This is a genomic window from Pelagibius marinus (assembly GCF_014925385.1).
Lineage (GTDB): Bacteria > Pseudomonadota > Alphaproteobacteria > Kiloniellales > Kiloniellaceae > Pelagibius > Pelagibius marinus.
On sequence record NZ_JACSDK010000014.1, the window covers coordinates 172,402 to 227,461 of the forward strand.

Sequence of the window (55,060 nt, forward strand, 5' to 3'; positions counted from 1 at the left end):
CCTGCATCCTGCTGAACCGCCTGGCCGACGGCCTGGACGGCGCGGTGGCGCGCCACGGGCGTATCAGCGACCTGGGCGGCTATCTCGACATCGTTCTCGATTTCCTCTTCTACTCGGGCGTGGCCTTCTTCTTCGCCGTGGGCCGGCCCGAGCAGGCCCTGCCGGCGGCCTTCCTGATCTTCAGCTTCGTGGGTACCGGCGCTTCTTTCCTCGCCTTCGCCGCCCTGGCGGCCAAGCGCGGCATCACCACGGCGGCGCGCGGCGCCAAGTCGATCTACTACCTGGGCGGCCTGACGGAGGGCACGGAGACCATCGCCCTCTTCGTCGCGATCTGCCTCTTCCCCGATCTCTTCGCCTGGTTCGCCTGGATCTTCGGCGGTCTTTGCTGGCTCACCACCGCCGTGCGCATCTTCATGGCGACGGAGACCTTCCGGCACTAGCCCCTCAGGGACCGCGAGGGTGGCGGAGGCACGGTCCCGCGCCTGCTGCTTCTCAAGAGCGTGTCCCTCCTGCGTCCCGCTGACCTTCCGCGAACTGCACTTCGAATTCCTCCTGAATGCGGCGCAGTTCCTCGATGGCGGCGCGGATGTCCGAGCTGTCGATGACATTGACCTCGACCCGCTCGCCGACGCGTGAGAGGCGGCGGCGTAGATTGCGGTGTTCCTCGGAGAGGAAGTCGTCGACCTGGTAAACCTGGATGGGGCGGGCGAAGCCCTTCGGCGTGATGCGCTCGACCTTCGTGCAGTGAACATGGCCCTGGATCAGGCTGTGGGTATTCTCGTCGACCAGTATGGCGTCCGGCTTGGCCGCCACCTCCAGGCGCGAGGCCAGATTCACCGGGCTGCCCAGGACGGTGTAGTCGAGGCGCTGCTCGGAGCCGAAGTTCCCCACCGTGCAGAAACCGGTGGCAATCCCCATGCGGACGTGCAGACCCTGCGACACGCCGAGCTTCTGCCAGTACTTCTGCAGCTCCGCCGCCCGCGCGCGCATTCGCAGCGCCATCTCCACGCAGCGCAGCGCGTCCTCGGTTTCGCCCTCGCTTTCCGGGTCGCCGAAGAAGACGAGGATGGCGTCGCCGATGAACTTGTCGATGGTGCCGCCGCAGTCGAGCGCGATGGAGGCCATTTCGGAGAGGTAGGAGTTCACCACCTTGGCCAGGCGTTCCGGTTCCAGGCTGTCGCTCAGATCGGTGAACTGGACGATGTCGGAGAGGAAGATCGTCAGGTTCTTGCGACTATAGGCGCTGGCCTGTTCGTCGGTGTGGGAGAAGATGGTCTGATAGATCTGCGGCGAAAGGTACTTGGCCAGCCGGGTGGCGAGGCTCTCGAGTTGGCGGCTTTTCTCCTCGATGATCTCGCGGTCGCGGATCTTCTGCTCCAGAAGCTCCTCCCGATCCCGCTTCAACTTCCACTCGGCGGTGCGGTCGACGAACTGGCCCTGGACGCCGTTCAGGTAGGAAAAGACATCGTCCGTTGTCCGCGTGGACAGCAGGGAAAACACCTTGTCCTCGCCGTCCAGGTTGATGTGGATCTCGGGAATGAGGACCGAACCCTTGCCGTTCAAGCTGACGACAAAGTTCTCGATCTGTGCACCGGGGACTCCAAGCTGCTCCAGCACGTCGGGAAAGTAGACGTTGGTGACGTTGCCGAGGACCGGAAAGAAGCTCTTGAAGTTGTCGTTCACCTTCAGGACCTGCAGTTCCTTGTTGGCGAAGTAGCACGCCGTAATCGCGTTGCGGAAGTTGAAGAAGCTCAGGTCGACGATGTTGTGCTGATTGAAAAAATCTTCCAGTTTCATCGGCTCTCCCCTCCTGGCCGGTCGCGGGAAGGCTCAGGTTGCGCAGCGCAGCGCCATAGGCACCGGCGGCACTCGCAGGCGAAGCGGAAGCCCGATTTCCGCTTTTGCGCGAGCAGCGCAACTCAGCTGTAATACTGCAACAGCTTGAGCCTTTACCGCTTCGGCGGCAAGGCCGCTCAGGGGCGGGCTACGATCATCGCCGCAGGGACCGGCACGACGTAGCCGCCGTCCGCTGCAAAGTCAGCCTCCACCTTGGCCGTCATCTCGCCGCGTATGCGATCGACGATCTCTGCAGACTGGCTCTTCAGCAGCATGGAGACTGCGACTGTCGCATTTGCATAGATGTCGAAGAGGTCACCCGGCGCGTCGAGCCGCCAGGTGAAATGGAGGATGTCGTGAGCGGCGAGCCGGAAGCCGGCAGCCTGGAGCAGCGTCTCGGCGGTTTCCCGGTGCGCGAACTGAAAGAAATCCGGCTGCGGCGGCGCACTCGACAGGTCCGCGTGGGTCTTGATGGCACGCAAGGCGGTGCCGAATGCGGGATTTGCTTCCGGTGCGGCCCAGCAGGTGAAGGCGAAGGTGCCGCCCGGGCGCAGGACACGCCGAACTTCGGAGAGCACGCGATTGTAGTCCGGCACATGCGGGATGCCGAAGTTGCAGGTGACGGCATCAAAGCTGGCCTCGCCATAGGGGAGGTTCTGGGCGTCGCCCTGCCGGAGGCTCGCCGCAGGTGCGGCACGGGCAGCCTTCTCCAGCATCGTCGGGGAAAAGTCGAGCCCCTCCACCTTCGCGCCGCTCTCGGTCAACCTGGCGGTCAGATTGCCCTGTCCACAACAGAGGTCCAGGATGTCGCGGCCAGGTCCGGGCGCGACGACGGAAACGAGCTGCTCTGCAATCCGGTCGGTAATGGGGCCGAAGCGCGTAACATAGTTCTCGGCGACGCTGTCGTCGGCCCAGCCCTTGCGTTCTCTTTCGCCGAATACGGAATAGTCGTCCATCAAGACCTCTCCTCCGTTTTCTTCTACGGAATCAGGGTAGCCGCTTTCGGTCCCGATGCCATTGCGTGTATTCCGAAAGTATAGCGGCTGCCGGCGATCTTCGGTTGCGGCAGCAGGCGTAAGCGGCACGCAATTGCCGTCCCTGCGGCGCGGGGCTAGGCTGCCCGTCATGATGGACAGCACCAGCTTGCAAAATCTCCTCAGCGAAGCGGCGTCGCGGGCGGCCGCCTATCTCGACGGGCTGCCGTCGCGGGAGGCAGGTCCCCTTCCGGGCTCGGTCGAGCGACTGATCCGGGCGCTCGAGGGTCCCTTGCCGGGCGGGCCGAGCGTGGCGGAGGATGTCCTCGCTTTTCTGGATGACTACGGGTCGCCGGCCACCGTGGCCAGCGCCGGTGGACGATATTTCGGCTTCGTCACGGGAGGTGCCCTGCCGGCGACGCTGGCCGCCCAGTATCTCGCCGCGGCCTGGGACCAGAACAGCTTCAGCTTCGTCAGCTCTCCGGCGGTTGCCTGCTTCGAGGCGGCGGCCCTGCGCTGGGTGAAGGAGGCGCTGGGGTTGCCGGCCGTTGCCGAGGGCGCTCTGGTGACCGGCGCGACCATGGCGAACTTCACCTGCCTTGCGGCGGCGCGGAACCACGTGCTGGCGCGCGCCGGCTGGGACGTGGACCGGCAGGGCCTCTTCGGCGCGCCGGAGCCGACCGTCGTCGTCGGCGGCGAGGCGCACGCCTCCCTCTTCAAGGTGCTTTCCCTGCTGGGGCTGGGACGCGACCGGGTGCTGCGCGTGGAAGCGGATGGGCAGGGGCGGCTGCGCGCCGACCGGCTGCCGCCGGTCGACGGGCCCGTCATCGTCTGCATCCAGGCGGGCAACGTGAACTCCGGCGCCTTCGATCCGGCCGAGGAGGTCGTCGCCTGGGCGCGGCAGCGCGATGCCTGGGTCCATGTGGACGGCGCCTTCGGGCTCTGGGCCCTGGCCTCGAGCGAACTGGCGCCGCTGGCCCAGGGATTCCGCGAGGCCGACTCCTGGGCGACCGATGCGCACAAGTGGCTGAACGTGCCCTACGACTCCGGGATCGCCCTGGTCCGGGATGCGGAAGTGCTGGCGAAGGCCATGTCGATCAGCGGGTCGTACCTGCTGCCCAGCACACACCGCGACGCCATGAACGTCACGCCCGACAGCTCACGCCGCGCCAGGGCCATTGAGGTCTGGGCGGCGCTCAAGGCGCTAGGGCGATCCGGTTTGGCCGACATGATCGAGCGCAACTGCCGCCAGGCGCGGCGGCTGGCCGAAGGCCTGCGTGACGGCGGCGTCGAGATCCTGAACGAGGTGGTGCTGAACCAGGTCGTCGCTTGCTTCGGGGACGACGCCCGGACGCAGCGCGTCATCGCCGCGGTTCAGGACGACGGCACCTGCTGGTGCGGTGGCACCAGCTGGAAAGGGCGCGCGGCCATGCGGATCAGCGTCTCTTCCTGGGCCACCAGCGACGACGATATCGAGCGTTCCCTGGCGGCGATCCTCGCCGCGCATCGCGAGGCCTGAAAGAAAAAAGCCCGCCGGTGGGCACCGGCGGGCTTCAGTCGAAGGCACAGGGAAAGACTACTTCGGAAGAAGTCCCCCTATTATTCCGCAGCCGCGGAGGCGGCGGAATCTTCTGCGACCGGGTGAGCGGCCATGAGTTCGAGCGCCTTGACCATGGCGGAGTGGTCCCAGGCGGCCCCGCCGTTGGCGGCGCAGGCGTTGAACAGCTCCTGCGCGGTCGCCGTGTTGGGCAGGCTGACGCCCAGCGCCTTGGCGCCCTGCAGGGCGAGATTGAGATCCTTCTGGTGCAGCTCGATGCGGAAACCCGGATCGAAGGTGCGCTTGATCATACGCTCGCCGTGGATCTCCAGGATGCGCGAGGTGGCAAGGCCGCCCATCAGCGCCTGGCGCACCTTGGCCGGGTCGGCGCCGGCCTTGGAGGCGAAGACCAGGGCCTCGCCCACCGCCTCGATGGTCAGGGCGACGACGATCTGGTTGGCGACCTTGGTGGTCTGGCCCACACCGTTCGGGCCGACCAGGGTGATGTTCTTGCCCATCAGCTCGAAGATCGGCTTGGCCTTCTCGAAGGCCGCGTCGCTGCCGCCGACCATGATGGTGAGGGAGGCCGACTTGGCGCCGACCTCGCCGCCGGAGACCGGCGCGTCCAGGTAGTCGCAGCCCGCCTCGTTGATCTTCTGGGCGAAGACCTTGGTCTCGATGGGCGAGATCGAGCTCATGTCGATCACCAGCTTGCCCTTGGAGAGACCTTCGGCGACGCCGTTCTCGCCGAACAGCACGGCCTCGACCTGCGGGGTGTCGGGCACCATGGTGATGATGATGTCGCTGGCCGCGGCCACGTCCTTGGCGCTGTCGACCAGCTTCAGGCCCTTGCCCTTCAGCTCGTCCGGCGCCGGGGTGCGGTGCACGGTGCTGGTGACCTCGTGCCCGCCGTCCAGCAGGTGGCCGACCATGGGCGCGCCCATGATGCCGAGGCCGATGAATCCGATCTTTGCCATGACTTTCCGTTCCTTTCGCTCAAATCTTTTTATGCAGGCGCGGCTTATTCCGCCGCGGCGCTGGCGGAGAGATAGGGGCGCAGCCAGCCGAGGCCTTCCGAGGTGCCGGCCTTGGGCTTGTACTCGCAGCCGATCCAGCCCTTGTAGCCCATCTTGTCGATGGCATCGAAGAGGAAGGTGTAGTTGATCTCGCCGGTGCCCGGCTCGTGGCGGCCCGGGTTGTCGGCCAGCTGCATGTGCGGGATCTTCGCCAGGTTCTTCTCGATGGTGCGCGTCAGATCGCCTTCCATGACCTGCATGTGATAGATGTCGTACTGGAAGAAGAGGTTGTCCGAGCCCACCGTCTCGATGGTCATCATCGCCTGGGCGGAGGTGTCCAGGTAGTAGCCGGGGATGTCGATGGTGTTGATCGCCTCGATCAGCAGCTTGATGCCCGCTTCCCCGGTCTTCTTCGCGGCGAAGCGCAGGTTCTCGATGTAGGTCTCCGCCACCTTGTCCGGATCGGCGTGCTCGGGGCGGATGCCGGCCATGGCGTGCAACTGGGTGCAGCCCAGGGCTTTGGCGTAGTCGATGGCGGTGCCGACGCCGTCCTGGAACTCGCTCACCCGGTCCGGTAAACAGGCCAGTCCGCGCTCGCCGGCATCCCAGTCGCCCGCCGGCATGTTGTGCAGCACCTGGACCAGGCCGTTGGCTTTCAGCGCCTCGGCCAGGACTTCCTTCTCGAAGGCGTAGGGGAAGAGGTACTCGACGCCCTGGAAGCCGTCTTTCGCGGCCGCGGCAAAGCGGTCGAGGAAGTCGTGCTCGTTGTAGAGCATCGACAGGTTGGCGGCGAACTTAGGCATTCTGGGGATCCTCCTGAATTTTTCCACAGCTTACAGGGTGGGGCGGCCCCTGAGTCAACAAGGCCAGTCAACAAGGCCAGTCAACAAGGCCGGTCAACAAGGCCGGTCAATGACAGCGGGATGAAGAACCGCTGCCGCTAAAACGGCAGGGTCCTTTTCGCCGGCGCTACTCCGCGGGCTCCAGCTCCGGCTGCTTGCCCTTCGGCATGCCATCGGGGCCCAGCGTCGGGTCGAGGCAGAGCGTCTCCTCGAACTCGTTCACCGCGTCGATCTCCATGCCCATGGAAACGTTGGTGACGCGCTCCAGGATGAACTCGACCACCACCGGCACCTGGAACTCCTCCATCAACTGGTGGGCCTTGTCGAAGGCTTCCTTGAACTCGTTGGGGCTTTTCACGCGGATCGCCTTGCAGCCCAGGCCCTCGGCAACCTTCACGTGGTCGACGCCGTACTCGCCGAGGTCCGGCGTGTTGACGTTCTCGAAGGAGAGCTGGACGTTGTAGTCCATGTCGAAGCCGCGCTGCGCCTGGCGGATGAGGCCCAGGTAGGCGTTGTTCACCACCACGTGGATGTAGGGCAGCTTGAACTGGGCGCCGACGGCCAGCTCCTCGATCATGAACTGGAAGTCGTAGTCGCCCGAGACCGCGACGATCTCCTGCTCCGGGCGCGCCTTGCGCACGCCGAGTGCCGCCGGCAGGGTCCAGCCCAGCGGACCGGCCTGGCCGCAGTTGATCCAGTTGCGCGGGTTGTAAACGTGCAGGAACTGCGCTGCGGCGATCTGTGACAGGCCGATGGTGGTGACGTAGCAGGTGTCGCGGCCGAAGGCCTCGTTCATTTCCTCGTAGACGCGCTGCGGTTTCAGCGGCACCTCGTCGTAATGGCTCTTGCGCAGCATGTTCTTCTTGCGGTGCTCGCACTCGCGCGACCAGGAGGTACGGTCCTTCAGCTTGCCGGCCGCCTTCATCTCCTTCGCCACCTCGACGAAGAGCTCCAGCGCCGCCTTGGCGTCGGAGACGATGCCGTAGTCGGGCATGAAGACGCGGCCGATCTGCGTCGGCTCGATGTCGACGTGCACGAACTTGCGCCCCTTGGTGTAGGTCTCGATGGAGCCGGTGTGGCGGTTGGCCCAGCGGTTACCGATGCCGAAGACGAAGTCGGAGCGCAGGAAGGTGGCGTTGCCGTAGCGGTGGCTGGTCTGCAGGCCCACCATGCCCGCCATCAGCGGGTGGTCGTCGGCAATGGCGCCCCAGCCCATGAGGGTCGGGATGACCGGTACCCCGGTCACTTCGGCGAACTCGACCAGCAGATCGGCGGCGTCGGCGTTGATGATGCCGCCGCCGGCGACGATCACCGGGCGCTCGCCCGCGTTCAGCATCTCCAGTGCCTTTTCCGCCTGCTTGCGGCTGGCGGCGGGCTTGTAGATCGGCAGGGGTTCGTAGGTTTCGTCGTCGAACTCGATCTCGGCCAGTTGCACGTCGACCGGCAGGTCGATCAGCACCGGGCCGGGCCGGCCGGAGCGCATCAGGTGGAAGGCCTGCTGGAAGGCGCGCGGCACCAGGGCGGGCTCCTGCACGGTGATGGCCCACTTGGTGACCGGCTTGGCGATCGATTCGATGTCGACGGCCTGGAAATCCTCCTTGTTCAGCTTGGCGCGCGGCGCCTGGCCGGTGATGCAGAGGATCGGGATGGAATCGGCGGAGGCGGAGTAGAGCCCGGTGATCATGTCGGTGCCCGCCGGCCCCGAGGTGCCGATGCAGACGCCGATGTTGCCCGGCTGGGCGCGGGTGTAGCCCTCGGCCATGTGGGAGGCGCCCTCGACGTGGCGCGCCAGGACGTGGTCCAGGGTGCCGCGCTTCTTCATGGCGGCGTAGAGCGGATTGATCGCCGCGCCGGGAACGCCGAAGGCGACGCTGACGCCTTCCTTCTCCATGACGCGAACGGCGGCTTCGGCTGCGGTCATCAGGGTCATCGTCGTTCCTCCGCCCCGAACTTGATGCTCGGGTGTTGTTCTTGCTGGGGTGGCGAAGATGCCACTTGGAATTTCATGAGTCAATAGGAATGGAATGATATTCCGTATCGTGGAATAATGGAAATAAGATCGAAATACATAATGTATTTCAAATTGTTATAATGGACAATAAAATGGAACTGGCTGCCAAAAGTGGCGTCGGCGGCGTTCTGCGACGTGCCTGCTGACAGCTTCGGGCTTTGCCCTCTATGCTGCGCCTGCCGAGGGAAGGGAGATTCGCGCCATGCCGAGAACCGCCGCCAAGAGCCGGGGCGCTGCCAAGGGAGACGCCAGCAAGGGAAGCGGGCAGGTCCAGTCGCTCGACCGGGCCCTGTCGATTCTGGAGCGCCTGGCCGATGCCGACGGGATGACGCTGACCGACCTGGCCCAGTCCGTCGGCCTTGCGCCCTCGACCACCCACCGCCTGCTGACCACGCTGCAGCAGCGCCGTTTCGCCGACTTCGACGAGGAATACTCCGTCTGGGTGATCGGCGTCGGCGCCTTCAATGTCGGCAATGCCTTCCTGCGCAACCGCCGCATCGTCACCCTGGGCCGCCCGGTCATGCGCCGGCTCATGGAGGACGTGGGGGAGACCGTGAACCTGGCGGTGGAAGACCAGAACGAACTGGTCTACGTGACCCAGTTCGAGAGCCACGCGCCCATGCGCGCCTTCTTCCGCCCGGGGCGCCGCGCGCCGATGCACGCCTCGGCCGTCGGCAAGGCGATGCTGGCGGAGATAGACGACGCGGCGCTGACCGATCTGCTGCACCGCAAGGGCATGCCGCGCTTCACCGACAAGACCATCGTCGATCCCACGGCATTGCGCGCCGAACTGGAGAAGACGCGCCAGCGCGGTTGGGGCGTCGACGACGAGGAGCACACCGTAGGCATGCGCTGCGTGGCGGCGACCATCCACAACGAGCACGGCGAGGTCATCGCCGGGGTGTCGGTCTCCGGCCCCTCGGTGCGCGTCACCGAGACCCGGCTGGGCGAACTGGGCGCGCGGGTGGTCCAGGCGGCCAAGGAGATCACCGAGCAGATCGGCGGCGTGGCGCCCTAGCGCCGGCGTCGGGCCGCAGCCGGATCGTATAAGTTACTGGAAGCAAATGATTCCCGCTTGGCGCGTAAGTTCCGTTGCGGGCTCCCGAAGTTGGGCTGCATCGCTTTGTATTCTCTCTAGAATGTGACAGAAAACACGTCGACGGGTTTTCCTGGGGAGTAGTATAGATGCTCGAAGGGGGACGCAGGTTTGGGATGCATTCACGTCAGCATTTCCGCCGAGGAGAGAGCCTGCCGGCCGAGCCGGCGGCGGCGGAATTGCCGTGCCACACGACGGACACAGCTTCTAATCGCGCCGCGGTTTAATCTGCGCGCTGCGGAATGCTGGTCGCGCGGGCGATCCGGGGGCGAGAGAGGGACGCGGCGATGGCCATTCGGCGCTGGTTGACGGCGATCGGCCTGGGCGGATTTGCCGAGGTCTTCGAGGAAAACGACGTCGACCTCGAACTCATTCCGGAGCTGACCGAAGAGGACCTGCGCCAGCTCGGCCTGACGCTGGGCCAGCGCAAGCGGTTGCTGCGCGCCGCCCAGTCGCTGGCCACCGCCGGTCATACGCCCGCCGTGGCCGTAGCGCCGCCGGCCGGCGGCGAGCGGGTCCCCGCGGAACGCCGCCACCTGACCGTGATGTTCTGCGACATCGTCGGCTCCACCGTGCTCTCGGAGCGCCTGGAGGCCGAGGACCTGCTGGACGTGGTGCGACGCTACCAGAATTTCTGCGCCTCCATCATCGGCACTCACGAGGGCTACATCGCCCGCTTCGTCGGCGACGGCATCCTGGCCTACTTCGGTTATCCCATGGCCCACGAAGACGCGCCGGTCCACGCGCTGCATGCCGCCCTGGGCATCACCGAGGGCATCGGCCAGCTGGAGCTGCCGGCGGATACACAGCTGGCGGTGCGCATCGGCATCGCCTCCGGCGTGGTCATCGTCGGTGACCTGATCGGCGCCGGCGCCGCGGTGGAGCAGCCGGCCATCGGCGTCGCCCCCAATCTCGCCGCCCGGGTCCAGGGCATGGCCGGGCCGAACGAGATCGTGGTGGCCGATGTCACCTATCGCCTGACCCAGGACGATTTCGACTTCGAGGATCTCGGCCGGCGGGAGTTCCACGGCATCTCCGAGCCGGTGCGCATCTGGCGCCTGCTGGGCGAGCACCAGGGTGACAGCGAGGCCGTGACCTTCGGGCGCTGGGCCCAGACCTCCTTTGCCGACCGCAGCGACCAGCTCGACTTGGCGCGCCGCCAGTGGCGCCAGGTGAAGGGCGGCGCCGGCCGCGTGGTGATGGTCACCGGCGAGCCCGGCATCGGCAAGTCGCGCTTCGTCCACCAGTTCCTGCGCGAGGTGAACGACGAAGCCATGGTGCAGACTTATCAGGGCACGCCCTACAACCAGGACAGCCCGCTGCACCCGCTGATCCAGCGCTACCGGCTGCTCGCCAACATCGACCACGGCGACAGTCCGGCGACCATCCGGCACAAGCTCGACAAGGTGGTGATGGGCGAGGGGCCGGAGCGCGAGGCGCGCCTCGACATCTTCGCCGACATGCTTTCGCCGGTCTCCATCGACCAGCCGCAGTCACAGGTCGCCGCCAAGCAGAACCGCGAGCGCACGCTGCAGGCCATCGTCGACAACCTCGTCTCGCGCAGCCGCGAATACCCCATCGTCGTTGTGGTCGATGATTTCCAATGGCTCGACCCCACCTCGATCGAGCTGCTGGACCGGGTGGTCCATGCCATCCCGAGCGAGCGGATCTACGTCATCGTGACGTCGCGCGAAGCTTTCTACACGCCCTGGGAGGCGCTGCCGCACGTGACACGGCTGGAGCTTGGCCGCCTGCCGGTGAAGGACGCCCAGGCGCTGATCGCCAGCCTGGCCCAGGGAACCTCGCTCACCAAGGCCGTGGTCAGCGAGATCGTCGAAAAGACCGACGGCATCCCGCTCTTCGTCGAGGAGCTGACCAAGAGCGTCGTGGAACTGGATTTCGAGCAATCCGCCAAGGGCCGCAAGCCGCGGCGCCACGCCGGTTCGGCCATCCCGATCTCGCTGCAGGACTCCCTTATGGAGCGCCTCGACCGGGTCGGCCAGGCGAAGATGGTGGCGCGGGTCGGCTCCGTGCTCGGCCGCTCCTTCACGCGGGACATGATCTCCCAGGTCGGTGATTTCGATGCTGCCTACCTGGAGGCGGCCCTGGCCACCCTTTCCGATGCCGGCCTGATCTATCGCGAGATCGATCAGCGCGGCAAGGAGACCTTCGTCTTCAAGCATGGCCTGGTGCAGGAAGCGGCCTATGATTCGCTGCTGCGCGAGGAACGCCAGCGGCTGCATTCCTCGACGGCGCAGGCGCTGAAGGACCTGGTCCCGGAGATCGAATCTGATCGTCCGGATCTGCTGGCCAATCACCTCTCCGCCGGCGGCAGCCACGAAGAGGCAGCGAAGCTGTGGCTGCAGGCCGGGCGCATCAGCTTGGCGCGCTCGGCCATTGTCGAGGCGGTGCATCACCTGCGCCGCGGCCTGGAGGCGCTGGACCAGCTGCGCGAGACACCGGAGATCCAGGCCCTGCGCCTGCAGCTGCTGATCCGCCTGGGACCGGCGCTCATCTCCCTGCACGGTCCGGGCTCCAGCGAGGTGGAGGAGATCTACGCCAAGGGCTACGAGCTGTGCCGCAGCCTGCCGGAGTCCGAGGATCATTTCCCGGTCTACTGGGGCTGGTGGCGCCTGTCGCGCGACTTCAACGAGATGAACATGCGCTCCGACGAGCTGCTGACCCGCGCCGGCGCGCGCAAGGACGAGGCGCTGCTGCTGCAGGCGCATCACTGCCAGTGGGCTTCGCACTTCAACCGCGGCGACTTCCAGGGCTGCCTGGAGCATATCGACTGCGGCCTGGATCTTTATGAAAAGGGCGACTACCGCACTCATGCGACGCTCTACGGCAACCACGACGCCAAGGTCTGCGGCCACGGCGAGCGTTCGCTGGTCTACTGGCTGCTGGGCCGGCCGGAGGAGGCCATGGAGTCCGAGCGCCAGGCGCAGGCCTGGATGGAGGCCCTGGGCCACGGCGGCAGCTGGATGCACCACAAGGACATCACCATCATGCACCGCCTCTACCGCCGCGACGCGTCGGAGGTGCTGCGCATCGCCGAGGAGATGATTGCCTTCGCCGAGGACCAGGGCTTCACCGATCACCGCGCCAAGGCACTGGTTTTCGCCGGCTGGGCGCACGCGCGCCTGGGCAATCCCTCCAAAGGGCTGACGGAAATACGCGAGGGCCTGGAGCGCCAGAAGCTGATCGGCACTCGCGAGGACTTCCCCGTCTACTACGACATGTTCGCCGAGGTGCTGGCGCTGAACGGGCGCATCGACGAGGCGCTGGAGGAGACGACCGCGGCCCAGGCCGAGTTCGAGGCCATGGGCCTGCGCATCTGGCTGCCGGAGCTGCGCCGCCGCGTCGGCTACCTGCTCCAGCTGCGCATGCCCCACGATCCGGAACCCGCGGTGTCCGCCTACCGCGGCGCGCTGGACCTGGCGAGCGACCAGGGTGCGCGCACCCTCGCGCTGCGCGCGGCCACCAGCCTGGCGGGCCTGCTGCGCAGCCAGGGCCGCATCGACGACGCCTGCGATACCCTGGAGCCGCGCCTGCAGGGGCTGGAGGGCATGGCGGGGACGCCCGACTACGCCGCCGCCGCGGCCATGCTGGCCACCGCGCGGCGCCGGGAAGGGTGAGCGGCCATGGACGCCTCGGCCCCGCAGCGCCGCGCCGGCGCGAAAGCTGAGACGCGCGGCGATACCGCCAAGGTCTACCGCGGCGGCACGCACCGCTGCCGCAGCCCGGAAGAGACGCTGGAAGCTTTCCTGCCGCTGGCCGAACGCATGGGCATCACGCGGCTGGCCAACGTCACCGGCCTGGACAGCATCGGCATCCCCGTCTACATGGCCTGCCGCCCGCTGTCGCGCTCCATCGCGGTCTCCCAGGGCAAGGGACTGACGCCGCAGGAGGCGAAGGTTTCGGCCTTCATGGAGGCGGCGGAGACCTGGCACGGCGAGACCATCACCGCGCCCTTGAAGATGGTCTCCTACAACGAGTTGAGCCGCGACCATCGGGTGATCGACGTCGAAGGGCTGCCGCGGTCGCGTCTCGGCGACTTCGATCCGGCGCAGCAGATCCTCTGGATCGAGGGCACGCCGCTGGCCGGCGGCGCGCCGCTCTGGGTGCCGCTGGAGCTGGTCTCCACCAACTACACCCTGCCGCAGCCCCAGGGCAGCTTCGCCTTTCCCGCCAATACCAACGGCCTGGCCTCCGGCAACACCTTTGCCGAGGCGGCGCTGCACGCGCTCTGCGAGCTGATCGAGCGCGACGCCCTCAGCCTCTGGCGCCTGGGCGGCGACAGCGCCCGCGCGGCGGCGAAGCTGGACCCGGAGAGCATCGGCTCGGTGCGCTGCCGCACCCTGCTGGCGCACTATGCCCGCGCCGGCCTGGATGTCGGTCTTTGGGACGTGACCTCGGACCTGGGGGTGCCGGTCTTCTGCTGCGCGGTGGCTGAGCGCAGCGACACCGCCGTAGAGGCGGAGCTGGGCGCCGGCTGCCATCCCGACCGCGAGGTGGCGCTGCTGCGCGCCCTGACCGAGGCGGCGCAGTCGCGCACCACCCGCATCGCCGGCTCGCGCGACGACTACGTGCCGGAGTCATACGACAGCGCGGCCAAGCTGGCGCGCAACCGCACGGCCCGCCTGTGGCTGTCCGACCCGCCGCGCCGCCGCTTCAACGACGCCCCCAACCTCAGCGGCGAGACCATCGCCGGCGACCTGGAAAGGGTGTTGGGGCGCCTGGCCGCCGACGGCGTTACCCAGGTGGTGGCGGTCGACCTCACCAAGCCGGAGGTCGGCCTGCCGGTGGCCCGCGTCGTGGCGTCCGGCCTGGAAGGCGCCTACCAGGGCGCCGGCAGCGACTACCGCCCCGGCCCGCGCGCCCTTGCCCGCGGCCTGGGGGAGGGAGACTGGTCATGACGGCGGTCTTCCTGGGCCCCAGCCTGCCGCGTGCCGAGGCGGAGAAGATCCTGGCGGCGGACTACCACCCGCCGGTGCGCCAGGGCGACATCTACCGCCTGGTGCAGCAGCGCCGGCCGCGGGCCATTGCCGTGATCGACGGCTATTTCCAGGAGGTGCCCTCGGTCTGGCACAAGGAGATTCTCTGGGCGCTTGACCAGGGCATTCCCGTCTACGGCGCCGCCAGCATGGGCGCGCTGCGCGCTGCCGAGCTGCAGCGCCACGGCATGATCGGCATCGGCAAGATCTACGAGGCCTACCGGGTCGGGACCTATACGCCTTACGAGAGCGAGCTCTTCGAGGACGACGACGAGGTGGCGGTGATCCACGGGCCGGCGGAGCTGTCCTATCCGGCCCTGTCGGACGCCATGGTCGATCTTCGCGAGACCCTGGCCGCGGCGGCGCGTGACGGTCTCATCGACGAAAAGCTGCGCGACGGCCTCGTCGCCGCCTTCAAGCGCCGCTTCTATCGCGAGCGTAGCTTCGCGGCCCTGCCCGAACTGCTGGCTGAAATGGAGGTGGACACGGCAACCGCCGAGGCGCTCACGGCCTGGCTGCCGCAGGGGCGCATTTCGCAGAAGCGCGCCGATGCCCGCGCGCTGCTGGAAGCCTTGGCGGAAAGCGAACCGGAGCCGCCGGCCGAGCACGAGCCCTTCATTTTCGAGCGCACCACCCTCTGGGCGCAGTTCGTCGAGCAGGCCGACGACGCGGCCGCGCCGGTGGGCGCGGAGGAGGGGTTGGTTCTGGAGGAACTCTACCTCGAGCCGGATCTCTATACGGCTCTGCGCCGCCTGGCCGTGCTGCGCCTGCAGCTCCTGGCGCCGGAGGCGCCGCCGCCGGGCGACGACGCGGCGCGGCGTGCGGCGCTGGACCAGTTGCGGCGGCGCCACGGGCTGCTGTCGCGCGCCGCGCTGGAGGCCTGGGCCGAGGACTGCGACCTGGACCGGGAAGGGCTCGATCGTCTGCTTGCTTACGAGGCGGCGGTGGAAAGCCGGGCGCGGAGCGCCGGCGCAGCCCTGGCGGCGGCGCTGCTCGACGTGCTGCGCAGCGAGGGCCACTACCCGGCGCTGGCCGCGCGCGCCCGCGACAAGCAGGAGCGACTCGAAAGGCTGGGCAAGGGGCGCACTGCCCCCTCTGCGCTCTCGTCCGAGGCGCTGGTAGACTGGTACTTTGAGAGCCGTCTGGGCCGCGCCGCGCCGTCGGACGTCGCGCAGGGCGCCCGCGAAATGGGATTTGCCGACGTCGACAGCCTGCGCAACGCCCTGGCGCGCGAGCAGGCCTATCTGGCGCTGGCGGAGGAGTCGCGTTAGAAGAACGCGTCGAGTGGGGGACAAGGCATGACCATGCTGTGGGACAGGCTGGACGGGATCGGCGGCGTTGCCGCCGGCACGCGCTTCCGGCTGTTCGCGCAGATGCCGGAGCTGGAAGGTTTCTCGGAGCCGGAGACGGTGCGGGTTTCGCCGCGTCCCGGCTCGATCGCCGCCGGACCCTTCGACGGCGCCATGCGCGTGGTCGACGCCGTCGACAAGACCGAGCCCTACGCGTTTCCCTATATGCCGCCCTATCAGGGCCCGGCCTATCGGCCCGCCCGCCCCGGCGCCGACGGCCATTTCGACCAGATCCCCGTCGGCAGCCGCCAGTTCCTCGCGGCGCATATGTACGGCTCGGTACGCTTCACGCTCGACATCTGGGAGAATTACTTCGGCAAGACGGTCGCCTGGTACGACCCCAGCGACGGCTTCATCGTCGAACTGGTGCCGGAGGTCGACTGGGACAACGCGCACGCGGGCATCGGCTTCATCGAAACCGGCGGCCGGGTGAACAGCGCCGGCGACTATCATCCCTTCGCCCTGAATTTCGATGTCATCGCTCATGAGGTGGGGCACACGCTGCTGTTTTCGGAGATGGGCATTCCCGGCTTCGACGCCCTGACGCCCCAGTTCCTCGCCTTCCACGAGTCGATGTCGGACATGGTGGCGCTGGTCTCCTCCCTGCACTTCGAGTCCATGCTGGACGAGCTGATCGATCAGACCGGCGGCAACCTCTATGTGCTGAACTGGCTGAACCGGGTCGGCGAACTTTCGAGCAGCGAGCAGATCCGCGTCGCCTCGAACGAGACCCACATGGAGGACCTCGCCTCGCTCCGCCTTTCGCCCGGCGGAGAGTGGATCGATCCCAGCGGCCAGGAGCGCAACGCGCACCATCTGGCCCAGCCGCTGACCGGCGCCGTCTTCGACAACCTGATCGAGATCTATCAGGACGGCCTGGTGCGCCGCGGCCTCATCCCGCCGGATATGGACCCCCGCGGCTGGGACCGGGAAAGCGTGGCGAGCAGCCTCAACGACTTCCAGCGCGTGCACCAGGGCGCCGTCGCGATGAACCGCGGCGCCTTCATCGACGCGCTGATCGAGGCGCGCGACATCACCGGCTTCGCCCTGGCGGTGACCTGGCAGCGCCTGTCGCCGGCACATATGACCTACGCGGACTTCGCCGAAACCTTCCTGGATGTCATGGCCGAGATCGGCCAGGCGGGCAACCTGCGGGCCTTCGGGGAGAACTTCCTCGAGCGCGGCATTGCCTTGCAGGGGGCGCCGCTGAGGCAGCCGCCGCCGCCGCGCGGCGCGCCCTACCTGGTGCGCTGGAAGTGGCTGCGCCGGCGCGGCGACTCGTCGGCGGCCGCGCGCTCGGACGCCCTGCTCGACGATCCGGAGGCCTACGCGCGCGTGTACGGCATGTTCAATCACAGTTTCCGTGTGCAATTGTGAGGTAGATGTCCAGTTAGGACGAGGTAGTTCACTTGTTAGTTGATGCGGTGGTGTTATCATCCGCCGCGCCCAAGCGACGTTGCAACTGGGACGAAGCCCGGCGACTTCCAGACGCCGGCGCTTCGATGCATAGGAGGGGAAGATGGTTAGAGGTGCGAAGCAATCTCGGGGAGGACCTTCGATCTTTGATGAAAATCTACTGTCGAGTTCGCAAGTGAGACTCTTCGGGCGAAAGTTCAGCGGGCTGAAGCTCGACGAAGCGGTGCTTTCGGGCCTGAGTGCCGGTACGGATTCGCCGAACAAGAACCCGTTGACCGACAAGCTGGATCCCAAAAAGAAGCCGATGCTGGCGCGCATCTACGGCTTCACCTACGAGGGCAGCTACTACAAGCTCGATGCACCCTATATCTTCCTCGTCCACGGGGAGGGTACGTCGATCGAAGAGCCCACCAGCGTTGCCGACGTGGGCGTCGAGATGATGGACGAGCAGTTCCTCAAAGGCGTCCGCATGTGGCACTACGACAAGGTCGACTTTTCGATCCGTATCGAGATCACGAGCGGCTGGCTCGAGGAGATCCTGCTGGATGCGGCCATCGGTGCCGCCAGCAACATGACCGGCGGACAGTTCACCACCCGCGCCGACATGGCCGGGCGGGCCGACATGTCCTCGCGCGCCGACCTCTCGGCGCGGGCCGATCTCTCCGCGCGCGCCGACCTGGCGATGCGCAGCCGCTTTAAGAGCCGCTAGGCCTCAGCCGCCAGGTCGCTCTGGCCGGTTTTCGCGACAAGCGTGTTCCCGAAAGGGCGCGGCTGCTCCGGCGGCTGCGCCTTTTTCTTGCGGCCCGCTGCCTACGGCTACCAGGCGAGGCGGCGCAGCAGGTAGTCGGCCTGGGCGTGGTAGCGCCGCTCCAGGGCGGCGAGGCGGCTATCGAACGCCTGGGTCTGTCCCGGGTCGCCCAGTTCTTCCTGGTGGATGCCTTCGATCACCAGGGCCGAGGCGATGCCGACACCCTGGGCGCCGGCGATGTCGTGTGACAGGGAATCGCCCACCGCCAGCACGCGGCTGGGCGGCACCGGCGAGAGGTTCTGCAGCACGTGGCGATAGATCAGCGGGTGCGGCTTGCCGATGTAGACCACCTTGCCGCCGGCGGCCTCGTAGTCGGCGGCCACCGCGCCAGGGGCATGGATCAGGCCCTTGGGGCTGACCCCCTTCACATCGGGGTTGGCGCAGACCAGCGTCAGGCCGCGCCGCCGCGCCGCCGCCAGCACGTCGTCGAAGGCGCCGCGCGGCGGCGGCTCCTGGCCGAAGCTCGCCACCATGACGAAGTCGGCCTCCTCGACCGAGGCCGCTTCGGCGACGTTCAGGCCCGCCAGGATGGCGCGCTCCGAGGCGCCGACCAGCGGCAGGCAGCGCAGGGCGCCGCCGCCGCTGTTCTCCGCGCGCAGCTCCGCCGGCGCCGAGTTCAGGTAAGCGCGGGTCACCTCGCCGGAGGTGACGAAGTCCTCGTAAAGCGCACTCGGAATGCCGAGGCCGGCCAGGCGTTCGCGGTTGGCCTCGCGCCGGGTGCCGGAGTTGGAGAGGATGACAACCCGCTTGCCGGCCTCCTTCAGCGCTTCCAGGCAGTCGAGCACGCCCGGATAGACATTGGTGCCGTCGTGCAGGACGCCGAACTGGTCCAGCAGGTAGGCGTCGTAGCGCGCGGCCAGGGCCGCAAGGCCGTCGAGGAGCCGGGCGGTCATGCGCGCGCGGTTTCCGCCGGGGCGCCGGCCAGCAGGCCGCGGCTGTGCCGGGCGATCATGGATTCTTCGTCGGTCGGCACGATCCACAGGCCGAGGCGGCTGGCGGCGGCGGCGATGCGTGCCTCGCCCGCCGCGTTGGCCGCCGGGTCGAGTTCCGCGCCCAGCCAGGCAAGGCGCGCGCAGATGGCCGCGCGGATCGGCGCCGAGCGCTCACCGATGCCGGCGGTGAAGACCACGGCGTCGAGGCCGCCCAGCAGGGCCGCCAGGCCGGCGATCTGCTGGGCCACGCGGTCGCAGAACATCTCCACCGCCTGCCTGGCTTCCGGCCTGTCGCTGGCCAGCAGGTCACGCATGTCGGCGCTGAGCCCGGAAAGGCCGAGCAGGCCCGACTCCTTGTAGAGCAGCTTTTCCAGGCCGTCGGCGTCCAGGCCCTTTTCGCGCAGCAGGTAGATCAGCACGCCGGGGTCGATGGAACCGCAGCGGGTGCCCATGATGAGGCCGTCCAGGGTGGAGAATCCCATGGTGCAGGCCCGGCTCTCGCCGTCTTTCAGGGCGCAGAGGCTGGCGCCGTTGCCCAGGTGGGCGACGATGGTGCGGCCGGCCGCGGCCCCGGCGTCATAGTCCGGCAAGACGCCGGCAACAAACTCGTAGGACAGGCCGTGGAAGCCGTAGCGGCGCAGGCCCGCCTCGGCCAGGTCGAGCGGCAGGCCGTAGAGCTGGTCGCGCGCGGGGATCGAGCGGTGGAAGGCGGTATCGAAGCAGGCGACCTGGGGGATGGCCGGCGCGCGTTCACTGAGCGTGCGGATGGCGGCCAGGTTGTGCGGCTGGTGCAGCGGCGCCAGCGGGACCAGCGCCTCCAGGGCCGAGAGCACCGCCGCATCGACCACCACCGGGGCGGCGAAGTCGGTGCCGCCGTGGACCACGCGGTGTCCGGCCGCGACGACTGTCGTCTCCGGCGTTTCGCGGGCCAGCCAGTCCAGCAGGAAGCCGTAGAAGTGTTCGTGATCCAGCCCGGCGCCGTCGGGCCAGTCGTCCTTGAAAGCCTTGCCTGCGAACTCGGCCTTGAATTGCGGTTGGACGCCGATGCCTTCGATGATGCCGCCGCCCAGGGGCCTGCCGTCATCCGCGGCCGGATAGAGCGAGAACTTGATGCTCGAAGAGCCGGCGTTGACGACCAGAATCACATCGCTTTGCGGCATCGGTACTCCATTCCCCTCACGGCGGGCCTGCTTTCCCCTGCCGCCTTCTTTGTCGGCCCTCCTCATAAAGCTTCCGGAAGGGGCTTGCCATATTTTGATATTTCAACGATTATCAAAATATGGAAGAAACCATGCAAGAAGACCGGGCCACACAGGCCCTGGCCGCCCTGTCCCAGCCGACCCGCCTGGCGGTTTTCCGCCTGCTGGTGCGTGAAGGCCCGGCCGGGCTGCCGGCGGGCGAGGTGGCCCGCAAGCTCGGCGTGCAGCCGGCCACCCTGTCGTTTCACCTGGCCCAGCTGGAACGCGCCGGGCTGCTGGTGTCGAAGCGCCAGAGCCGGCAGATCCTCTATGCCGCGGACTTCGCGGCCATGCGCGGCCTGGTCGGCTTCCTGCTGGACGACTGCTGCCACGGGCGCCCGGAAATCTGTGACGGCCTGACCGCTGGTGCCGGGAAGAACAAGGCGAGACGCGCGGAGGAAACGGCATGATCTCAACGAGTGAGACCGGCAAGGTCTACAACATCCTCTTCCTCTGCACCGGCAACTCGGCGCGCTCCGTTCTGGCGGAGGCCATCGTCGACCGCCTGGGCCAGGGGCGCTTCAAGGGCTACAGCGCCGGCAGCCATCCCACGGGCCGGGTCAATCCCTATGCCCTGGACCTGCTGAAGAGCCTCGACCACCCGACGGGCGAGCTGCGCAGCAAGTCCTGGGACGTCTTCGCCGCGCCCGGAGCGCCGCAGATGGATTTCGTCATCACGGTCTGCGACAACGCCGCCGGCGAGGTCTGCCCGGTCTGGCCGGGCCAGCCGGTGACGGCGCACTGGCCGTTCCGCGATCCCGCCGCCGCCGGGGGCACGGAAGCCGAGAAACGCCAGGTCTTCGCCGACGTCTATGGCCAGATCCACAGGCGCGTCGACATCTTCGTGAACCTGCCGATCGACGCCCTGGACCGTCTGAGCCTGCAAAAGCGTCTGCGCGAGATGGGCACCTCGCCAGCAGAGACTGCCTGAGGCCATGCAGGCCGACCTCCCCCGCCGCCTCGCCGCCGAGGCCCTGGGCACCGCCTTCCTGCTGGCGGTGGTGGTCGGCTCCGGGATCATGGGCGAGAGCCTGGCCGGCGGGAACACCGCCATCGCCCTGCTCGGCAACACCCTCGCCACCGGCGCCATCCTGGCGGTGCTGATCCTGATTTTCGGGCCGCTTTCCGGCGCGCACTTCAATCCGGCGGTGACCCTGGCCTTCACCCTGCGCGGCGAGATGGAGAAGCGCACGGCGCTGGCCTACGTCGCCGTGCAGCTTCTCGGCGGCCTGGCCGGGGTGCTGATCGCCCACGCCATGTTCGCCGAGCCGCTCATCCAGGCCTCCCTCAAGGTCCGCACGGGCCCGGCCCAGTGGCTGGCCGAGTTCGTCGCCACCTTCGGCCTGCTGGCGGCCATCTTCGGCTGCCTGCGCTTCCGCGCAGCGGCGGTGCCCTATGCCGTGGGGCTCTACATCACCGCCGGCTACTGGTTCACCGCCTCGACCTCCTTCGCCAACCCGGCCGTGACCATCGCGCGCAGCTTCACCGACACCTTCTCCGGCATCCGGCCCCTGGACGCGCCGGCCTTCATCGTCGTCCAACTGGTCGGCGCCATCACGGCGACCCTGGTTTTCGGCTGGCTGCTGGCGCCCCAGGCCCTGCCCGCCGAGGCCGTGGAGCAGGCCGCCGAGTGACAGCTTGATATCAGGCCTTTAGGATGGCGCCTCATGAGCAGACGTGAGGCAATGGAAGTCCTATGAAGGTCGACGGCAAGCCCTACAGAACCATCTGGCTGAACGACGACGGCTGGTCGGTGGAGATCATCGACCAGACCCGCATGCCGCACCGCTTCGAGACCGTGACCCTGAAAACGGTGGAAGAGGCGGCCCACGCCATCAAGGCCATGCTGGTGCGCGGCGCGCCGCTGATCGGCGCGACGGCGGCCTATGGGATCTGTCTTGCGCTGCGCGAGGATGCGAGCGACGAGAGCTTCGAGCGCGCCTACGAGCTGCTCTACGCCACCCGCCCCACGGCGGTGAATCTGCGCTGGGCGTTGGACGAGATGCGCGCCACCCTGGCCAACCTGCCGCGCGAGGATCGCCTGGCGGCGGCCTACAAGCGCGCGGCGGCGATCTGCGACGAGGACGTGGAGATCTGCCAGTCCATCGGCCGCCACGGCCTGAAGGTGATCCGCGAGATCGCCGAGAAAAAGCCGGCGGGCGCGCCGGTCAACATCCTGACCCACTGCAACGCCGGCTGGCTGGCGACGGTGGACTGGGGCACGGCCACGGCGCCCATGTACATGGCCTTCGAGGAAGGCATCCCCATCCACGTCTGGGCCGACGAGACGCGCCCGCGCAACCAGGGCGCCTCGCTGACCGCCTGGGAGCTGAAGGGCCACGGCGTGCCCCACACGGTGATCGCCGACAACGTCGGCGGCCACCTGATGCAGCACGGCCAAGTCGACCTCTGCATCGTCGGCACCGACCGCACCACGGCCTCCGGCGACGTCTGCAACAAGATCGGCACCTATCTGAAGGCCCTGGCCGCCCAGGCCAACGGCGTGCCCTTCTACGTGGCCCTGCCGTCGCCGACCATCGACTGGACGGTAAACGACGGCGTGAAGGAGATCCCGATCGAGGAGCGCAGCGGCGAGGAGGTCTCGCAGATGACCGGCCGCACGACCTCCGGCGCCATCGAGACGGTAACCATCACCCCCGAGGGCAGCCCCGTCGCCAACTACGCCTTCGACGTCACCCCGGCGCGCTACGTCACCGGCCTCATCACCGAACGCGGCATCGCGGAGGCCTCGCCGGAAGGCCTGGCGAAGCTGTTTCCGGAGCGGGCGGGGAGGAGGCAATGACTCTCTGTTTATCCCGCTTCGTTGTACTGACAGTGCTTGCGGTGGTGATTGCGGGAATCTCTTCGACCCCGGCACGGGCCTGCCTTTGGATGGGCGGCTGGCTCGTTCCGGATAAGCCGTTCTACGCAGCCTACCTCGAAGAGGGGGAGGTCATCTTTCGCGGGCGTCCGATAGGAGTCCGTTCCCCTAAACCCAGCACACGGTCCCATACCGAAAGCCGCATAGAGGAAGACTTTAAGAACGGCTCCGAGGTCACCTTTGAAGTCTTGGCGACCTATCGCGGCGTGGAGAAAGAAATCCGGACCGCTTACCAGATTGGTTCCAGCTTTATTGGTACCAGCTTTAGAAAGTCAGTTGACCTCGAGACCTTCAAGAAAGAGGTTGGGGATGACCTTCTGGTCGTGCTGAGCGAGCCCGATCATCGCTCAAAGCAGTACACGGACTGGCCGATGATTGCCCTCGGGGAATGCGGAGAACTCCTGATGCGCCGCTTTTCCGCAATGGAGCCGGTGCTGCGCGAACGAGGCCTGATCGACTGAGTTTGTGGCCCATCCTTCGAGACGGGCCTGCCGGCCCTCCTCAGGATGAGGTGGAGTTAAAGAACAAAGACCTCATCCTGAGGAGCGCTGCGCAGCAGTGCGTCTCGAAGGATGGGCAAGCGCTCCAATGGCCATGATCCTGATCCGATCTAGCTCCCCTCTGGCGCCACCAGCTTGCGGTAGAGGTGCCAGGTGGTGTGGCCCAGGATCGGCAGGGCGATGAACAGCCCGAGGAAGAAGGGCGCGATGGCGATCATCAGCAGCACCATGATGATGAAGGCCCAGCCGATCATCGGCTTGGGGTTGGTGAAGACGGCGCGCACCGAGGTGATCATGGCGGTGACGAAGTCGACCTCGCGGTCCAGCAGCAGCGGGAAGGAGACGACGGTCAGCGAGAAGAGCACCAGGGAGTTGAAGGCGCCGACCAGGTGTCCGATGCCGAGGAAGATCAGGCCTTCCGGCGTGTCGACCACGACCTGGAGGAAGCCCTCGAAGGTGGTGGGCGCGTGCAGGCCGATGAAGAGGGCGATGAGCACGCGCACCTGATACATCCACATGACCAGGATGAAGAGGGTGACGAAGGCCATCCAGCCGGTCTCGCGCCGGCGCTGGGCGAAGATGACGCCCAGGACCGGCCCCCATTGCAGCGGCTCACCCTTCTCGCGGCGCCGGCTGACCTCGTAGAGGCCGACGGCGATGAAGGGGCCGATGAGCGCGAAGCCGACGGCCAGGGGATAGGAGACGTAGCTCATCTGCAGGGCCGAGGCGGTCAGCACGATGAGCATGCCGCCGACGGCGTAGATGCCGCCGAAGAACAGCCCGTAGAGCGGCGCCGCGCGGAAGTCGCGCAGGCCCAGGTCCAGGGCATCGACGATGTCGCTGGTGGCGATGGTCAGCACCCGTGGGGCGGGTTTGGGTAAGTCCTCACCGCTGGTCGCAGGGGGAGTGGGGGTCTCCTCGCTCGGCATGAGGCTGTCCTCCTGTTCCAGGGCCCCTTTTGCGGCGGCTCTGCGGCCCGGGGCTTTGGTTTACCGGGTATTATGGCGAATTCCGCGCCGCCGCCAAAGCCCCTACCTCAAGCGGGGAGAAGCTGCTAGAACCGGCCCCGCGACCACCCCTTCGGACCCGGATCATGATGCTGTCGATGTCTCTCGAAACCCTGCTGGCCTTCACGCTGGCCATGTTCCTGCTCGCCGCCTCGCCGGGGCCGGGCTTTCTCATGGTGGTGGCCCGCGCGCTGACCGGCGGCTTTGCCGCGGGGCTGGCGGCCATCGCCGGGCTGGTGCTGGGCGACATCGTCTTTCTGCTGCTGGCTATCCTGGGCCTCAGCGCCCTGGCCGCCGTCATGGGCGAGTTCTTCCTGGCGGTGAAGATCCTCGGCGCGGTCTACCTCGTCTGGCTGGGCGTGAAGACCTGGCGCAGCCGCCCCAGCCTGCCCGAGATGGAAACCCCAGAGGCGCCGAAGGCGGAGGTTCCGCACCACCGCAGCGCCGCGATCGGCTTCTTCGTCACCCTGGGCAACCCCAAGGCGATCCTCTTCTACGGCGCGCTGCTGCCGACCTTCGTCGACGTGGCGGCCTTGACCGCCCCCGACGTGGTGGCACTCTCCGCCGTGGTGATCCTGGTGCTTTTTTCGGTGTTGAGCGTCTACGCCTTCCTCGCCGCCCGCGCCGGGCGCATGCTGAAAAGCCCGCGCGCGCTCACCTGGCTGAACCGGGTCACCGGCGGCCTGCTCATCGGCGCCGGCGTCGCGGTGGCGACGCGGTAGCATGTCTCATCTGGCGCTTGCAGGGAGTCTGTAGGCCCACCCCCCTCCTAACCTCCCCCCATCAAGGGGGGAGGGATGTTGAGGCTCGGCTTCAACAAATGTTCCCCTCCCCCTTGGATGGGGGAGGGTTAGGGTGGGGGTGACACCCCATCGAGCGGATGCCATTGGCCCAAAGAGGCGCTTCACCTCATTCCACGAACATCGGGCCGGGGTTTGTGTAGAGCTCCTCGTAGTGGACCAGGTTCTGCTCGCCTTCCAGCGGGCAGGGCGCGCCGTCGCGGAAGGCCCACTCGCCGCGTTCGCAGTTCGCCGCCGTCACGTAGCCGTTGATGTAGAAGCGCCGGTCGATGCTTGAGGTGTTGGGGCCGGAGCCGTGCAGGGTGTGCACGTGCCACAGCGCCACGTCGCCGGGGTCCAGCTCCAGGGTGACGACGCTGTCCGGATCGACGCCGAGGCGCGCCAGATCGGCCTTGTCGAGCGCCTCGTGCATGGAGGGGCGTTCCGGGTCGAAGGGCAGTTCGCCCAGCCGGTGGCTGCCGGGCACGATGACCACGGCGCCGTTTTCCGCGCGCTGCGGATCGACGGCGATGCCTGTCTGCACATAGGACTTGGCGAGGTCGCGGAAGGCCTCGCGCGGGCGGCGCGAGCGCGAGTCCTGGTGGAAGCCGAACTCGGCTTTGGCGCCCGGCGGCTTCCAGTGCAGCTGGTTGATGATCTGCTTGATGTCGCGGCCGATGAGCGGCTCCAGGATCTCGAAAAGGCGCGGATCGCGGCGCACCAGCTCCAAATCCGGCTCCAGCCAGGCGGTCCACTGGGCGTAGCGCAGCACGGTCCCCGTTCCCGGTTCCTCGTCCAGGCAGAAGTAGACGTTACGGTCGCGCCAGCTCCGCCCGCCGGCCAGGGCCCGGTCGCGGATGCGGTCGAAGGCGGCGGTCATGGCGGCGACCTCCTCTGGCGCGAAAACGCCCCGCACCACGGCATAGCCCCGGTCGCGGAACCGGACCAGGTGATCGTCACTCCTTGGAGAACTGGTCATGAAGGCCGCTGTCCTGCCGCTGGCTATCCTTTTGCTCCCTGACTACCACGAATTTCCCGCCAAGGCTCCATTGCCCTGACTTTCCTGCCTTTTCACGGCCCCAACTGCGGGTCCGGCAAAGCTGCAATTTCCTCTTGCGGTTTTGCGGCTTCTGGCTGAGCGGCTTTGTGGCTATGTCCACTGCGGCTTTTGGGCCCGACGTGACGCGGAACCCGTTTTCGCCCGCTTTTGCTCGAGAAAATGAGTTGAACCGCTGTCCGGCCCGTATCGACCACTGCGAACCAATCAATTCTCCGGGGCCGCCGCAGATAGTGGCGCTGCGGCGAGACCACGAATAGATCTGATGGAGCAAACGATGTTCAAACCTATTAAAGCCTTGGCGCTGGTTGCGCTGGCGAGCTTTGCCGTCACCGGTTCGGCGCAGGCCAGAACGTGGGGCGGTGTGGACGATTTCGCGTTCGATATCGACAATTCCGCCTTCGGAGACCCCGTTACATTTGTGTTTGCGCCCAAGAACGGAAAGTACGAGTTCAAGGAGATTAAGGGCGGGCCGATCAAGATACGCCTCAAAGGCAAAGGCTACCGGCGCTCCTGGATCACCGAGTACGGCATTTACCTGGGCTACGGCGTCCAGGGGAAGGAAATCGCCACCAGCGGTACTCAGAAGGGTCATTGGGAGAGCTTCGACAAGAAGGTCTCGCTGAAACCGACCCGCAGTCTGTTGAAGAGCTATGAGGCCGAGGCTCTGAAGCAGTGCCAGCAGCACGGGAAGCTGGACGAAAAGGTTGTCAAAGCGGTGCCCATCCCCTTCACCGGGAAACTACGCGCCGAAGGCAAGAACCTCCTGAAGTCGGCTGCCAATCCGCCGAAGTGGGTGAAAAACAACTTCCATTACGCCAGGGCCGTCTGCCTGCCGGAACCCTTCATGGTGAAGGACGTCGATGTCAGCGTGAACTACAAGGGCGGGATGCAGTGCCCGAAGGAGGCCACGCTGAACGTCAAGTTCACCACCAACAAGCCGGGCAAGCACAAGATCGAGTTCATGCTGGTGCGCGGCGACGGCGCGAAGCAGTGGAACACGGTCTACACCTTTGGCTCCGGCGACCACAGCATTGCCGTCTTCCACAAGAACTACACCTTCAACAAGTCGACGAGCCGCAAGTACATGATCATCGTCAAGGGCTCGCCGATCTCCAGTGACTGGGAGCCGATGAAGGTGACCTGCGGCACCGGCGGCGGTTTCAAGGCCGCGCCGACGTCGAACAACAACTACTGACCGCCGGGTCGCCATAGAGAGAAACAGAAGCGCCGGCGCTTTCCAGGAGGAGGGCGCCGGCGTTGTCTTTTTGGCTCTGAAACGGGCCGGGCCGCGAGCGCCCGGTACCTGGGTCGTCTGCCTTGAACCTTCTTCCGGTTCACCACGACCAATGCGTGAAAGACAGTTCGCCGCCACTTGCCAGGCCGCAGCGCCGTGCTGCGGCTGCAACACTGATATCAAGGAGGTTTCGATGTTTAGGACCCTTAAGGTGGTGGCGCTGGCCGTGACGGCGACGCTGGTCCTCCCCGCTCTTGCGGAAGCCTATGGCACCGTGAAGGACTTCTCCTTCACGGTTCAACAATCCCACCTCGGAAATCCGGTTACTTTTGTGTTCGCGCCCCATCGGGGGAGGTACAAGTTCGAGGCGCTTCAGGGCGGGCCGATCAATATCCGGCTTCAGGGCAAAGGATACAGGCGCTCCTGGATCGAGGAGTACAAAATCTGGATGGGCCCGACCAACAACGATATGAGAATCGCGAGCAACGGCTTTCAGAAAGGTCATTGGGAGACGTTCGACAAGAAAGTCTCTCTCAACCCGACCCGAGACCTGCTGAAGGACTACGAGGCCAAGGCTCTGAGGTACTGCAAGAAGCACGGAAAGCCGGACGAGAAGGTTGTCGGAGAGCTGAAAATTCCTTTCACAGGCCAACTTATTGCCGACGGCCCGCACTATGGCTTTGTGAGAGATTTTCCTGACGCTTTCAGGGTAGTGGATTACAAGGCCAGGATCGTCTGCAAGCCGGAGCCCTTCGAGGTGAAGGAGGTCGACGTCAGCGTGAAGTACAAGGGCGGCCTCGCCTGCCCGAAGAAGGCCACTCTGAACGTCGAGTTCAGGACCAACAAGCCGGGCAAGCACAAGATCGAGTTCATGCTGGCGCTCGACGACGGCACCACGCAGTGGAACACGGCCTACACCTACGGCTCGGGTAAGAACAGCATTGCCAAGTGGCACAGGAACTACACCTTCAACAACTCGGTGAGCCGCAAGTACATGATCATCGTCAAGGGCTCGCCGATCTCCAGCGACTGGGTGCCCATGAAGGTGACCTGCGGCCGCGCCCCCGGCGGGCTGACAACCGGCCCGAAGCCCAGCATCGACTAAGCGCGGGCCCGGTCAGCGGCCCCTTGCGGCGCCGGCGTCTCCGAAAGGGGCGCCGGCGTTCTCTTTTCTTTCGGGTGAACCTTTTGCGGCCGGCGGGCGACCCAGGAACGTGGCCGGCCGCGGGGCGGCTGTGCCGTGCACTCTTTCTTTGCCAAGGACTTGAAACCATGACCCCTGAGAAAAAGCTGCTGATCCGCCGCACCTGGGAACAGGCAGCCACCGCCGGCGACGCCGTCGCGGTGCTGTTCTATGAGCGGCTTTTCGAGATCGACCCGTCCCTCGAGTTCCTCTTTGCGCAGAGCGACATGGCGGCCCAGCGCGCCAAGCTGCTGCGGGCCCTGGCCCTGGCAGTGGCCAGTCTGGATCGCCTGGAGGCCCTGGAGCCGACCCTGGCGGAACTCGGCCGCCGCCACGTGGGTTACGGCGTGCGCCGGCACCACTACAAGGTGGTCGGGGCGGCGCTGCTGTGGACCCTGCGTCGCGCCCTGGGCGAGGCCTGGACCCGCGAGGTGGAGGACGCCTGGAGCGAGGTCTACGCCCTGGTCTCCGGCATCATGATCGCCGCCGCCGAGGAGGCGCAGCCGCCGCGCATGGCCGCCCTCTGACGCGTCGTCGGCGGCGGCGCGGCGGCTTGAACGGCTGACGGCGGGCGGATACTGTCAGCGCCTTCGTCAAGCTGCGCGGGCCCGCCCATGATCACCGTCTTCGGATCGCTGAACGCCGATCTCGTCTGCCAGGTCGAGCAGTTGCCCGGCCCGGGAGAAACCGTGACCGGGCCGGGCTATACCGTGGTGCCGGGGGGCAAGGGCGCCAACCAGGCCCTGGCCGCCGCGCGCGCCGGGGCGGCGGTGCGCATGGTGGGCTCGGTCGGCCGCGACGCCTTCGCCGAGGCCGCCCTGCAGAGCCTGCGCAAGGGCGGCGTCGACCTCACCGCCATCGCCGAGAGCAACGGGCGCACTGCCTGCGCCTTCATCGGCGTCGATCCCGCCGGTGAAAACCTGATCATCGTCGCCAGCGGCGCCAACCTGGAAACCCGGGCCGAGCAGCTGCGCCAGGCCGGCCTGGCGGCGGGCGACATGCTGCTGCTGCAGATGGAGGTGCCGCCTGCGGAGAACTGGCAGGCGGTGGCTTTCGCCAAGCAGGCGGGCGCGCGGGTGGTGCTGAACCTGGCGCCCGCCGGGGCGGTGCCGCCGGAGGTGCTGCGCCAGGTCGACTTCCTCATCGTCAACGAGACCGAGGCCGCGCAGCTTGCGGCCCAGCTGGGCCTGGACGAGCGAGACCCGCAGCAGGTCGGTGCGCGCCTGGCCGCCGACTTCGTCGAGCACTGCATCGTCACCCTGGGGAGCGCGGGCGTTGCTTCCCACGGCGCGGCGGGGGCACACCGCCTGCCGGCGCTGCGGGTGGAGGTTGTCGACACCACGGCGGCGGGGGACGCCTTCGTCGGCGGCTTCGCCGCGGCGCTGGAGGCGGGCCGGGCGATGGAAGACTGCCTGGCCCAGGGGGTCGTCGCCGGCGGCCTCGCCTGCCGTCACCTCGGCGCCCAGTCCAGCCTGCCGGCGCAGCACGAGATCGTGGCGGAACTCGTGAACTACCGCGCCTGACTCTTCTTCGAGGCGCCCTGCAGGACTTTCGCCAGGGCCGCGACAGTGGGCGAGCCGGCACCCTTGCGCCAGAACAGCTGCGTGCGCGCCCGGTTGAGGCCGCGCGGCAGGGGATGCACCGCGAGGCGCCGGCTCTCCGGAAGGGTGCTGAGGATACTTTTCGGCAGCAGGGCGATCCCCATGCCGACAAGGACGCAGCCCAGCATGGCGTGGTAGGAGCCGAGCTGGATCGTCTGCTGCGGTGTCTCGCCGCGCTGGGCATACCACTCCTCCAGCCGCTTGCGGTGCGGACAGCCGTGCTCGAAGGCGATCATGGTGCCCGGCGCCGGCCGGTCCGGCCTCAGGCTGGGCAGGCTTGCCGCCGAGACGATCGCCAACTCCTCCTCGAAGGCCGTCATCTGCTCGAAGTGCGCCTCGGCGATAGGCTCGGCGGCCAGGGCCGCGTCCAGCTCGCCGGCCAGAACGGCGCGCGAAAGCTGTTCCGGATTGCCGGTACGCAGCTCCACGTTCACTTCCGGATAGCGCTTCATGAAGGCGCTCAGCGGGCCGGGCAGGCGTACCGCCGCCGTGCTTTCCATGGCGCCGAGACGCAAGACGCCGCGAGGCCGGGAATCCTGAACCGCCTCGCGCGCCTCGGCGGCCAGGTCGATCAGGCGCTCGGCGTAGTCCAGCAGCTGCCGGCCGGCGGGCGAGAGATGCAGGCGCTTGCCTTCGCGGATGAAGAGTTCGACGCCCAGGTCTTCCTCGAGCTGGCGCACCCGCGTGGTGACGTTCGACTGCACGCGGTGCAGGCGCTCAGCGGCGCGGGTGATGCCGCCGGCTTCCACCACCGCCTTGAAGATCACGAGATCGCTCAGTTCCATCGTTCTCAATTTGAGAATTAAATCATCATTATTATTCATTTTACGGGATTTATCCGGGCGGGTAAAGAACGGGCCTCGCTGCGGCGGCGCGGGAGACGATGGGAAGCACCGCCGCGGATCGAAGAAAACTCCTTGCGGGGCAGGTGAAGACGGGCGGCGGTTGCCTCGGCGGCCGGCGCCTCCATGCAACCGAAATCGAGGACGATTGCAATGACTCCGCAACAAGAGACCCTGATCCGTGAAACCTGGCGGCAGGTGACGCCAATCGCCGAGGCGGCCGCCGAGATGTTCTACAACCGGCTGTTCGAAATCGCGCCTGCCGCAGGGGGGCTGTTCCATGCCACCGACATGGCCCGGCAGCGCCGCGCGCTGGTCGAGGCCCTGACCTTCGTCGTCGACGAACTGGGCAAACCGGAGGCCCTGCTGCCGGTCCTGCACGATCTCGGCCGCCGTCATGCCGCCTATGGCCTGCGCGACGCGCATTTCGAGGCCGTGGGCGCCGCCCTGCTGTGGACCCTGGCGCAGGGCCTGGGGCCGAACTGGAGCCCCAAGGCCGAAGCCGCCTGGAGCGAGGCCTACGGCCTGGTCGCCGATGCCATGCGCGAAGGGGCCCGCGAGTCCACTGCCGCGCCCCTGCCCAACTGATAACAGAAAGGAGTGCAGCATGCCTGCCTACTGGATCGCCCATATCACCGTCACCGATGAAGCCGGCTACGTCGAGTACCTGAAGCGCGCGACGCCGGCGGTGGAAAGCCACGGCGGACGCTTCCTCGCGCGCGGCGGCCGCCACGTCACCAAGGAGGGCCGCGACCATCCGCGCAACGTGGTGGTCGAGTTCCCCAGCCTGGAGGCGGCGGAGAGCTGCTATGACTCGCCCGAGTATCGCGAGGCGCTGGTCTTCGCCCGAGACGCCGCGGAGCGGCACCTCTCCATCGTCGAGGCCGCAGGCTAGGCGCGGCGGCGCCTAGCCGGAGTCATTCTGGCGGGCGCTTTGCCGTTCAACTCCGCAACGACGTCGGCGTAGAGCGTGAGGGCTTCGCGTCCCTTGGGCGAGAGCGCGTAGATGCCGCGCTCGACCCTCAGGAACCAGCCGTAGACATCGCGCCGCATCAAGGGGGCGGCCCCGGAGACGCCGGTGCCTGCCGCCACCGCGGCGGCCTTGGTCGGCCCCTGCGCGTCCAACAGGGCGGCGCAGCGCAGGGCGTCCTGGCGGTAGGCGGTGACGATGGGGCGGCGGGTCTGGCCGCCGGTGTTGGGATCGCCGACCCGCCGGGCGAACTCCTTCAGCAGCAGGGCCTGGCGTTTTCGGTTGGGCCGCGGCTGGTAGGGCAGGGGGTCGAGCAGCGGCTCCACCAGGTTCTTCTCCGGGTGGACCATCAGCAGGCCGAGGCCGAGGCGCCGGCAGAGCTTGAGGACGCTCTTGCGGTCGCGCCGCCAGGTCAGCGCCTTGGCCGGCGCGCCGAAGGCGAGGTAAACCTGCTCACTCATGGCCAGGCGGTCGACGCCCTGCAGCAGCAGGGCCAGGTTGAAAGCCTTCTTCAGCTCGACGATGACCGGCGGTTCCTCGCCGCGCCGGGCGACCAAGTCGCAGCCGCGCACCTCCGCCTTCACGGCGTAGCCCTGGCCCTCGAGGAAGGCCTTCACCGGTTCGTAGAGATCTTCTTCACGGGTCGCGGTCACGCCCGCGAGTCTAGCCGCCTTTGCGGAGTCGCGGCTAGGAGCCCCGTGCTGGGAACCCCGTGCTAGGAACCCCCTGCTAGGAACCCTGTGCCAGGGTGGTGGTGGCGGACGCCATCACCCGCCGGTTCCAGGGCATGACGGCCAGCAGGCTCGCCATGGCGCAGGTGCCGGAGACGCCCGCGAAGGTCAGGCCGGCGCCGACGAAGCCGGAAAGCGCGAAAAACCAGGGCGAGACGGTGAAGCCCAGGATCACGCCGATCAGCACCATCATGCCGGCGGTGATCTGCACCTGGCGCTGGATGGCGATCGGCGCCTTGCGGTTGATCACGGTCTGCAGGCCGGCCTTTTTCCAGCCGCTGAGGCCCTGCTCCAGCATGTAGACCTCGGCGAAGCCGGTGCCCAGGATGCGCGGGGCCGCCTCGGCCGTGCGCGCGCCGCTGGCGCAGTGGAAGATGGCGATCTTCTGGCGGTCCTGCGGGAAGTCGCTGGGACTGAAGCCCGACAGGGGGACGTGGTGCGCCCCGGGCACGTGCTCGCGCGCGAACTCGTCGCTTTCGCGGATATCCACCAGGATCGCCGCGCCGCTGTCGATCAGGGACTTGGCCTTCTGCGCGTCGATCTTATTAAGTGCGGACATTTTCTCGGTACTCCTTGTCGTCGGACTTTGTAGGGCTTTGTGGCCCGGTCGGGTCGGGTCAGGCTTCGGCCGTTTGCTTCGCGGGCACGCAGTACAGCTCGTAGAGCAGCATGATGACGGCGCGGGCTTCGCGGCCGGTCAGGCTGTAGTGCATGGTGCGGCCGTCGCGCCGGGCGCTGACCAGCCCGTCCCGGCGCAGCAGGGCGAGCTGCTGGGAGACCGCGGCCTGGCGCAGGCCGAGGGTCCTCGCCAACTCGCCTACGGTTCTCTCGCCGTCGGCCAGCTGGCACAGCAGCATCAGGCGGTTCTCGCTGGAGAGCGCCTTCATCAGCTCGGCGGCCGCGGTGGCCGAAGTCTGCATGTCATCCGGTTTCATATCTTCACAAATATGAATGTATTGGATCCGCGTCAAGGGGGTGCCGAAAAGATGCTGTAATTTCAGTGATTAGCGGGGCGCCGGCAGGGCCAACTCGGCCAGCAAAGGCAGGTGGTCGGAGGCGGCGCGGGCCTCTGCCGCGGTCCAGGAGCGGGCCAGCAGGTGGCCGGGGCGGCACCAGATGCGGTCCAGGGGCAGCAGCGGCAGGCGGGCCGGGAAGCTGCGGTGGCGGGTCCGGCCGTCGAAGAGCCGGAAGAGGCCGCGCTGTGTGCAGCGGGGCCAGAGCCATTCGTTGAAATCGCCCAGCAGCAGAACCGGGTCCGAGAGGTCGGCGCGGACGATCTCCTGCAGCGCCGCCACTTGGCGCCGCCGCTCGCCGAGCCTGAGGCCCAGGTGGGTGGCGATGACCCTGAGGCGCGCCGCCGGCAGGTGCAGCGTGGCCGTCATCACCTTGCGCGGCTCCAGGCCGGGGACCGAGATGTCGTGCACCTGCTTGTCGTCCAGGGGAAAGCGGCTGGCCAGGAACTGGCCGTAGTAGCCGTCGGCGCCGGAGATCGCCCAGGCGTCGTGGCCGTGGTCGCCTACCGCCTCGCGCAGCAGGTCGTAGACCTGGCCCACACCGGGAATCTGCCGGCGTGAATCGACCTCCTGGAAGGCGGCCACATCAGGGGCCAGGCGCGCCAGGGCATCGCGCACGCGCGCCACGTCGTGGTGGCCGTCGCCGCCGACGCAGCCGTGGATGTTCCAGGTCAGCACCCTGAGGCAGGGTTTCGTGTCAGGCATCGCCGCGGGCGCGCAGGCGGGTGGCGAGGGATTGCAGGCCCAGCGAAAGGGCCAGCCAGGCGAGGATGAAGCCGCCGAAGAGGAGCAGCTGCACGGGTTCGGGGTCGCTCAGCACCCGGCCGAGCTGATTGCCGAGCAGGGTGATCACCAGGATTCCCGGCGCCATGCCCAAGAAGGTGCCGACGATGAAGTCGGTGAACTTCACATGGCTGGCTCCGGCGGCCAGGTTGATGAAGGTGAAGGGCGCGATGGGCAGCATGCGCAGGGCCGCCACCGAGATAACCCCCCGGTTCGAGAGGGCGCGGCTGACCCGGTTGACGCTGGGTCCCACCAGGTTGCGCAGCGGCTGGGCGCCGGCGCCCCGTCCGATGCCGTAGGTGGCGGCAGCGCTCAAAAGGGAGGCGGCCAGCGCGCAGGCGAAGGCCGGCAGCGGCGAAAAAAGCAGGCCGGTCACGGCAATCAGCACGGTGACCGGAAAGGCCACCAGGCTGCCGAGCAGGAAGGCGGCGATCACGACGCCGGGCAGCCAGAAGCCGTCACCCAGCGCCTGCAGTTCCCGGGTGAGGACCGTCGGATCGGTGTAGCCGGAAAGCGGCGTGTAGCGCCACAGCGCCACCAGGCCGAGCAGCACCACTCCGCCGCTGGCAAGTTTCACGAGACGCGAAATCTTCTGCTTGGCCTCGCTGGCGCCGAACATGTCGCCGATGAACTCCGGCGTGGCGATGGGCCGCTCCGGGTCGGCGATCTGCCCGACCGTGCGGCTCAAGTCATCGGCCGTCACGTCGCTGAGATCGATCGGCTGCAGGCTGCGCGCCTCTCCGGCGAAGCGGTCGAGCAGGGCGAAGAGCGAGGGATTCTGCGAGAGGACTTCGTCGATCTCCTTGCGCTCGCATCCCAGGTGCTCGGCCAGCAGGCGGTTGCGCAACCTGGTGATGGCCTCACGCTCCCTTTCGTTCGCCGCCTCCAGTGCCAGGTCGCATTCCGTGTCCATGCCCATGGAGCGGTTGTTGAGATTGGCGGAGCCGACGCGCAGCAGGCGGTCGTCCACCACCATGATCTTGGAGTGCACCATCACGCCCTCGCCGGTGTCGTCCTGGGGCAGGGCGGGAAAGACCAGCCGCACCTGCCTGTCGACGCCGGCCTGGCGCAGGCGCTCCATGAAACGTTTGCGCCCGGCATTCATGCTGTGCTCTTCCAGCCAGCTCTGGTGCACGTTGGGTGCCACGATGAGGACTTCCAGTTCCGGCCTTTCCTCGAGGCGCTGGATCAGGGCGCTGCAGACGCCCTCGTTGGTGAGGAACTGGTTCTCGATGTAGAGGCTTTTCTCGGCGGCGGTGATGCAGCGTCGGAAGAGCTCTTCCACCTCGCGCACTTCCGGTTCGCCGTCATAGGCGGGGAAGGTGCGGGCGATGCCGATCCGGGTGTCGGTGAAGTCCGGCGGAAAATCCTCGGGCCAGGGATCGCCTTGCGGGCGGGGCGCCTTCGGTGTTTCGCAGGCGGCGCGCTGCCAGCGGTAGCGGACCAACTCCGCCAGGGCGGCGGCCGCTTCGCCGTCGACCATCATCTGGATGTCGTGGAAGGGGCGGTAGCTTTCACCGCGCGGGTCGCGGCGCTCGGACTTCTTCAGGATGTGGTCGGACGTGTCCCAGCGGCGGATGGTGATATCCAGGCCGCCTGAGAAAGCCAGGGCGTCGTCGACCACCACCACTTTCTGGTGGTGGGAGGCGCCGACCGGCAGCACGTCGTCCAGGCAGACGGAGATCTGCGGCGGCGTGGTCCAGTTCAGCTTCACCGCGGGCAGTGGCTCGCGCTCCAGGGCGTAGAGCATGGAATAGTCCCAGAGCAGCAGATGGATTTTCAGCTCGGGACGGCGCTTCACCAGCTCGGTAAGGAAGGCGCCGAAGGTGACGGGCAGGTCGTCGTCCTTGTCCTTCTCGCCGCCGGGGCCGACCAGGGGCGTGCGGCTGTCGATATCCCAGCCGACGATGAAGATCTCGCGCTCGGCCTTCAGCAGGGCGCGGCGCACCGCCAGGAAGTAGTCGGCGCCGTCGATCAGGACGCGCGCGCGGGTACAAGCGGCGACGCGCCAGCAGCTGTCGTCTTGCTGGAGGATCTGCTGCGATGTACCGGACATAGTCAGCGATATGGGTTTCGCCTGTGGGAATCCAAGCGTTTTCCGGGGTTTGTCGCGCGGTGGGCCATGCCGCATCCGGCTGTCCCCCCGGCCGGGACAGGGCGTGAGACAAAAAAGGGGCCGGTCGAAACCGGCCCCGAAAGTCGTAGTTGGGTCTATGGAGTTGAGCAGAAGACTTAGAAGCCCATGCCGCCCATGCCGCCCATGTCGCCCGCGCCGCCGGGCATCGCCGACTCCTTCTTTTCGGGCTTGTCGGCGACCATGGCCTCCGTGGTGATCAGCAGGCCGGCCACCGAGGCGGCGTCCTGCAGGGCGGCGCGCACGACCTTGGTCGGGTCGATGACGCCGTCCTTCACCAGGTTGGTGTACTTGCCGGTCTGGGCGTTGTAGCCCCACTGGGCGTCCTTGTTCTCCAGGATCTTGCCGACCACGATGGAGCCGTCGGTGCCGGCGTTCTCCGCGATCTGGCGCACCGGGGCCTCGAGGGCCTTGCGCACGATGCGGATGCCGACCTTCTGGTCGTCGTTGTCAGCTTCCAGCTTGGCCAGCTTGGCCGCGGCGCGCAGCAGGGCGACGCCGCCGCCCGGCACGATGCCTTCCTCGACCGCGGCGCGGGTCGCGTGGAGGGCGTCGTCGACGCGGTCCTTGCGCTCCTTCACCTCGACCTCGGTGGCGCCGCCGACGCGGATCACCGCCACGCCGCCGGCCAGCTTGGCCAGCCGCTCCTGCAGCTTCTCACGGTCGTAGTCCGAGGTGGTCTCCTCGATCTGCGCCTTGATCTGGCTGACGCGGGCCTGGATGTCGGCCTTCTTGCCGGAGCCGTCGACCACCGTGGTTTCTTCCTTGGTGATGATGACGCGCTTGGCGCGGCCCAGCATATCCAGGGTGACGTTCTCCAGCTTGATGCCGACGTCTTCGGAGATCGCGGTGCCGCCGGTCAGGATGGCGATGTCCTGCAGCATGGCCTTGCGGCGGTCGCCGAAGCCCGGGGCCTTCACGGCCGCGACCTTCAGGCCGCCACGCAGGCGGTTGACCACCAGGGTCGCCAGGGCCTCGCCCTCGACGTCCTCGGCCACCACCAGCAGCGGCTTGCCGGACTGCACCACGGCCTCCAGCAGCGGCAGCATGGCCTGCAGGCCGGAAAGCTTCTTCTCGTAGATCAGGATGTAGGGATCTTCCAGAACCGCCTGCATCTTGTCGGCGTCGGTGACGAAGTAGGGGGAGAGGTAGCCGCGGTCGAACTGCATGCCCTCGACGACCTCAAGCTCGGTCTCCAGGGACTTGGCTTCCTCGACGGTGATGACGCCCTCGTTGCCGACGCGCTGCATGGCCTCGGCCAGCATGGCGCCGACTTCGGCGTCGCCGTTGGCGGAGATGGTGCCGACCTGGGCGATCTCCTCGTTGGCGGTCACCTTGCGCGAACGCTTCTGCAGCTCCTCGACCACCGAGGTCACGGCCAGGTCGATGCCGCGCTTCAGGTCCATGGGGTTCATGCCGGCGGCCACCGCCTTCACGCCCTCGCGGACGATGGACTGGGCCAGCACGGTCGCCGTGGTGGTGCCGTCACCGGCGATGTCGTTGGTCTTGGACGCCACCTCGCGCACCATCTGGGCGCCCATGTTCTCGAACTTGTCCTTCAGTTCGATGTCCTTGGCTACGGTCACGCCGTCCTTGGTCACCCGCGGCGCGCCGAAGGACTTGTCGAGCACCACGTTGCGGCCCTTGGGCCCCAGGGTCACCTTGACCGCATCGGCCAGGATGTCGACGCCGCGCAGCATGCGCTCACGGGCGTCAGTCGAAAACTTGACGTCTTTCGCGGACATGATTGTTCTCTCCTAAAGAACGGCTCAGGCGGCTTTTTTCTTGGAGGCCTTGGGAGCCTCGAGCACGCCCATGATGTCGGATTCCTTCATGATCAGGAGGTCTTCGCCATCGATCTTCACCTCGGTGCCCGACCACTTGCCGAACAGCACGATGTCACCGGCCTTCACGTCCAGGGCGACGATCTCGCCCTTTTCGTTGCGGCCACCCGGGCCGACGGCGACCACTTCGCCCTGGCTCGGCTTTTCCTTGGCGGTGTCGGGGATGATGATGCCGCCGGCGGTCTTGGTGTCTTCCTCGACCCGACGGATCACGACGCGGTCATGCAAAGGTCTGAATTTCATAGGTTTTCCCCTGTATATCGCTGCCTGTTCCAATTAGCACTCTGCGTAATGGAGTGCTAAATCGCGCTGGATTTAGGCCGTTTTCCGGGGCCTTTCAAGCCCTTTCGCGCGAAAAATTTGCACCGGAGGTCGTGGCCGGGCCGGCGGGCCGGAGATCGGCCGGAAAATCGGGTTCAGGCCGGGATGATGGCGCCCTTTGTGGCGATGACCCGGGCCGCCAGGCGGTGGCCGGCGGCTGCCGCGTCCTCGGGCTCGGCGCCGGCCAGGCGCGCGGCCAGGTAGGCGCCGTTGAAGGAGTCACCGGCCGCGGTGGTGTCGACCGGCTTTTCGACCCGCTCGCCCTCGACGCGGGTGATGCCGCGGCGCCGCGCGATGACGCAGGGCTCGGCCCCGCACTTCACCACCACTTCCTCGACCCCCAGGCTGAACAGGCGCTCGATCGTGGCCTCCGGGCTGGCGTCGCCGAACAGGGCTGCGTCGTCCTCGAAGGTCGGCAGCGCCAGGGCCGCCAGGCCGAGTACCTGCGTCACCGCCTCCTGCGCCTCCTCCCGGCTCTCCCAGAGGCGCGGGCGGTAGTTAGTGTCGAAGGCGATCCGGCAGCCGCCCTGCTTCAGGGTCGCCAGCAGGCCGTAGAGGCGCTGGCGGCTCTCGGCGTCGAGGATGCCCAGGGTGATGCCGGAGAGGTAGACCAGGTCGAAGCCGGCGAGGGCGGTGGTCAAAACCTCGGCCTGCTCGGGACGGCAGATCTCGCGCGCGGCGGCGGCGTTGCGCCAATAGTGGAAGCTGCGCTCGCCCCGGGTGTCGGTGCGGATGATGTAGAGGCCGGGCAGGCGGCCGGGCAGGCGGAAGACCTGGTCGGTCTTCAGGCCCTCGGCCTGCCAGGCGGCCAGCATTTCGTCGCTGAAGGGATCGTCGCCCAAGGCGGTGACGTAGTGCACCTCGGCCGGGGTGCCCGGTGCCGTCTCGTGCAGGGTCCGCGCCAGGTAGACGGCGGTGTTCAGGGTGTCGCCGCCGAAGGTGCGATGCATGTCTCCGCCGCCCCCGGCAGTCTCCGAGAGTTCGATCATGCACTCGCCGATGCTTGCGACCCGCAGCATACCCACCCCTTGTTGCTGCTGTTTCCCGGATTGCCCCGGCGCCCCAAGAGGGCGCGCCCCAGCCAATAGCGGCTGGGTGTCCGCCGTGCAAGCCTGCTCGCTGTCGCGGCGTCCGGGATCACCCTGTGGGGTTAGCAGTTGGGGACGTCAGGCGGCGTTGCTCGCGGCGGCGGGCGCGGCCAGGCGCGCGCGGCCCAGGGAGATGGCCTGCAAAAGATCCTGCAGGCCGAGGCCGTCGCGGCGCAGGACGGCGTGGATCAGGGGGTCGCGCAGGAGGTCCTGCACCGAGGGCTCACCGGTGATCCAGTCGGCGGTTTCCCGCAACGAAGCGGTCTCCGGCAGGGCCCCGCGTCCCGGCAGTTCAGGCCCCGGCGGTTCTGTCCCGGATCGGTCCTGTCGGGGCCGCTCCCGCGGGTTCACGGGAACGGCGGGTTGCCGGCCGGCGATCTTCCGGACCACTTGCTGTTCGATCATAAGTCCTGCCTTTCAGATTGCCGTGTGTCCCTCTAGAGGACGCGATTGCCGATCGAAACTTCCCCTCGCGCTGCGCTTCCTTTCCTTTTGCCTCATATTGGCCCGTTCGCATGAGAATGATCTGACCTATTTGTGACAATCAGGTCTAAGTGGGCAGGTCTAAGTGGGCAGGTCTAAGTGGGCAGGTCTAAATGGGCAGGTCTAAATGGGCAGGCCAACTTGGCCGGGCGGCGGTGCAGTGCGTCCATGGCCTGACGCGGGCCCGCGGCTGACAGGCAGGCGTGGGACAGGGCCGGTCTGTGACATGATTGTCATCAGGCGGACAAATCTCTCTAACAATCGCTCTCTACCCTGTGCGTTGTCTCGGTCGCAGCTTCAGTCCCCCGGCCAGTTCCGCGATATGGCCGGCGCCCTTCGGGACGGTGGCGACCGACGACACTTTGAGGACTCCACGGATCCGGTTTGCCCCCCTTAAGTCGGATCCAGGCCGGGCGCCCGCGCCCGGAGTTTAGGATCCCTGGCTTGCTTGCCAATCCTAGCCTCACAGTGGTTCAAGATCCCTAGCCGACTTAAGCCGGGCCCCCAGTGGCCCGGCTCTCTTTCGGCCCGGTGTTCTTTTCCGCTTTTCGCTTTTCCCCAAATTCGCCTCCGGTTGAGGCGCAAACAGGCCACTTTGAACTGGCGCTTCCGGATGTTCGTGGTAGCGTAGCTTCTTTGTGCGTGGCGGTTGCGTACCGCGCTGCGGTTGCACGCTGCGCTGCGAAATAAAGCGAACAACAAGAACTCAGGCGAGGCATCTTCATGTTACGCAAAGTCACGGCCGCTGCGGCGGCCCTGGTCGTTTCCACGACCCTGGCGCCCCTTTCCACCGTCGTCGCGGCCGAGGTCAATCCGGCTGTGGTCTTCGACATGGGCGGCAAGTTCGACAAGTCCTTCAATGAGGGCGTTTTCAACGGCGTCGAGCGTTTCAAGAAGGAAACCGGCGTCGAATACCGTGAATTCGAAGTCACCAACGAGACCCAGCGCGAGCAGGCGCTGCGGCGCATGGCCCAGCGCGGCGCCAATCCGGTGATCGGCGTCGGCTTCGCCCAGGCCCCGGCGTTGGAGAAGGTGGCGAAGGAATTCCCCAAGACCCGTTTCGCCATTATCGACGCGGTGGTCGACCTGCCCAACGTGCGCTCCATCGTCTTCAAGGAGCACGAGGGCTCCTTCCTGGTCGGCATGATCGCGGCGCTGAAATCCGAGACCGGCAAGGTCGGCTTCGTCGGCGGCATGGACATTCCGCTGATCCGCAAGTTCGCCTGCGGCTACGAGCAAGGCGCCAAGTACGTCAGCAAGGACACCGAGGTGGTGCAGAACATGACCGGCACCACGCCGGCGGCCTGGAACGATCCGACCCGGGGCTCCGAGCTGGCCAAGAGCCAGTTCGACCGCGGTGTTGACGTGATCTATGCGGCGGCCGGCGGCACCGGCGTCGGCGTCTACCAGACCGCCGAGGACAGCGGAAAACTGGCCATCGGGGTGGACTCCAACCAGAACTACCTGCATCCCGGCACCATGTTGACGTCCATGCTGAAGCGCGTGGACGTGGCGGCCTACAAGGCCTTCAAGGACGCCCATGACGACAACTGGACCTCAGGGATCCAGGTGCTGGGCCTGGCCCAGGACGGTGTCGGCTGGGCGCTGGACGAGTACAACAAGGACCTCATCACCAATGAGATGCGGGCCAAGGTCGACCAGGCCGCCGCCGACATCGTCGCCGGCGTGATCGACGTCCACGACTACATGGCCAGCGACAGCTGCAGCTACTAGGGCTCCGGCCCGGGGCGTCCGCCGCGGCGGACGCCCCGGACGGCCGCAGGGGTTTTCGTGGCTGAAGAGACTCATATAGCGGCCGGCCAGGCGGCGGCGCCGGCCATCAAACTGCGCCACATCAACAAGGCCTTCGGGGCGGTGCAGGCCAACAGGGATGTCTGCCTGACCGTCGTGCCGGGCACCATCCACGGCATCATCGGCGAGAACGGGGCCGGCAAGTCCACCCTGATGAGCATCCTCTACGGCTTCTACGAGGCCGACAGCGGGGAGATTCTCATCGGCGGCAAGCCGACGCCGATTCGCACCTCGCGCGACGCCATCGACGCGGGCATCGGCATGGTCCACCAGCACTTCATGCTGGTCGACACCATGAGCGTGGTGGAGAACATCATGCTGGGCGCCGAATCGGGAGCCATCCTCACCTCCAGCGTCGCCAAGGCGCGCGCCGAACTGGAACGTTTGGAGCGCGACTACAATCTGGATGTCGATCCCGATGCCCTGGCCGGCGAGCTGCCGGTGGGCCAGCAGCAGCGCGTCGAGATTCTGAAGGCGCTCTACCGCGGCGCCGATATCCTGATCCTCGACGAGCCGACCGGCGTCTTGACGCCGCAGGAGACGGACCAGCTTTTCCGCATCCTCGATTCCCTGCGCAAGCAGGGGGTGACGGTGGTGCTGATCACCCACAAGCTGCGCGAGATCATGGCCATCACCGACCACGTCTCGGTGATGCGCGGTGGCGAGATGGTGGCTGACCGGGTGACGGCCGCGACCAGCAAGGAAGAACTGGCCGAGCTGATGGTGGGCCGCAAAGTGCTGCTGTCGGTCGACAAGCAGGCGCCCCGGGTGGGCGACACCGTGTTGTCGGTGGAGGACCTGACTTATGTCGACCGCGCCGGGGTCGCCCGCGTCGATCACGTCAGCTTCCAGGTGCGCGCCGGCGAGGTGGTGGGCATTGCCGGGGTTTCCGGCAACGGCCAGAGCGAGCTGCTGGAGCTGCTCTCCGGTATCCGCCCCATGACCGCTGGCCAGGTCGATGTGCTGGGCGAGCGCTTCTCGGCCGCGCGGCCGCTGGACCCGGCCGCCATGCGCGCCCTGCAGGTCGCCCACGTGCCGGAAGACCGCCTGCGAATGGGCCTGGTGCGCACTTTCGAGGCCGAGGAGTCGGCGATCCTCGGCTACCACCGCGACCCGGCCTACAACCGGGGCCTCTTCATGAACGGCGAAGCGATCCGCAGCGACTGCGCGAAGAAGATGGCCGACTTCGACGTGCGCCCTCAGGCGCCGGCGCTGAAGACGGCCAATTTCTCGGGCGGCAACCAGCAGAAGATCGTGCTCGCGCGCGAGCTGTCGCGCGGACCGCGCCTGCTGCTGGTCGGCCAGCCGACACGTGGCGTCGACATCGGCGCCATCGAGTTCATCCACAAAAACCTCATCGCCATGCGCGACGCCGGCAGCGCGGTGCTGCTGGTCTCGGTGGAACTGGAAGAGATCATGTCGATCAGCGACCGCATCCTGGTGATGTTCGAGGGTCGCATCGTCGGCGAGGTGCCGGCGGCGCAAGCCGACGAGCGCCTGCTGGGCCTGATGATGGCCAACGCGGCCACGGAGGAGGAGGCGCTGGCCACCCATCCCGGCCTGCCGGGCGCCATCGCGGTGGAGCCGGAATGAGCACCGCTCCCGTCAAGATCCCGCGCTGGGTCGATGTCGGCCTGATCCCGGTCATCAACATCGCCCTGGCCTTCCTGGTCTCCGGCGTCATCCTCTTCGCCATCGACGTCCATCCCCTGGAGGCGGTCGAGATCATCCTCTACGGCGCCTTCGGCTACGACGAGGCGCTGGGCTACACCCTCTATTACACCACCAACTTCGTCTTCACCGGGCTGGCGGTGGCCGTGGCCTTCCATGCCAGCCTCTTCAACATCGGCGGCGAGGGCCAGGCCTACATCGGCGGCCTGGGCGTGGGGCTCGGCATCCTGGCGCTGGACCCCTATCTGCCCTTCATCGTCATCCTGCCCCTGGCAATCCTGCTGTCGGCTGCCTTCGGCGCCGCCTGGGCGGCGATCCCGGCTTACCTGCAGGCTTACCGCGGCAGCCACATCGTCATCACCACCATCATGTTCAACTTCATCGCCGCGGCGCTGATGGTCTACCTGATGGTGAACGTGCTGATTCAGCCCGGCTCGATGTCGCCGGAGAGCCGCGAGTTCGCCGAGGCCGGGCACCTGCCTTTCATGCACGAGGTCTTCGGCTGGTTCGGCGTGAAGGTGACGCCCTCGCCGCTGAACCTCTCGGTGGTCTGGGCCGCGATCTGCTGCCTGCTGGTCTGGGTCTTCATCTGGCATACCCGCTGGGGCTACGAGATCCGCACCGTGGGCGCCAACGAGACCGCCGCGGTCTATGCCGGGATCGACCCGAAGAAGGTAATCATGCTGGCCATGTGCGTCTCCGGCGCGCTGGCCGGCTTCGTGGGCATCAACGAAGTGATGGGCGTTCACCACCGCCTGCTGCTGAACTTCACGGCCGGCTACGGCTTCACCGGCATCGCCGTGGCGCTGATGGGGCGCAACCATCCCGTCGGCATCGTGCTGGCCAGCCTGCTGTTCGGGATGCTGTACCAGGGCGGCGCCGAGCTGGCCTTCGAGGAGCCCAAGGTGACCCGTGAGATGGTGGTGACCATCCAGGGCCTGGTGATCCTCTTCTCCGGCGCGCTGGCTTACATGATGAAAGGCCCGGTGGAGCGGACCTACGTGCGCATCGTCGGCATGACGCAGCGCCCGGCGGCGCAGGAGGGCTAGACCGTGGCGGACCTTCTTCTGAACCTGCTGCTCTCCTTCGACGCCACCCTGCGCGTCGCCACGCCGCTGGTCTTCTGCGCCATGGCCGGGCTGTTCTCCGAGCGCTCCGGCGTCATCGACATTTCCCTGGAGGGCAAGATGCTGGCGGCGGCCTTCGCGGCGGCCAGCATGGCCGCGGTCAGCGGCTCGGCCTGGCTGGCCCTGGGCACCGGCATCCTCGTCTCCATCTGCCTGGCGCTGCTGCACGGCTTTGCCTGCATCACCCATCGCGGCGACCAGGTGGTCAGCGGCGTAGCCATCAACATCCTTGTCTCCGGCCTGACGGTGGTGCTGGGCATCGCCTGGTTCGCGCGCGGCGGCCAGACGCCCTCGGTGGGCCCCGAGGCGCGCTTCACGCCGATCACCCTGCCGGGAGCCGAGGCGCTGGCCGACGTGCCGGTGATCGGCGCGCTCTACAGCGAGCTGATCTCCGGCCACAACCTGCTGGTCTACGTCGCCTTCGCCATGGTGCCGCTCACCTGGTGGGTGGTTTACCGCACCCGCTTCGGACTGCGCCTGCGGGCGGTGGGCGAGAACCCCAACGCGGTCGACACGGCGGGGATCTCGGTCGCGCGGCTGCGCTATACCGCCGTGCTTTGCGACGGCGTGCTCTGCGGCTTTGCCGGGACCTACCTCTCCATCGCCCAGAACGCCGCCTTCGTGCGCGAGATGACGGCGGGGCAGGGCTACATCGCGCTGGCGGCGCTGATCTTCGGCAAGTGGCGGCCGGTGCCGGCCATGCTGGCCTGTCTCATGTTCGGCTTCCTCGACGCCGTCGCCATTCGCCTGCAGGGTGTCGAGGTGCCGGTGATCGGGCCGATCCCGGTGCAGCTCATCCAGGCGCTGCCCTATGTGCTGACCGTGGTGCTGCTGGCCGGCTTCATCGGCAGGGCCGTGGCGCCCAAGGCCATCGGCACGCCCTATGTGAAGGAGCGCTGAGCCCATGAGCGTTAGTCCATGAGCGCGGACTTGATCGAGGCGGCCGTCGCCGCCATGTCAAAAGCCTATGCGCCCTATTCGAACTTTTCCGTCGGCGCCGCGGTGCGCGGGGCCAGCGGCAAGGTCTATGCCGGCTGTAACGTGGAGAATGCGTCCTACCCGGAGGGCTGCTGCGCCGAAACCTCGGCCCTCTCGGCCATGGTCATGGCCGGAGAGGCCCGCGTCACCGAGGTGGCGGTGGCCGGGGCCGGCGACAAGCTGGTGACGCCCTGCGGCGGCTGCCGCCAGCGCCTGCGCGAGTTCGCCGCCGATGACGTGGCGATCCACATCTGCGGGCCGCAAGGCCTGCGCAAGACGGTGACCTTGGGTGAGCTGCTGCCGCTCTCCTTCGGTCCCGACAACCTGGATCAGGAGTGAGCGCCCGCATGTTCGAGGCGGCGGCCGCGACGGCCGATCTCATCCGCAAGCAGGTCCCGGAAGCGCCGGAGGTGGCGCTGGTGCTGGGCTCCGGCCTCGGCGCGGTGGCCGAGGCGGTCAAGCAGCGCGTGAGCCTGCCGTATGGCGAACTGCCGGGCTTTCCCCGGCCTTCCGTCGCCGGTCACGGCGGCACGCTGGTTCTCGGGCGGCTGGCCGGGCGCCGCGTCGCGGTGATGCAGGGCCGCGCCCACTACTACGAGAGCGGCCGCGCCGACGGCATGAACCTGGCGCTGGCGACGCTGAAGGAACTGGGCTGCTCCCGCCTGATTCTCACCAACGCCGCCGGCAGCCTCGACCCCCAGGTGGGGCCGGGCCGCCTCATGCTGCTCAGCGACCACATCAACTTCGCCGGCGTGTCGCCGCTCTTCGGGCTTGCCGGCAACGAGCGCTTCGTCAACCTGGTCGACGCCTACGACCCTGCGGCGCGCCGGCAGGTCCTGGATCTCGCCGGGCGTCTCGGCATTCCGCTCGCCGAGGGCGTCTACGTCTGGTTCTGCGGCCCGCACTTCGAAACCCCGGCGGAAATCAAGGCGGCGCAGGTGCTGGGCGGCGACGCGGTCGGCATGTCGACGGTGCCCGAGGTGATCGTGGCGCGCCTGCTGGGCATGAAGGTGACGGCGCTCTCCATGATCACCAACCTCGCCGCCGGTCTGTCGGAAGAAAGCCTGTCGCACGAACACACCATGAAGCATGCGACGGCGGCGGCCGGCGACATGACGCGCCTGCTGACTGCCTTTCTGGAGGAGCTGAGCGATGTCTGACCAAGCCGAGCAGCGCAAGGCGGTGGCGGAGCGGGCGATCCGCCTGCTCGACCTCACCAGCCTGGGCGACAAGGACGACGATGCGGTGGTCTCCGCCCTCTGCAACCGGGCGCTGGCCGCGCCGGGGCCGCTGGCCGCCGTCTGCATCTGGCCGCGCTTTGTTACCGAGGCACGCGGCCTGCTGGAGCACAGCGGTATCCGTGTCGCCGCCGTGGCGAATTTTCCCGCCGGCGGCGACGATCTCGACGAGGCGGTGAAACAGACCGAGGATATCGTCAACAACGGCGGCGACGAGGTGGACCTCGTCATGCCCTACAACCGCTGGCTGGCGGGCGATACCGCGGCGGCGCTGGACATGATCGCGCTCTGCAAGAAGGCCTGCGGCGACCACGTGCTGTTGAAGGTGATCCTGGAGACCGGGCGCCTGGGCGAGACGAAGAAGATCTACGAAGCCAGCCGCGATGCCATCGCCGCCGGCGCCGACTTCATCAAGACCTCCACCGGCAAGGTCGAGGTCTCGGCGACCCTTGAGGCGGCGGAGGTCATGCTGCAGGCCATCAAGGACAGTGCTATGGACGTTGGTTTCAAGGCCGCCGGCGGCATCCGCGATACCGAGACGGCGGGGCAGTACCTGGCCCTGGCCGACCGCATCATGGGGGAGGGTTGGGCGGACCCGCGTCATTTCCGTTTCGGGGCCAGCGGCCTGCTCGACGACCTTCTGGCGGTGCTGGGGGTTGCCTCCGCCCCGGCGGATGTGTCACGAACTTACTGATGACTTTCCTGCCGCAGGAGATCATCCGGCGCAAGCGCGACAGCGCGCGCCTCTCGGCCGAGGAGATCGAGGCCTTCGTCGCGGGCATTGCCGAGGGTAGCCTCAGCGAAGGCCAGATCGCGGCTTTCGCCATGGCGGTCTTCCTCAACGGCATGACGCCGGAGGAGACCGTGACGCTGACCCGCGCCATGACCGCCAGCGGGCGGCGCATCGACTGGCGGGAGGCAAACCTGCCGGGCCCGATGCTGGACAAGCATTCCACCGGCGGCGTCGGCGACAAGGTGAGCCTGGTCCTGGCGCCGGTCCTGGCCGCCTGCGGCGCCTTCGTGCCGATGATCTCCGGGCGCGGCCTCGGCCATACCGGCGGCACCCTCGACAAGCTGGATTCCATTCCCGGCTACGACACCGCGCCGGACATCGCGCGCTTCCAGCAGGTGGTGGCCGAGGCGGGTTGCGCCATCATCGGCCAGACCGCCGACCTGGCGCCCGCCGACAAGCGCCTCTACGCGGTGCGCGACGTCACCGCGACGGTGGAATCCATTCCCCTCATCACCGCCTCCATCCTCTCGAAGAAGCTGGCCGCCGGTCTCGACGCCCTGGTGATGGACGTGAAGGCCGGCAACGGTGCCTTTGCTGCGACGCCGGAGATGGCGCGCGACCTGTCGGAGAGCATCGTTTCCGTGGCGACCGGGGCCGGGCTGCCGACCACGGCGCTCATCACCGACATGAACCAGCCGCTTGGGCGTTCGGCGGGCAACGCGCTGGAGGTGTGGGAGTCGGTGGAGCTGCTGACCAGCGGGCAGGGTGATCCGCGCCTGCGCGAGGTGACCCTGGCGCTGGCCGCGGAGATGCTGCTGCTCGGCAAGCTGGCCGACGACGGCGAGAGCGCCCGAACGAAAGCTGAGGACGCCCTGGCCTCGGGCCGGGCCGCCGAACGCTTCGGCACCATGGTGGCCGCGCTGGGCGGGCCCGCCGACTTCCTGGCGCGCGCCGGGGAGATCCTGCCGCGCGCGCCGGTGCGCCGGGCGGTGCAGGCCAAGGTGGCCGGCGTGGTCGGCGCGGTCGATACCCGCGCCGTCGGCCTGGCGGTCATCGAGCTGGGCGGCGGGCGGCGGCGCGTCGAGGATGCCGTCGACCCCGCCGTCGGCATCGACGAGATCGTGCCCCTGGGGCAGACGGTCTCGGCGGCCGATCCCCTGGCCGTGGGCCACCCCGCCGACGAAGCCGGCGCCGAGGCGGCGGCGGGGGTCTTTCAGAAAGCCTTCCAGATCGGCGAGACTGGGCCGGAGCCCTCTCCGGTCGTTCATCAACGCATCACCGCGGAGGATGTCTGAGCACCATGTTCGCCCCGACCGCCGCCAATGAAACCTCCGAGCCGCCGCGCTTCGCCGCGCCGCCGGCCGGCCGCCTGACCGCGGAGATGCGCGAGGCTTACGCGCGCGACGGTTTCCTGGTGTTGGAGGATATGATCGCCGCCGCCGACTGCGACGCCCTCATGGCGCGGGCGGAGGAACTGGTGGCGGCCTTCGATCCCGGCGAGGTCGCCAGCATCTTCTCCACGCGCGGGCAGGTGCACGGCCGCGACGACTACTTCCTCACCTCCGGCGACAAGATCCGCTTTTTCTTCGAGGAGGAAGCCTTCGACGCGGCGGGCCGGCTGCGCCAGGACAAGCGCCTGTCGATCAACAAGATCGGCCATGCCCAGCACGACCTGGACCCGGTCTTCGCCCGCTTCTCGCGCCTGCCGCAGCTGGCGGCCCTGGCCGGCGACCTGGAACTCGCCGAGCCGCTGCTGCTGCAGTCCATGTATATCTTCAAACAGCCGCGCATCGGCGGCGAGGTGGGCTGGCACCAGGATTCGACCTTCCTCTACACCGAGCCGCTGAGCGTCACCGGCCTGTGGTTCGCCCTGGAGGACGCGACGCTGGAGAACGGCTGCCTCTGGGCGCTGCCGGGCGGCCACGCGGGGCCCCTGCGTGAGCGCTGGCGGCGAAGCGGCGACAAGCTGGTGATGGAGCAACTGGACGCCACGCCCTGGGACGAGAGCGGAGCCGTGCCCCTGGAGGTGCCGAAGGGGTCGCTGGTGGTGCTGCACGGCAAACTGCCGCACGGCAGCGCGCCCAACCGCTCAGCGCGCTCACGCCATGCCTACACGCTGCACCTCATCGACGGCGCCTGCCGCTATCCCGAGGACAACTGGCTGCAGCGCGGCCCCGACATGCCGCTGCGCGGTTTCGAGGCAACCTGATCGAACTTTTGCCGAAGCGTTTTTCTTTCAGCTCTTATTCACAGGGGAAACGATGATGCTCGCTTACAGGATCAAGACCGCCCTTGCCGCCTCGGCCCTTGCCGTGCTGCTCGCCGTTCCGGCAGTAGCGGAGCCGGTCAAGCTGACCCTCCTGCACATCAACGACATCGACCGCATCGAGGACTCCAAGGGCCGCGGCGGCCTGGCGCGCCTCATGACGCTTGTCAACGAAGAGCGCGCGGCGGCGGCGCACGCGATCTTCACCCACGGCGGCGACACCATCTCGCCCTCGCTGCTGTCGGGCTTCGACAAGGGCGCCCACATGATGGACCTCTTCAACGAGGCGGAACTGGATCTCATGGTTCTGGGCAACCACGAGTTCGACTTCGGCGCGGCGGTGACCCGCGCGCGCGTCGCCGAGGCGCGCTTCACGATCCTGGGGTCCAATGCCATGACGGACGGCACGCTGCTGGAGGGCACCCTGGCCACCTGGACCGCCGAGGCCGGGCCCTACACCATCGGCTTCCTGGGCCTGACCACGCCGGAGACGCCGGAGATCTCGAGCGCCGAGGGCGTCACCTTCCAGCCGCTGGTCGCCACCGCGCGCAAGCTGAGCGACAACCTGCGCGAAAACGGCGCCGACCTGGTGGTCGCCCTGGCCCACACCGGCATCGCCGAAGATTTTAATCTGATCAACGGCGACAGCGGCATCGACATCCTGCTCTCCGGCCACGACCACCTGCAGATCACCTACTACAACGGCCAGCGCGCCTTCGTGGAGTCCGGCTCCCAGGGTGAGAACCTCATGGTCGTCGAGGTGACCATGGACACGGTCGAGAGCCGCGGCCAGCAGAAGTTCGTCTGGTCGCCGCAGTTCCGCATCCGCTCAACCCAGGACGTCGACCCGGATCCGGCGATGGCCGCCAAGGTGCAGGCCTACCTCGACAAGCTGTCGAAGGAGCTGGACATCGCCGTCGGCAAGTCGGCGGTGCCGCTGGACAGCCGCCGCGCCTCCGTGCGCGGGGAGGAGACCGCCATCGGCAACCTCATCGCCGACGCCATGCGCCAGGGCGTGGCCGCCGACGTGGCCATCACCAACGGCGGCGGCATCCGCGGCGACAAGACCTATCCCGCCGGGGTGACGCTGACCCGCCGCGACATCCAGACCGAGCTGCCCTTCGGCAACCGCACCGTGAAGCTGCAGCTGACCGGCGCGCAGGTGATGGAAGCGCTGGAGCACGGCGTCAGCAAGGTGGAGGAGGGCGCCGGTCGTTTTCCCAGCACCTCGGGGATCACCATGACCTGGAGCCGCAACGCGGCGCCCGGTGAGCGCGTGAAGTCCGTGAGCGTCAACGGCAAGCCGCTCGACCCCGCGGCGACCTACACCGTGGCGACCAACGACTTCCTGGCCAAGGGCGGCGACGGCTATACCGTCTTCACCCAGGGCAGAACTCTGATCGACGCCGCCGCGGCCAAGTACATGGCCACCATGGTCATGGACTTCGTCGCCGCCGCCGGCGAGGTCGCCCCCAAGGTGGAAGGGCGCGTCACGGCGGTGGAGTGAGGAACGCCCCCTCACCCTCCCGCTTTGCGGGCCCCTCCCTCTCCCGCGAGGGGAGAGGGTCAACTCTGAGGCTTCGGTTTTGTTCCCTCTCCCCTTCGTGGGAGAGGGTTGAGAAGCCTTGACGTGACTGCAAGTCGAGTCTAGGCGAAGCCGGGTAAGGGGTGGTGGCTGTTAGGAACCTAGAATGATCGATACCGTTGCCTTCGATGCCGACGACACCCTGTGGCACAACGAGCACCTGTTCCAGGACACCCAGAAGGCCCTGGAGGCGATCGTGCAGCGCTATCGCCCGGGCGAGGACATCCACGGCGCGCTCTTCGCCGTGGAAATGAAGAACCTCGCGCTCTTCGGCTACGGCATCAAGGGCTTCATGCTGTCCATGGTGGAGGCGGCCATTCAGATCACCGAGGGGCGCGTCACGGCGGAGGAAATCCACGAGATCATCGCGCTCGGAAAGGCCATGATGGAGGCGCCGGTCGACCTGCTGGACGATGTCGAGCAGACCCTGGGCGCGGTGAAAGGGCGCTTCCGCGTGATCCTCATCACCAAGGGCGACATCGTCGACCAGACCAGCAAGATCGAGCGCTCCGGCCTGGCCGGCCACTTCGAGCAGGTGGAGATCGTGCCGCGCAAGGACGCCGGCATCTACCGCGCGATCTTCGAGCGTCACGGCATCGCGCCGGAGCGAACGGTGATGGTCGGCAACTCCATGCCCTCGGATGTGCTGCCCATGCTGGAACTGGGCGGCCACGGCGTGCACGTGCCCTATACCTTGCTGTGGGCGCACGAGGCCCACGACGAAGACCCGGAGAGCGAGCGCTTCCACCGGCTGGAGCGCCTCGGCGAGCTGCCTGCGCTGCTGGACCGTCTGCTGAGCGGTGGACAAGGCTGAGGGGAAACGACCATGAAGCACCACGGCGGCTGCCACTGCGGCGCCATTGCCATCACCTACGAAAGCGACGTGACGCCGGAAGAGACCGAGGTGCGGGCCTGCCAGTGCAGCTTCTGCCGCAAGCACGCCTCGCGCGCCGTCTCCGACCCGGCCGGCAAGGTGACCCTTACCCTGCATGACGAGGGCGCCGTGCAGCGCTACCGCTTCGGCCTTGGCACCGCCGACTACTATCTCTGCGGGCGCTGTGGGGTCTACGTGGCCGCGGTCATGCCCGACGGGGAGCGAAGTTACGCCGTCGCCATCATAAACGCCTTCGCTGACAGCGCCCGCTTCACGCGGACGCTGATTCTCTCCGACTACTCGGCGGAGGACGAGGCGGGACGCCGCGAGCGCCGCCGCGAGCGCTGGACCCCGGCGGAGATCATCGTTGCCTAGGGCCCTGCAAGTCCGGACGAGCGCGGACCCGTTGCTCTAGCTTACTGACCTAGCCGACGGCAGTCGTTTTGCTCAATCCGCGGAAGCGCTGGCGGTAGCGGGCGGGGGTGATGCCGGTGTGCCGCTTGAAGAGGCGGCGGAAGAAGGCCGGGTCCTCGTAGCCGACGGTGACGCCGACCTGCTCGGTCGGCCAGTCGGTGGTCTCCAGATACTCCTTGGCTTCCTCGACGCGCAGGGTCTGCACGTAGGCGACCGGCGTGAAGCCGGTGGCGCGGCGGAAGCGGCGTTTGAAACTGCGTTCCGGCAGGCCCGAGCGCTCCACCATGCGGCTGACCGGGTTGGGCGCGGCGTAGTGGTCGGCGATCCAGACCTGGCAGCCGGTGATCACCTGGTCTTCGTGGGGCTGCGGCTTCACCATGGCGGCATAGGGCAGCTGGCCGTCGCTGCGGTCGCCCATCAGGAAGGTCTTGGCCATGCGCCGGGCCTCCACGTCGCCGCAGAAGCGGGCGATGAGATGCAGCACCAGGTCTTCCCAGGCGGCCGCGCCGCCGCTGGTGACGATCTGCCCGCCCGGGGCGTCCGGCAACATCACGTCCTTGATGCTCAGGTTCACTTCGGGGAAGTAGGTGGCAAAGAGCTGCTCGAAGGCCCAGTGCGTGGTCGCCGCGCGGCCGTCGAGAAGGCCGGCTTCGGCCAGCAGCACCGAGCCGGTGCAGACGGCCGCCACCACGGCGCCGCCGGCGTGCTGCTGGCGCACCCAGGCGACACTCTCCGGCCAGGCGCCGCGCGGATCGAAATCGATCGGAATGGCGAGGTCGGAAACCACTACGAGATCGCATTGCGGGCGCTCGGCAAGGCTCGCCTGCGGGGCGACCGGCAGGCCGCCCCAGCAGCGGAAGGGCTCGCGCGACGGCGAGACGATCTCCACCTCCATGGTCGGGCCCGCCTCGGGCTCGCCGGTGATCTGTGACCACAACCGGCCGGCGCTGGAGAGCACGTCGTAGAGCCCGTAGAGCACCGAAGCGGAGCTCTCCGGCAGGGCCAGCAGGCAGACCCGGATCGGCTTGTCGGTCTGGGTGGGTTTGGCGGCCCGGGAGGACTTGGCTGAGGGGGCGGGCATCTGGGGGCTTTTCTCCGTTGTGGCACGAATGCCTCTGTTTCGGCCTTTCTACCTCTTACGCTTTCTGCTCTGGTTTTGCAATCTCCACCCCGCCGCACCCGGGTTCGCCGCCCCCAATTCGAGAGTGAGATTCGACATGATGGAAGCAACACGCGCCTTGCCGGCCTTTGAGGAGGCCGCGGCCGAGGCCTTTGCCGAACGCGTGGCCGAGATGGCCAACACTGCGGCGGTGACCGTGATGGTTTCCCTCGGCCACCGCACCGGGCTTTTCGATACCCTGTCCAGCCTGCCGCCCAGCACCTCGGTGGCCATCGCCGAAGCCGCGGAGCTGTCGGAGCGCTATGTGCGCGAATGGCTGGCCGCCATGGTGACCGGCGGCATCGTCAGCTACGACGGCAAGAGCGGGACCTACCACCTGCCGCCCGAGCACGCGGCCTGCCTGACCCGCGGCGCGCCGCTGGGCAATCTGGCCGTGGCCGCCAACGCCATTCCGGTGATCGCCGCCGCCCACGACCGCATCGTGGAGTGCTTCGAGACCGGCGAAGGCACACGCTACGAGGACTATCCCTGTTTCCACCAGATGATGGCCGAGGACAGCGGCCAGACGGTGGTGGACCAGCTCTTCGATCTGATCCTGCCGCTGGCCCCGGAGCTGCCGGGCCGCCTGGTTCAGGGCATCGACGTGCTGGATGCCGGCTGCGGCAGCGGCCGGGCCCTGGTCGCCATGGCCGCGCGCTATCCCAACAGCCGCTTCACCGGTTATGACCTCTGCGCC

The 55,060-nt window shown here is 67.6% G+C and carries 54 protein-coding genes (2 of these 54 running past the window's edge); 33 read left to right on the top strand and 21 right to left on the bottom strand.

All coding sequences use genetic code 11. The features are described 5' to 3' along the window. Window positions 1–440, top strand: partial view of a CDP-alcohol phosphatidyltransferase family protein gene (locus tag H7X47_RS16800; protein ID WP_193369872.1) — the 3' portion only. Its footprint begins 166 nt before the window's first position; 440 of the gene's 606 nt are visible here — the last part of the coding sequence; its start codon lies beyond the left edge, outside the window; its stop codon occupies window positions 438–440. Between the two features lie 52 nt (window positions 441–492). On the opposite strand, the gene H7X47_RS16805 is transcribed toward H7X47_RS16800, so the two are convergent. Together H7X47_RS16805 and H7X47_RS16810 are read right to left on the bottom strand one after the other, a co-directional pair. Next, complete coding sequence (locus H7X47_RS16805) at window positions 493–1,797, bottom strand: adenylate/guanylate cyclase domain-containing protein (RefSeq protein WP_193369873.1); 1,305 nt, start codon at window positions 1,795–1,797, stop codon at window positions 493–495. 176 nt (window positions 1,798–1,973) lie between these two features. Then, window positions 1,974–2,792 (bottom strand): class I SAM-dependent methyltransferase, encoded by an 819-nt coding sequence (locus tag H7X47_RS16810; protein ID WP_193369874.1) that lies wholly within the window; start codon window positions 2,790–2,792, stop codon window positions 1,974–1,976. A 187-nt stretch (window positions 2,793–2,979) separates the two neighbouring features. Between H7X47_RS16810 and H7X47_RS16815 the strand changes: the two genes are divergently transcribed. Beyond that, entirely contained in the window at window positions 2,980–4,329 is a 1,350-nt protein-coding gene (locus H7X47_RS16815; RefSeq protein WP_227010555.1) for a pyridoxal phosphate-dependent decarboxylase family protein, read from the top strand. A gap of 80 nt (window positions 4,330–4,409) precedes the next feature. On the opposite strand, the gene glxR is transcribed toward H7X47_RS16815, so the two are convergent. From glxR to gcl, 3 genes are all read right to left on the bottom strand, one after another. Continuing rightward, entirely contained in the window at window positions 4,410–5,324 is a 915-nt protein-coding gene (gene glxR / locus H7X47_RS16820) for a 2-hydroxy-3-oxopropionate reductase (protein WP_193369875.1), read from the bottom strand. 44 nt (window positions 5,325–5,368) lie between these two features. Continuing rightward, window positions 5,369–6,166 (bottom strand): 2-oxo-tetronate isomerase, encoded by a 798-nt coding sequence (gene otnI / locus H7X47_RS16825; protein WP_193369876.1) that lies wholly within the window; start codon window positions 6,164–6,166, stop codon window positions 5,369–5,371. 166 nt (window positions 6,167–6,332) lie between these two features. Beyond that, a complete protein-coding gene (gene gcl / locus H7X47_RS16830; RefSeq protein WP_193369877.1) occupies window positions 6,333–8,135 on the bottom strand; it encodes a glyoxylate carboligase in 1,803 nt (600 codons plus the stop codon). A gap of 283 nt (window positions 8,136–8,418) precedes the next feature. Here gcl and bhcR point away from each other — a divergent pair, with 283 nt between their 5' ends. From bhcR to H7X47_RS16860, 6 genes are all read left to right on the top strand, one after another. Next, the gene (bhcR, locus tag H7X47_RS16835) at window positions 8,419–9,234 is read left to right on the top strand and encodes an HTH-type transcriptional regulator BhcR (protein WP_193369878.1); all 816 of its coding nucleotides are present in this window, start codon (window positions 8,419–8,421) and stop codon (window positions 9,232–9,234) included. A gap of 365 nt (window positions 9,235–9,599) precedes the next feature. Beyond that, window positions 9,600–12,950, top strand: coding sequence for an ATP-binding protein (locus H7X47_RS16840; protein ID WP_193369879.1), 3,351 nt, complete (start codon window positions 9,600–9,602; stop codon window positions 12,948–12,950). A 6-nt stretch (window positions 12,951–12,956) separates the two neighbouring features. Continuing rightward, a complete protein-coding gene (locus H7X47_RS16845) occupies window positions 12,957–14,231 on the top strand; it encodes a YcaO-like family protein (RefSeq protein ID WP_193369880.1) in 1,275 nt (424 codons plus the stop codon). Then, window positions 14,228–15,580 carry a TfuA-like protein gene (locus H7X47_RS16850; protein WP_193369881.1) on the top strand — a complete coding sequence of 451 codons (1,353 nt, stop codon included), beginning with the start codon at window positions 14,228–14,230 and terminating at the stop codon, window positions 15,578–15,580. The genes H7X47_RS16845 and H7X47_RS16850 overlap by 4 nt, the downstream gene beginning before the upstream one ends. Before the next feature lie 27 nt (window positions 15,581–15,607). Further along, window positions 15,608–17,035 carry a gluzincin family metallopeptidase gene (locus H7X47_RS16855; protein WP_193369882.1) on the top strand — a complete coding sequence of 476 codons (1,428 nt, stop codon included), beginning with the start codon at window positions 15,608–15,610 and terminating at the stop codon, window positions 17,033–17,035. Window positions 17,036–17,249: 214 nt separating this feature from the next. Next, on the top strand, window positions 17,250–17,783 hold the full coding sequence (locus tag H7X47_RS16860) for a hypothetical protein (protein ID WP_193369883.1): 534 nt from the start codon (window positions 17,250–17,252) through the stop codon (window positions 17,781–17,783). A gap of 107 nt (window positions 17,784–17,890) precedes the next feature. On the opposite strand, the gene H7X47_RS16865 is transcribed toward H7X47_RS16860, so the two are convergent. Further along, window positions 17,891–18,775 carry a TIGR01459 family HAD-type hydrolase gene (locus H7X47_RS16865; RefSeq protein WP_193369884.1) on the bottom strand — a complete coding sequence of 295 codons (885 nt, stop codon included), beginning with the start codon at window positions 18,773–18,775 and terminating at the stop codon, window positions 17,891–17,893. Then, window positions 18,772–19,974, bottom strand: a complete 1,203-nt coding sequence (locus tag H7X47_RS16870; RefSeq protein WP_193369885.1) for an acetate/propionate family kinase — start codon at window positions 19,972–19,974, stop codon at window positions 18,772–18,774. Before H7X47_RS16870 ends, H7X47_RS16865 begins: the two co-directional genes overlap by 4 nt. Window positions 19,975–20,105: 131 nt before the next feature. Between H7X47_RS16870 and H7X47_RS16875 the strand changes: the two genes are divergently transcribed. The 5 genes from H7X47_RS16875 to H7X47_RS16895 all read left to right on the top strand — a co-directional run bounded on the left by H7X47_RS16875 (window position 20,106) and on the right by H7X47_RS16895 (window position 23,394). Then, window positions 20,106–20,462, top strand: a complete 357-nt coding sequence (locus H7X47_RS16875) for an ArsR/SmtB family transcription factor (RefSeq protein ID WP_193369886.1) — start codon at window positions 20,106–20,108, stop codon at window positions 20,460–20,462. Next, window positions 20,459–20,983 carry an arsenate reductase ArsC gene (locus H7X47_RS16880; RefSeq protein WP_193369887.1) on the top strand — a complete coding sequence of 175 codons (525 nt, stop codon included), beginning with the start codon at window positions 20,459–20,461 and terminating at the stop codon, window positions 20,981–20,983. Before H7X47_RS16875 ends, H7X47_RS16880 begins: the two co-directional genes overlap by 4 nt. A gap of 4 nt (window positions 20,984–20,987) precedes the next feature. Beyond that, window positions 20,988–21,686, top strand: a complete 699-nt coding sequence (locus tag H7X47_RS16885; RefSeq protein WP_193369888.1) for an MIP/aquaporin family protein — start codon at window positions 20,988–20,990, stop codon at window positions 21,684–21,686. A gap of 62 nt (window positions 21,687–21,748) precedes the next feature. Continuing rightward, the gene (gene mtnA, locus H7X47_RS16890) at window positions 21,749–22,855 is read left to right on the top strand and encodes an S-methyl-5-thioribose-1-phosphate isomerase (protein ID WP_193369889.1); all 1,107 of its coding nucleotides are present in this window, start codon (window positions 21,749–21,751) and stop codon (window positions 22,853–22,855) included. Then, entirely contained in the window at window positions 22,852–23,394 is a 543-nt protein-coding gene (locus H7X47_RS16895) for a hypothetical protein (RefSeq protein ID WP_193369890.1), read from the top strand. Before mtnA ends, H7X47_RS16895 begins: the two co-directional genes overlap by 4 nt. Before the next feature lie 149 nt (window positions 23,395–23,543). On the opposite strand, the gene H7X47_RS16900 is transcribed toward H7X47_RS16895, so the two are convergent. Next, window positions 23,544–24,362: a DUF2189 domain-containing protein gene (locus H7X47_RS16900; protein ID WP_193369891.1), complete on the bottom strand. Its 819-nt coding sequence runs from the start codon at window positions 24,360–24,362 to the stop codon at window positions 23,544–23,546. Window positions 24,363–24,538: 176 nt separating this feature from the next. On the opposite strand from H7X47_RS16900, the gene H7X47_RS16905 reads away from it, so the two are divergent. Further along, the gene (locus H7X47_RS16905) at window positions 24,539–25,162 is read left to right on the top strand and encodes a LysE family translocator (protein WP_193369892.1); all 624 of its coding nucleotides are present in this window, start codon (window positions 24,539–24,541) and stop codon (window positions 25,160–25,162) included. Window positions 25,163–25,349: 187 nt separating this feature from the next. Here H7X47_RS16905 and H7X47_RS16910 read toward each other — a convergent pair whose 3' ends face one another. Together H7X47_RS16910 and H7X47_RS16915 are read right to left on the bottom strand one after the other, a co-directional pair. After that, window positions 25,350–26,198, bottom strand: a complete 849-nt coding sequence (locus tag H7X47_RS16910; RefSeq protein ID WP_193369893.1) for a phytanoyl-CoA dioxygenase family protein — start codon at window positions 26,196–26,198, stop codon at window positions 25,350–25,352. Further along, window positions 26,176–26,550, bottom strand: a complete 375-nt coding sequence (locus H7X47_RS16915) for a hypothetical protein (protein ID WP_193369894.1) — start codon at window positions 26,548–26,550, stop codon at window positions 26,176–26,178. The genes H7X47_RS16910 and H7X47_RS16915 overlap by 23 nt, the downstream gene beginning before the upstream one ends. On the opposite strand from H7X47_RS16915, the gene H7X47_RS16920 reads away from it, so the two are divergent. The 4 genes from H7X47_RS16920 to H7X47_RS16935 all read left to right on the top strand — a co-directional run bounded on the left by H7X47_RS16920 (window position 26,542) and on the right by H7X47_RS16935 (window position 30,219). Continuing rightward, the gene (locus H7X47_RS16920; RefSeq protein ID WP_193369895.1) at window positions 26,542–27,474 is read left to right on the top strand and encodes a hypothetical protein; all 933 of its coding nucleotides are present in this window, start codon (window positions 26,542–26,544) and stop codon (window positions 27,472–27,474) included. The two genes, H7X47_RS16915 and H7X47_RS16920, sit on opposite strands and share 9 nt — an antisense overlap. 151 nt (window positions 27,475–27,625) lie before the next feature. Continuing rightward, window positions 27,626–28,618 (top strand): hypothetical protein, encoded by a 993-nt coding sequence (locus tag H7X47_RS16925; protein WP_193369896.1) that lies wholly within the window; start codon window positions 27,626–27,628, stop codon window positions 28,616–28,618. Between the two features lie 167 nt (window positions 28,619–28,785). Then, complete coding sequence (locus H7X47_RS16930; protein ID WP_193369897.1) at window positions 28,786–29,223, top strand: globin domain-containing protein; 438 nt, start codon at window positions 28,786–28,788, stop codon at window positions 29,221–29,223. An 87-nt stretch (window positions 29,224–29,310) separates the two neighbouring features. Continuing rightward, window positions 29,311–30,219 (top strand): ribokinase, encoded by a 909-nt coding sequence (locus tag H7X47_RS16935; protein ID WP_193369898.1) that lies wholly within the window; start codon window positions 29,311–29,313, stop codon window positions 30,217–30,219. On the opposite strand, the gene H7X47_RS16940 is transcribed toward H7X47_RS16935, so the two are convergent. After that, window positions 30,207–31,082 carry a LysR substrate-binding domain-containing protein gene (locus H7X47_RS16940; RefSeq protein WP_193369899.1) on the bottom strand — a complete coding sequence of 292 codons (876 nt, stop codon included), beginning with the start codon at window positions 31,080–31,082 and terminating at the stop codon, window positions 30,207–30,209. The genes H7X47_RS16935 and H7X47_RS16940 overlap by 13 nt on opposite strands. Before the next feature lie 210 nt (window positions 31,083–31,292). On the opposite strand from H7X47_RS16940, the gene H7X47_RS16945 reads away from it, so the two are divergent. Together H7X47_RS16945 and H7X47_RS16950 are read left to right on the top strand one after the other, a co-directional pair. Continuing rightward, a complete protein-coding gene (locus H7X47_RS16945) occupies window positions 31,293–31,727 on the top strand; it encodes a globin family protein (protein WP_193369900.1) in 435 nt (144 codons plus the stop codon). 19 nt (window positions 31,728–31,746) lie between these two features. Further along, entirely contained in the window at window positions 31,747–32,034 is a 288-nt protein-coding gene (locus H7X47_RS16950; RefSeq protein ID WP_193369901.1) for a DUF1330 domain-containing protein, read from the top strand. Here H7X47_RS16950 and H7X47_RS16955 read toward each other — a convergent pair. The 9 genes from H7X47_RS16955 to H7X47_RS16995 all read right to left on the bottom strand — a co-directional run bounded on the left by H7X47_RS16955 (window position 32,031) and on the right by H7X47_RS16995 (window position 40,278). Continuing rightward, entirely contained in the window at window positions 32,031–32,762 is a 732-nt protein-coding gene (locus tag H7X47_RS16955) for a DUF2161 family putative PD-(D/E)XK-type phosphodiesterase (protein ID WP_193369902.1), read from the bottom strand. The two genes, H7X47_RS16950 and H7X47_RS16955, sit on opposite strands and share 4 nt — an antisense overlap. 76 nt (window positions 32,763–32,838) lie before the next feature. Then, window positions 32,839–33,399 (bottom strand): rhodanese family protein, encoded by a 561-nt coding sequence (locus tag H7X47_RS16960; RefSeq protein WP_193369903.1) that lies wholly within the window; start codon window positions 33,397–33,399, stop codon window positions 32,839–32,841. Between the two features lie 58 nt (window positions 33,400–33,457). After that, entirely contained in the window at window positions 33,458–33,760 is a 303-nt protein-coding gene (locus tag H7X47_RS16965) for an ArsR/SmtB family transcription factor (RefSeq protein WP_193369904.1), read from the bottom strand. An 84-nt stretch (window positions 33,761–33,844) separates the two neighbouring features. Beyond that, on the bottom strand, window positions 33,845–34,558 hold the full coding sequence (locus H7X47_RS16970) for an endonuclease/exonuclease/phosphatase family protein (protein WP_193369905.1): 714 nt from the start codon (window positions 34,556–34,558) through the stop codon (window positions 33,845–33,847). Next, window positions 34,551–36,692 carry a VTT domain-containing protein gene (locus H7X47_RS16975; RefSeq protein ID WP_193369906.1) on the bottom strand — a complete coding sequence of 714 codons (2,142 nt, stop codon included), beginning with the start codon at window positions 36,690–36,692 and terminating at the stop codon, window positions 34,551–34,553. Before H7X47_RS16975 ends, H7X47_RS16970 begins: the two co-directional genes overlap by 8 nt. A gap of 176 nt (window positions 36,693–36,868) precedes the next feature. Continuing rightward, window positions 36,869–38,515, bottom strand: a complete 1,647-nt coding sequence (gene groL, locus H7X47_RS16980; protein ID WP_193369907.1) for a chaperonin GroEL — start codon at window positions 38,513–38,515, stop codon at window positions 36,869–36,871. 24 nt (window positions 38,516–38,539) lie between these two features. Next, on the bottom strand, window positions 38,540–38,857 hold the full coding sequence (groES, locus tag H7X47_RS16985; protein ID WP_193369908.1) for a co-chaperone GroES: 318 nt from the start codon (window positions 38,855–38,857) through the stop codon (window positions 38,540–38,542). A gap of 173 nt (window positions 38,858–39,030) precedes the next feature. Continuing rightward, window positions 39,031–39,954 (bottom strand): sugar kinase, encoded by a 924-nt coding sequence (locus H7X47_RS16990; protein ID WP_193369909.1) that lies wholly within the window; start codon window positions 39,952–39,954, stop codon window positions 39,031–39,033. A 147-nt stretch (window positions 39,955–40,101) separates the two neighbouring features. Beyond that, complete coding sequence (locus tag H7X47_RS16995; RefSeq protein WP_193369910.1) at window positions 40,102–40,278, bottom strand: hypothetical protein; 177 nt, start codon at window positions 40,276–40,278, stop codon at window positions 40,102–40,104. Window positions 40,279–41,229: 951 nt separating this feature from the next. Here H7X47_RS16995 and H7X47_RS17000 point away from each other — a divergent pair. The 12 genes from H7X47_RS17000 (at window position 41,230) to H7X47_RS17055 (ending at window position 53,165) form a co-directional block, all read left to right on the top strand. Then, the gene (locus H7X47_RS17000) at window positions 41,230–42,240 is read left to right on the top strand and encodes a BMP family lipoprotein (RefSeq protein ID WP_193369911.1); all 1,011 of its coding nucleotides are present in this window, start codon (window positions 41,230–41,232) and stop codon (window positions 42,238–42,240) included. 57 nt (window positions 42,241–42,297) lie between these two features. Then, window positions 42,298–43,911, top strand: a complete 1,614-nt coding sequence (locus H7X47_RS17005; protein WP_319633625.1) for an ABC transporter ATP-binding protein — start codon at window positions 42,298–42,300, stop codon at window positions 43,909–43,911. Further along, the gene (locus H7X47_RS17010; protein WP_193369912.1) at window positions 43,908–45,038 is read left to right on the top strand and encodes an ABC transporter permease; all 1,131 of its coding nucleotides are present in this window, start codon (window positions 43,908–43,910) and stop codon (window positions 45,036–45,038) included. Before H7X47_RS17005 ends, H7X47_RS17010 begins: the two co-directional genes overlap by 4 nt. A gap of 3 nt (window positions 45,039–45,041) precedes the next feature. Continuing rightward, window positions 45,042–46,016, top strand: coding sequence for an ABC transporter permease (locus H7X47_RS17015; protein WP_193369913.1), 975 nt, complete (start codon window positions 45,042–45,044; stop codon window positions 46,014–46,016). Between the two features lie 18 nt (window positions 46,017–46,034). Further along, window positions 46,035–46,433 carry a cytidine deaminase gene (gene cdd / locus H7X47_RS17020; RefSeq protein ID WP_193369914.1) on the top strand — a complete coding sequence of 133 codons (399 nt, stop codon included), beginning with the start codon at window positions 46,035–46,037 and terminating at the stop codon, window positions 46,431–46,433. Continuing rightward, window positions 46,430–47,254, top strand: coding sequence for a purine-nucleoside phosphorylase (locus H7X47_RS17025; protein ID WP_319633626.1), 825 nt, complete (start codon window positions 46,430–46,432; stop codon window positions 47,252–47,254). The genes cdd and H7X47_RS17025 overlap by 4 nt, the downstream gene beginning before the upstream one ends. Next, window positions 47,247–48,026 (top strand): deoxyribose-phosphate aldolase, encoded by a 780-nt coding sequence (gene deoC, locus H7X47_RS17030; RefSeq protein WP_193369915.1) that lies wholly within the window; start codon window positions 47,247–47,249, stop codon window positions 48,024–48,026. The genes H7X47_RS17025 and deoC overlap by 8 nt, the downstream gene beginning before the upstream one ends. After that, window positions 48,026–49,360, top strand: coding sequence for a thymidine phosphorylase (deoA, locus tag H7X47_RS17035; RefSeq protein ID WP_193369916.1), 1,335 nt, complete (start codon window positions 48,026–48,028; stop codon window positions 49,358–49,360). Before deoC ends, deoA begins: the two co-directional genes overlap by 1 nt. Before the next feature lie 5 nt (window positions 49,361–49,365). Beyond that, the gene (locus tag H7X47_RS17040; protein WP_227010556.1) at window positions 49,366–50,274 is read left to right on the top strand and encodes a phytanoyl-CoA dioxygenase family protein; all 909 of its coding nucleotides are present in this window, start codon (window positions 49,366–49,368) and stop codon (window positions 50,272–50,274) included. Between the two features lie 52 nt (window positions 50,275–50,326). After that, window positions 50,327–51,838, top strand: a complete 1,512-nt coding sequence (locus H7X47_RS17045) for a bifunctional metallophosphatase/5'-nucleotidase (RefSeq protein WP_227010557.1) — start codon at window positions 50,327–50,329, stop codon at window positions 51,836–51,838. Window positions 51,839–52,022: 184 nt separating this feature from the next. Continuing rightward, the gene (locus H7X47_RS17050; protein ID WP_193369917.1) at window positions 52,023–52,730 is read left to right on the top strand and encodes an HAD family hydrolase; all 708 of its coding nucleotides are present in this window, start codon (window positions 52,023–52,025) and stop codon (window positions 52,728–52,730) included. A 12-nt stretch (window positions 52,731–52,742) separates the two neighbouring features. Beyond that, window positions 52,743–53,165 (top strand): GFA family protein, encoded by a 423-nt coding sequence (locus H7X47_RS17055; RefSeq protein WP_193369918.1) that lies wholly within the window; start codon window positions 52,743–52,745, stop codon window positions 53,163–53,165. A gap of 49 nt (window positions 53,166–53,214) precedes the next feature. Here H7X47_RS17055 and H7X47_RS17060 read toward each other — a convergent pair whose 3' ends face one another. Further along, window positions 53,215–54,285: a GlxA family transcriptional regulator gene (locus H7X47_RS17060; protein WP_193369919.1), complete on the bottom strand. Its 1,071-nt coding sequence runs from the start codon at window positions 54,283–54,285 to the stop codon at window positions 53,215–53,217. Window positions 54,286–54,421: 136 nt separating this feature from the next. Between H7X47_RS17060 and H7X47_RS17065 the strand changes: the two genes are divergently transcribed. Then, window positions 54,422–55,060: the 5' portion of a class I SAM-dependent methyltransferase gene (locus tag H7X47_RS17065; RefSeq protein ID WP_193369920.1), read on the top strand. It continues 450 nt past the right edge of the window; only the first 639 of its 1,089 coding nucleotides appear in the window; its start codon is at window positions 54,422–54,424; its stop codon lies off the right edge, out of view.

What these genes read in the sequence shown, in the direction of transcription:
- H7X47_RS16805 (WP_193369873.1), bottom strand. Translation starts at nt 1,797, where the DNA reads ATGAAACTGGAAGATTTTTTCAATCAGCACAACATCGTCGACCTGAGC.
- H7X47_RS16810 (WP_193369874.1), bottom strand. Translation starts at nt 2,792, where the DNA reads ATGGACGACTATTCCGTATTCGGCGAAAGAGAACGCAAGGGCTGGGCC.
- glxR (WP_193369875.1), bottom strand. Translation starts at nt 5,324, where the DNA reads ATGGCAAAGATCGGATTCATCGGCCTCGGCATCATGGGCGCGCCCATG.
- otnI (WP_193369876.1), bottom strand. Translation starts at nt 6,166, where the DNA reads ATGCCTAAGTTCGCCGCCAACCTGTCGATGCTCTACAACGAGCACGAC.
- gcl (WP_193369877.1), bottom strand. Translation starts at nt 8,135, where the DNA reads ATGACCCTGATGACCGCAGCCGAAGCCGCCGTTCGCGTCATGGAGAAG.
- bhcR (WP_193369878.1), top strand. Translation starts at nt 8,419, where the DNA reads ATGCCGAGAACCGCCGCCAAGAGCCGGGGCGCTGCCAAGGGAGACGCC.
- H7X47_RS16840 (WP_193369879.1), top strand. Translation starts at nt 9,600, where the DNA reads ATGGCCATTCGGCGCTGGTTGACGGCGATCGGCCTGGGCGGATTTGCC.
- H7X47_RS16845 (WP_193369880.1), top strand. Translation starts at nt 12,957, where the DNA reads ATGGACGCCTCGGCCCCGCAGCGCCGCGCCGGCGCGAAAGCTGAGACG.
- H7X47_RS16850 (WP_193369881.1), top strand. Translation starts at nt 14,228, where the DNA reads ATGACGGCGGTCTTCCTGGGCCCCAGCCTGCCGCGTGCCGAGGCGGAG.
- H7X47_RS16855 (WP_193369882.1), top strand. Translation starts at nt 15,608, where the DNA reads ATGACCATGCTGTGGGACAGGCTGGACGGGATCGGCGGCGTTGCCGCC.
- H7X47_RS16865 (WP_193369884.1), bottom strand. Translation starts at nt 18,775, where the DNA reads ATGACCGCCCGGCTCCTCGACGGCCTTGCGGCCCTGGCCGCGCGCTAC.
- H7X47_RS16870 (WP_193369885.1), bottom strand. Translation starts at nt 19,974, where the DNA reads ATGCCGCAAAGCGATGTGATTCTGGTCGTCAACGCCGGCTCTTCGAGC.
- H7X47_RS16875 (WP_193369886.1), top strand. Translation starts at nt 20,106, where the DNA reads ATGCAAGAAGACCGGGCCACACAGGCCCTGGCCGCCCTGTCCCAGCCG.
- H7X47_RS16880 (WP_193369887.1), top strand. Translation starts at nt 20,459, where the DNA reads ATGATCTCAACGAGTGAGACCGGCAAGGTCTACAACATCCTCTTCCTC.
- H7X47_RS16885 (WP_193369888.1), top strand. Translation starts at nt 20,988, where the DNA reads ATGCAGGCCGACCTCCCCCGCCGCCTCGCCGCCGAGGCCCTGGGCACC.
- mtnA (WP_193369889.1), top strand. Translation starts at nt 21,749, where the DNA reads ATGAAGGTCGACGGCAAGCCCTACAGAACCATCTGGCTGAACGACGAC.
- H7X47_RS16895 (WP_193369890.1), top strand. Translation starts at nt 22,852, where the DNA reads ATGACTCTCTGTTTATCCCGCTTCGTTGTACTGACAGTGCTTGCGGTG.
- H7X47_RS16900 (WP_193369891.1), bottom strand. Translation starts at nt 24,362, where the DNA reads ATGCCGAGCGAGGAGACCCCCACTCCCCCTGCGACCAGCGGTGAGGAC.
- H7X47_RS16905 (WP_193369892.1), top strand. Translation starts at nt 24,539, where the DNA reads ATGTCTCTCGAAACCCTGCTGGCCTTCACGCTGGCCATGTTCCTGCTC.
- H7X47_RS16910 (WP_193369893.1), bottom strand. Translation starts at nt 26,198, where the DNA reads ATGACCAGTTCTCCAAGGAGTGACGATCACCTGGTCCGGTTCCGCGAC.
- H7X47_RS16920 (WP_193369895.1), top strand. Translation starts at nt 26,542, where the DNA reads ATGGAGCAAACGATGTTCAAACCTATTAAAGCCTTGGCGCTGGTTGCG.
- H7X47_RS16925 (WP_193369896.1), top strand. Translation starts at nt 27,626, where the DNA reads ATGCGTGAAAGACAGTTCGCCGCCACTTGCCAGGCCGCAGCGCCGTGC.
- H7X47_RS16930 (WP_193369897.1), top strand. Translation starts at nt 28,786, where the DNA reads ATGACCCCTGAGAAAAAGCTGCTGATCCGCCGCACCTGGGAACAGGCA.
- H7X47_RS16935 (WP_193369898.1), top strand. Translation starts at nt 29,311, where the DNA reads ATGATCACCGTCTTCGGATCGCTGAACGCCGATCTCGTCTGCCAGGTC.
- H7X47_RS16940 (WP_193369899.1), bottom strand. Translation starts at nt 31,082, where the DNA reads ATGGAACTGAGCGATCTCGTGATCTTCAAGGCGGTGGTGGAAGCCGGC.
- H7X47_RS16945 (WP_193369900.1), top strand. Translation starts at nt 31,293, where the DNA reads ATGACTCCGCAACAAGAGACCCTGATCCGTGAAACCTGGCGGCAGGTG.
- H7X47_RS16950 (WP_193369901.1), top strand. Translation starts at nt 31,747, where the DNA reads ATGCCTGCCTACTGGATCGCCCATATCACCGTCACCGATGAAGCCGGC.
- H7X47_RS16960 (WP_193369903.1), bottom strand. Translation starts at nt 33,399, where the DNA reads ATGTCCGCACTTAATAAGATCGACGCGCAGAAGGCCAAGTCCCTGATC.
- H7X47_RS16965 (WP_193369904.1), bottom strand. Translation starts at nt 33,760, where the DNA reads ATGCAGACTTCGGCCACCGCGGCCGCCGAGCTGATGAAGGCGCTCTCC.
- H7X47_RS16970 (WP_193369905.1), bottom strand. Translation starts at nt 34,558, where the DNA reads ATGCCTGACACGAAACCCTGCCTCAGGGTGCTGACCTGGAACATCCAC.
- H7X47_RS16975 (WP_193369906.1), bottom strand. Translation starts at nt 36,692, where the DNA reads ATGTCCGGTACATCGCAGCAGATCCTCCAGCAAGACGACAGCTGCTGG.
- groL (WP_193369907.1), bottom strand. Translation starts at nt 38,515, where the DNA reads ATGTCCGCGAAAGACGTCAAGTTTTCGACTGACGCCCGTGAGCGCATG.
- groES (WP_193369908.1), bottom strand. Translation starts at nt 38,857, where the DNA reads ATGAAATTCAGACCTTTGCATGACCGCGTCGTGATCCGTCGGGTCGAG.
- H7X47_RS16990 (WP_193369909.1), bottom strand. Translation starts at nt 39,954, where the DNA reads ATGCTGCGGGTCGCAAGCATCGGCGAGTGCATGATCGAACTCTCGGAG.
- H7X47_RS17000 (WP_193369911.1), top strand. Translation starts at nt 41,230, where the DNA reads ATGTTACGCAAAGTCACGGCCGCTGCGGCGGCCCTGGTCGTTTCCACG.
- H7X47_RS17010 (WP_193369912.1), top strand. Translation starts at nt 43,908, where the DNA reads ATGAGCACCGCTCCCGTCAAGATCCCGCGCTGGGTCGATGTCGGCCTG.
- cdd (WP_193369914.1), top strand. Translation starts at nt 46,035, where the DNA reads ATGAGCGCGGACTTGATCGAGGCGGCCGTCGCCGCCATGTCAAAAGCC.
- deoC (WP_193369915.1), top strand. Translation starts at nt 47,247, where the DNA reads ATGTCTGACCAAGCCGAGCAGCGCAAGGCGGTGGCGGAGCGGGCGATC.
- deoA (WP_193369916.1), top strand. Translation starts at nt 48,026, where the DNA reads ATGACTTTCCTGCCGCAGGAGATCATCCGGCGCAAGCGCGACAGCGCG.
- H7X47_RS17040 (WP_227010556.1), top strand. Translation starts at nt 49,366, where the DNA reads ATGTTCGCCCCGACCGCCGCCAATGAAACCTCCGAGCCGCCGCGCTTC.
- H7X47_RS17045 (WP_227010557.1), top strand. Translation starts at nt 50,327, where the DNA reads ATGATGCTCGCTTACAGGATCAAGACCGCCCTTGCCGCCTCGGCCCTT.
- H7X47_RS17050 (WP_193369917.1), top strand. Translation starts at nt 52,023, where the DNA reads ATGATCGATACCGTTGCCTTCGATGCCGACGACACCCTGTGGCACAAC.
- H7X47_RS17055 (WP_193369918.1), top strand. Translation starts at nt 52,743, where the DNA reads ATGAAGCACCACGGCGGCTGCCACTGCGGCGCCATTGCCATCACCTAC.
- H7X47_RS17060 (WP_193369919.1), bottom strand. Translation starts at nt 54,285, where the DNA reads ATGCCCGCCCCCTCAGCCAAGTCCTCCCGGGCCGCCAAACCCACCCAG.